The 44,379-nt window shown below is 43.3% G+C and carries 31 protein-coding genes (1 of these 31 running past the window's edge); 16 read left to right on the top strand and 15 right to left on the bottom strand.

All coding sequences use genetic code 11. The features are described from left to right. Nucleotides 1–4,658, top strand: a 4,658-nt coding sequence (locus tag R7F07_RS16120; RefSeq protein WP_318110536.1) for a Calx-beta domain-containing protein, incomplete at its 5' end; no start/stop codon positions are given. 53 nt (nucleotides 4,659–4,711) lie between these two features. Here R7F07_RS16120 and R7F07_RS16115 read toward each other — a convergent pair. Both R7F07_RS16115 and R7F07_RS16110 read right to left on the bottom strand, forming a co-directional pair. After that, nucleotides 4,712–5,905: a class I SAM-dependent methyltransferase gene (locus R7F07_RS16115; RefSeq protein ID WP_054574168.1), complete on the bottom strand. Its 1,194-nt coding sequence runs from the start codon at nucleotides 5,903–5,905 to the stop codon at nucleotides 4,712–4,714. Nucleotides 5,906–6,066: 161 nt separating this feature from the next. Continuing rightward, nucleotides 6,067–7,470: a methyl-accepting chemotaxis protein gene (locus tag R7F07_RS16110; protein WP_054730265.1), complete on the bottom strand. Its 1,404-nt coding sequence runs from the start codon at nucleotides 7,468–7,470 to the stop codon at nucleotides 6,067–6,069. 90 nt (nucleotides 7,471–7,560) lie between these two features. Here R7F07_RS16110 and yccX point away from each other — a divergent pair, with 90 nt between their 5' ends. Continuing rightward, nucleotides 7,561–7,833: an acylphosphatase gene (gene yccX, locus R7F07_RS16105; protein WP_017634611.1), complete on the top strand. Its 273-nt coding sequence runs from the start codon at nucleotides 7,561–7,563 to the stop codon at nucleotides 7,831–7,833. 2 nt (nucleotides 7,834–7,835) lie between these two features. Here yccX and R7F07_RS16100 read toward each other — a convergent pair whose 3' ends face one another. Continuing rightward, nucleotides 7,836–8,165, bottom strand: coding sequence for a TusE/DsrC/DsvC family sulfur relay protein (locus R7F07_RS16100; RefSeq protein WP_005377396.1), 330 nt, complete (start codon nucleotides 8,163–8,165; stop codon nucleotides 7,836–7,838). A gap of 408 nt (nucleotides 8,166–8,573) precedes the next feature. Here R7F07_RS16100 and R7F07_RS16095 point away from each other — a divergent pair, with 408 nt between their 5' ends. Beyond that, the gene (locus R7F07_RS16095) at nucleotides 8,574–8,948 is read left to right on the top strand and encodes a chromosome partitioning protein ParB (RefSeq protein ID WP_025766606.1); all 375 of its coding nucleotides are present in this window, start codon (nucleotides 8,574–8,576) and stop codon (nucleotides 8,946–8,948) included. A 76-nt stretch (nucleotides 8,949–9,024) separates the two neighbouring features. Here R7F07_RS16095 and R7F07_RS16090 read toward each other — a convergent pair whose 3' ends face one another. The 5 genes from R7F07_RS16090 to R7F07_RS16070 all read right to left on the bottom strand — a co-directional run bounded on the left by R7F07_RS16090 (nucleotide 9,025) and on the right by R7F07_RS16070 (nucleotide 14,260). Continuing rightward, the gene (locus R7F07_RS16090) at nucleotides 9,025–9,687 is read right to left on the bottom strand and encodes a Bax inhibitor-1/YccA family protein (RefSeq protein ID WP_025766607.1); all 663 of its coding nucleotides are present in this window, start codon (nucleotides 9,685–9,687) and stop codon (nucleotides 9,025–9,027) included. Nucleotides 9,688–9,936: 249 nt separating this feature from the next. Then, entirely contained in the window at nucleotides 9,937–10,686 is a 750-nt protein-coding gene (locus R7F07_RS16085; protein WP_005377400.1) for an amino acid ABC transporter ATP-binding protein, read from the bottom strand. Between the two features lie 23 nt (nucleotides 10,687–10,709). After that, nucleotides 10,710–11,807 (bottom strand): amino acid ABC transporter permease, encoded by a 1,098-nt coding sequence (locus tag R7F07_RS16080; protein ID WP_005389988.1) that lies wholly within the window; start codon nucleotides 11,805–11,807, stop codon nucleotides 10,710–10,712. Nucleotide 11,808: 1 nt separating this feature from the next. Beyond that, nucleotides 11,809–13,014 carry an amino acid ABC transporter permease gene (locus tag R7F07_RS16075; RefSeq protein ID WP_005377402.1) on the bottom strand — a complete coding sequence of 402 codons (1,206 nt, stop codon included), beginning with the start codon at nucleotides 13,012–13,014 and terminating at the stop codon, nucleotides 11,809–11,811. Nucleotides 13,015–13,231: 217 nt separating this feature from the next. Next, the gene (locus R7F07_RS16070) at nucleotides 13,232–14,260 is read right to left on the bottom strand and encodes an amino acid ABC transporter substrate-binding protein (protein ID WP_005377403.1); all 1,029 of its coding nucleotides are present in this window, start codon (nucleotides 14,258–14,260) and stop codon (nucleotides 13,232–13,234) included. Between the two features lie 460 nt (nucleotides 14,261–14,720). Between R7F07_RS16070 and R7F07_RS16065 the strand changes: the two genes are divergently transcribed. Next, a complete protein-coding gene (locus R7F07_RS16065) occupies nucleotides 14,721–15,641 on the top strand; it encodes a bifunctional precorrin-2 dehydrogenase/sirohydrochlorin ferrochelatase (RefSeq protein ID WP_005377406.1) in 921 nt (306 codons plus the stop codon). A gap of 101 nt (nucleotides 15,642–15,742) precedes the next feature. Here the strand turns inward: R7F07_RS16065 and R7F07_RS16060 are convergent, their stop codons facing one another. Both R7F07_RS16060 and R7F07_RS16055 read right to left on the bottom strand, forming a co-directional pair. Continuing rightward, nucleotides 15,743–16,225 (bottom strand): YajQ family cyclic di-GMP-binding protein, encoded by a 483-nt coding sequence (locus tag R7F07_RS16060; RefSeq protein ID WP_005377415.1) that lies wholly within the window; start codon nucleotides 16,223–16,225, stop codon nucleotides 15,743–15,745. Between the two features lie 21 nt (nucleotides 16,226–16,246). Beyond that, complete coding sequence (locus R7F07_RS16055; protein ID WP_005390197.1) at nucleotides 16,247–17,305, bottom strand: 3-deoxy-7-phosphoheptulonate synthase; 1,059 nt, start codon at nucleotides 17,303–17,305, stop codon at nucleotides 16,247–16,249. Between the two features lie 372 nt (nucleotides 17,306–17,677). On the opposite strand from R7F07_RS16055, the gene R7F07_RS16050 reads away from it, so the two are divergent. Continuing rightward, nucleotides 17,678–18,175, top strand: coding sequence for a DUF4442 domain-containing protein (locus R7F07_RS16050; RefSeq protein ID WP_033905329.1), 498 nt, complete (start codon nucleotides 17,678–17,680; stop codon nucleotides 18,173–18,175). Between the two features lie 33 nt (nucleotides 18,176–18,208). Here the strand turns inward: R7F07_RS16050 and R7F07_RS16045 are convergent, their stop codons facing one another. After that, nucleotides 18,209–19,561 (bottom strand): hypothetical protein, encoded by a 1,353-nt coding sequence (locus R7F07_RS16045; protein ID WP_005377421.1) that lies wholly within the window; start codon nucleotides 19,559–19,561, stop codon nucleotides 18,209–18,211. A gap of 192 nt (nucleotides 19,562–19,753) precedes the next feature. Here R7F07_RS16045 and R7F07_RS16040 point away from each other — a divergent pair, with 192 nt between their 5' ends. After that, a complete protein-coding gene (locus R7F07_RS16040) occupies nucleotides 19,754–20,587 on the top strand; it encodes a S1 RNA-binding domain-containing protein (RefSeq protein ID WP_017633794.1) in 834 nt (277 codons plus the stop codon). A gap of 283 nt (nucleotides 20,588–20,870) precedes the next feature. On the opposite strand, the gene rsmF is transcribed toward R7F07_RS16040, so the two are convergent. From rsmF to R7F07_RS16020, 4 genes are all read right to left on the bottom strand, one after another. After that, the gene (gene rsmF / locus R7F07_RS16035; protein WP_017821869.1) at nucleotides 20,871–22,307 is read right to left on the bottom strand and encodes a 16S rRNA (cytosine(1407)-C(5))-methyltransferase RsmF; all 1,437 of its coding nucleotides are present in this window, start codon (nucleotides 22,305–22,307) and stop codon (nucleotides 20,871–20,873) included. Nucleotides 22,308–22,457: 150 nt separating this feature from the next. Then, a complete protein-coding gene (locus R7F07_RS16030) occupies nucleotides 22,458–25,106 on the bottom strand; it encodes an MlaD family protein (protein WP_017821870.1) in 2,649 nt (882 codons plus the stop codon). Then, nucleotides 25,099–26,349 carry a paraquat-inducible protein A gene (locus R7F07_RS16025; RefSeq protein WP_005377429.1) on the bottom strand — a complete coding sequence of 417 codons (1,251 nt, stop codon included), beginning with the start codon at nucleotides 26,347–26,349 and terminating at the stop codon, nucleotides 25,099–25,101. Before R7F07_RS16025 ends, R7F07_RS16030 begins: the two co-directional genes overlap by 8 nt. A 24-nt stretch (nucleotides 26,350–26,373) precedes the next feature. Beyond that, on the bottom strand, nucleotides 26,374–28,170 hold the full coding sequence (locus R7F07_RS16020; protein ID WP_005377431.1) for an ABC transporter ATP-binding protein: 1,797 nt from the start codon (nucleotides 28,168–28,170) through the stop codon (nucleotides 26,374–26,376). Between the two features lie 92 nt (nucleotides 28,171–28,262). On the opposite strand from R7F07_RS16020, the gene R7F07_RS16015 reads away from it, so the two are divergent. From R7F07_RS16015 to rlmKL, 10 genes are all read left to right on the top strand, one after another. After that, on the top strand, nucleotides 28,263–28,736 hold the full coding sequence (locus tag R7F07_RS16015) for a GAF domain-containing protein (RefSeq protein ID WP_005377433.1): 474 nt from the start codon (nucleotides 28,263–28,265) through the stop codon (nucleotides 28,734–28,736). A 97-nt stretch (nucleotides 28,737–28,833) separates the two neighbouring features. Beyond that, the gene (gene proQ, locus R7F07_RS16010; RefSeq protein WP_005377435.1) at nucleotides 28,834–29,460 is read left to right on the top strand and encodes an RNA chaperone ProQ; all 627 of its coding nucleotides are present in this window, start codon (nucleotides 28,834–28,836) and stop codon (nucleotides 29,458–29,460) included. Nucleotides 29,461–29,477: 17 nt separating this feature from the next. After that, nucleotides 29,478–31,484 (top strand): carboxy terminal-processing peptidase, encoded by a 2,007-nt coding sequence (gene prc, locus R7F07_RS16005; RefSeq protein ID WP_017634279.1) that lies wholly within the window; start codon nucleotides 29,478–29,480, stop codon nucleotides 31,482–31,484. A gap of 194 nt (nucleotides 31,485–31,678) precedes the next feature. Continuing rightward, nucleotides 31,679–32,344, top strand: coding sequence for a hypothetical protein (locus tag R7F07_RS16000; RefSeq protein ID WP_005377438.1), 666 nt, complete (start codon nucleotides 31,679–31,681; stop codon nucleotides 32,342–32,344). A gap of 226 nt (nucleotides 32,345–32,570) precedes the next feature. Continuing rightward, nucleotides 32,571–35,177: an aminopeptidase N gene (gene pepN / locus R7F07_RS15995; protein WP_054574165.1), complete on the top strand. Its 2,607-nt coding sequence runs from the start codon at nucleotides 32,571–32,573 to the stop codon at nucleotides 35,175–35,177. Nucleotides 35,178–35,242: 65 nt separating this feature from the next. Beyond that, nucleotides 35,243–35,461 (top strand): DUF2835 domain-containing protein, encoded by a 219-nt coding sequence (locus tag R7F07_RS15990; RefSeq protein WP_005377440.1) that lies wholly within the window; start codon nucleotides 35,243–35,245, stop codon nucleotides 35,459–35,461. 201 nt (nucleotides 35,462–35,662) lie between these two features. Further along, on the top strand, nucleotides 35,663–40,504 hold the full coding sequence (locus R7F07_RS15985; protein WP_025766614.1) for an NAD-glutamate dehydrogenase: 4,842 nt from the start codon (nucleotides 35,663–35,665) through the stop codon (nucleotides 40,502–40,504). Between the two features lie 311 nt (nucleotides 40,505–40,815). Beyond that, entirely contained in the window at nucleotides 40,816–41,826 is a 1,011-nt protein-coding gene (gene pyrD, locus R7F07_RS15980) for a quinone-dependent dihydroorotate dehydrogenase (RefSeq protein WP_017634281.1), read from the top strand. 168 nt (nucleotides 41,827–41,994) lie between these two features. Next, entirely contained in the window at nucleotides 41,995–42,537 is a 543-nt protein-coding gene (locus tag R7F07_RS15975) for a cell division protein ZapC (RefSeq protein WP_005377444.1), read from the top strand. A 486-nt stretch (nucleotides 42,538–43,023) separates the two neighbouring features. Next, nucleotides 43,024–44,379, top strand: partial view of a bifunctional 23S rRNA (guanine(2069)-N(7))-methyltransferase RlmK/23S rRNA (guanine(2445)-N(2))-methyltransferase RlmL gene (gene rlmKL, locus R7F07_RS15970; RefSeq protein ID WP_025766615.1) — the 5' portion only. 765 nt of this gene lie beyond the right edge of the window; only the first 1,356 of its 2,121 coding nucleotides appear in the window; the start codon lies at nucleotides 43,024–43,026; the stop codon falls past the right edge of the window.

Below are 44,379 nucleotides of genomic sequence, written 5' to 3'. Positions count from 1 at the left end.
CGAACGCGTCTGAAGCGGAAACGCAAGTAGAGTTGGGTCTTAATCTCGGCGATACCGAAGTCGGTGACTTAGGCACCCTAGAATACAACACGGGAAGTGGTTGGGTGACAGTGCCAAACGATGGGGTAGTAACGGTGCCAGCAGGGCAAACTGAGTTTGATGTGCGTATCGCTTCCATTGATGATGCGGTGTACGAAGGCCCTGAAGATTTCAGTGTGACGGTGACTGGCATTGGCGCAGTGCAAGGCAGCGATACGGGAACGGCAACGATAGTGGACGACGGCACGGGTCCAGGCTCTGATCCGGATGATGACCGTCCAAGCGTGACAATTTCAGATGCTGGCACCATTAATGAGGGTGACACAGCGAACTTCAAAGTGACGCTATCGAACGCGTCTGAAGCGGAAACGCAAGTGGAATTGGGTCTTAATCTTGGCGATACCGAAGTTGGAGATTTGGGCACCCTAGAATACAACACGGGAAGCGGTTGGGTTGCATTGCCAAACGATGGCGTAGTAACGGTGCCAGCGGGGCAAACTGAGTTTGATGTGCGCATTGCTTCTATTGATGATGCGGTGTACGAAGGCCCTGAAGATTTCAGTGTGACGGTGACTGGCATTGGCGCAGTGCAAGGCAGCGATACGGGAACGGCAACGATAGTGGACGACGGCACGGGTCCAGGCTCTGATCCGGATGATGACCGTCCAAGCGTGACAATTTCAGATGCTGGCACCATTAATGAGGGTGACACAGCGAACTTCAAAGTGACGCTATCGAACGCGTCTGAAGCGGAAACGCAGGTGGAACTGGGTCTTAATCTTGGCGATACCGAAGTTGGAGATTTGGGCACCTTAGAATACAACACAGGCTCCGGTTGGGTTGCAGTGCCAAACGATGGCGTGGTAACGGTGCCAGCTGGGCAAACCGAATTTGATGTGCGCATTGCTTCCATTGATGACGCCGTTTATGAAGGCCCTGAAGATTTCAGTGTGACAGTAACCGGCATTGGCGCAGTACAAGGCAGTGATACGGGTACGGCAACGATAGTGGACGATGGCACGGGTCCGGGCCCTGATCCGGATGATGACCGTCCAAGCGTGACTATTTCAGACGCTGGCACCATCAATGAGGGTGAGACAGCGAACTTCAAAGTGACGCTGTCGAATGCCTCCGAGTCCACTGTTCAAGTCGAGCTAGGCCTGAACTTAGGTGACACCGAAGTTGGAGACTTAGGCACCTTAGAATACAACACAGGCTCCGGTTGGGTTGCAGTACCAAATGATGGCGTGGTAACGGTGCCAGCTGGGCAAACCGAATTTGATGTGCGCATTGCTTCCATTGATGACGCCGTTTATGAAGGCCCTGAAGATTTCAGTGTGACAGTAACCGGCATTGCCGCAGTACAAGGCAGTGATACGGGTACGGCGACGATTATTGATAATGATGCTCCTCCTTCTATTTCAAATGTTGTGAATGCAGTTGTTTCGGAAGAAGGTTTAGCTAATGGTATCCCTGATAATACAGGATCACCTTCAGACACCACTAACTCCGCAAGTTTCTCAGGAACATTCACAGTTGCCGATCCAGACACGGCGAATGTTTCAGTGGTATTGGCAGGCCCTAACAACCTAACATCAGGAGGGGAGCCTATATCGTGGACGTGGGACAACAGTACTCAAACGCTGACTGCGAAAACTGCTCACCTGAGCGTTGTTGCTACTGTTGTGCTGAGCGAGCCTTCAGCTTCAGGTCAAGGCTCTTGGGGCTATACTATTACTCTGTTTGAGCCACTTGATCATCCTGTTAATGATGTGGAAGACATCATCAACTTTGATTTACAGATTTCTGTAAGTGATGGACAAACAACAACATCTCAAAGCTTAAATGTGGCCGTTGAAGATGATTGCCCATACGTGCCTGTGGTTGTTCAACCCGTCGATGTGTCGCTTACTGGTGCACCTAACGTTCTGACAGGGCGCATAGATTTTGCAGGAAGTGAGGCAGACGCAACCAGTCGAACATTTGGGGATGTTGTTGTGACTGCAAACGGTTTTGTGTCTGACGAATCTGTGATGCTGGGAACAGCTGAAATCAATCAATCATCAGAAGGGATTGGCGTTAAAAGTTCTGGTAACAACGGCTTCCAATTAGAAAACGAAGTCGATTATCGATTCGCGGGTAATGAGGGTGTATCAGAGCAGTTAATCATAGACTTAGGCAATAAAGTTGCTTACGGAGCAGAAATAGAATTTGAGAAAATGTTTGGTGGTGAACTTGAGAAAGGAATCGCATCTTTTTATAGAGATGGTGTATTAATTGCTCAGCAATCGTTCAGCTCTGACGCAAGCAGTGGTGATTACGCGGCAAATTTCAATGTTCAACAGGGAGGCTTTGATAAAATCATCCTCGAGGCGACCAGTAATGGCAATGGCCCGGATACTGAAGACAACAGTGACTTTACCGTTAAATCAATAACCTTTACAGGTGCGTACTCTGGCGTGCCAATTGCTAGTGCGGATGGGAACCTCGGTGCTGTATATGGAGCTGATGGCCCTGGTTCTATAGTCTTAAATGGAGGTGAGGCTGGTTTAGAGACTCTAGATGGTAAAGACGTGTTGATATACGTCGATCCACAAAACTCTAATAGACTGATTGCAGAGGCTGATGGAGAGCTTGCATTCGAAGTTCAACTTACACCTAGCACTGGAAAGTGGGAGTTCTTCCAATACTTGCCTTTGACCTCACCTTATGGCGATGGGGATATCGATTTTAACTACACGATTACTGATAATGATGGTGACAGTAAAACGGGGTACTTTTCTGTCAACCCTTACGCCCCACCAATCGTAGAAGGTGTAACTCTAAACGTTTCTGAGGAAGGCTTAAGCAACGCCATTGCTGATGACTCTGCTCTAAACGGCTTTGATGACACAACTGACTCGAGTACTGATGTAGAACAATTGACGCTGGGTCAAACCGTTGATTCTGTTACGCTCAGTGAACCATCTACAGCTCTTACTAGTAACGGTATCTCTGTAACGTGGACGTTATCAAATAACGACCAAATGCTTATCGGTTCAGCGAACGGTGAAGAGGTTATCAAAATATCAGTCAATGATACTGGAGTGGTATCTACGGAGCTTCTTGGTCCGATTGATCACTCCAACCCATCTGGAGAAGACACCTTAAATATTGAGGTGCCTGTGCTTGTCTCGAATGCTCGTGGTCTTACTAACTCCACAACGGTCAACGTTATTGTGGAAGATGACTCACCAGATTCTGCATCTATTATTCACGATGTAGTTGCAGAAACTAAAGAAAGTGCCAACGTTCAGCTCATAATGGATGTCTCGGGTTCTATGCGAACGGATAATCGCTTGCAGATAATGAAAGATTCGGCAACTCAGTTATTGAATCAATATGAGTCTATCGGTCAAACGCGAGTTCAAATTATTACTTATAGCAGTACAGCATCCACTTACGCTATAGGTGCTGCGACGTGGCTGACGGTCGAGGATGCCAAAGCGTATATTGAGACGCTAACTGCGGGTGGCGCGACTAACTATAACAACGCGCTAAATGAAGCAAAACAGTCATGGGATGATGTAGGTAAGTTAACCAGTGCGTCGAATGTTAGTTACTTCTTGTCAGATGGTCAGCCAAACCCTGCGTCATCATTTATAAACGACGCTCGCGAGCAGAGTTGGATTGATCACCTAACCGATCCTGATAATCAGATAACAGCCCTAGCGTATGGTATGGGCGTTAATCTTATGCCGGAGCAATTAGATCGCGTAGCATATGATGGCTTTTTGAATCAAGACCTTGATGGTGTTGTGGTTCCTGACGTAACTCAATTACCTCCGGTTATGTTGCAGTCAGTGATTCAACCTGTTGGGGGGAACTTGATGTATACCACTTCTCCAGATACAGGTATTGGTGCAGATGGTGGTTATATTAGCGAAATAGAACATGACGGTGTCACTTATTCGTTTGATGGTTCAGACCTAATAGTAACTGACAATAACGATGGTATTTCGCATGCATTTGACGACACAACGATGCAGCTTACTATCTATATCGACAGCAAACATACTCTGGAAATCGACCTAAACGATGGTGCGTATGCATTTTATGGTGCGGTGGGTGATACAGTTGAAACGTTAGACTTCGATTATGTATTGACGGATAACGATGGCGATCAAAGTGAGAATACCCTGCAATTCATTATTGATGAAAACGGAGGAGTAAATGCTTCAAGTAATGGCTCTGCAAATATTATTGAAGCTGAAGTAGATGTAAGTCATGACATCTTGATCGGTAATGATAACGAGGCAGATGTCTTTAAATGGGTCAACGACTCCTTGGATACAGGAACAGATCTAATTAGAGGTTTTGAGAGAGATTTGGACACCTTAGATCTGAGTGAAGTAGTTGAAGATGCAGGGCACAATACGATAGAAGAACTTCTTAATAGTATTGACTTGAACATTGATGGCGATGACTTATCTCTAGAAATAACCCATAACGATGGAAACTCAATTCAAACTATCGTAATAGAAAACGGGGCGACAGAGTTTAGTGATTTAATCGTGGGAAATGCGGACTTTGAGAGAGATGTGTTATCCGCACTAACTAAGGTTAACTTAGAGCCATAATGAAAAAGGGCCAGTAGGCCCTTTTCTTCTGCTTTGTCTTACTTATTCGTAGCCTAAAGCACTTTACATGCAAAACCTTTTAAGTAGAAGCCTTCTGGATATGCTGTATCGGTTGGGTGGTCAGCGGCTTGCTCAAAACGCTCCACAAACTTTACTTGGCGGTTAGCGTCTACGGCTGCATCAGCGATGATTTTCTGGAACAGAACTTGATCCATCAAGCCAGAGCACGAGTAGGTCAGTAGCGTGCCGCCCGGTTTTAGAATTTGCATTGCTAGCATGTTGATGTCTTTGTAACCACGACATGCGCCGTTTAGTTGTGCTTTGCTCTCTGCGAACTTCGGTGGGTCCATGATCACAACATCGAACTGAGTTCCTTGATCACGATACTCACGAAGCAGCTTAAACACGTCTGCATTTAGGAAGACGGCACGCTTCTTCGAAATATCAAACTCGTTTAGTTCTGCGTTGAATTTTGCGGTATCTAAAGCAGGTTGTGACACGTCAGCGTTAATCACACGCTTTGCATCACCTTTTAGAGCGTAAAGTCCGAAGCCACCAGTGTAAGAGAAGCAGTTAAGAACTTCTTTGCCTTTCATATATTTCATCGCTTGCTGGCGACTATCACGTTGATCTAGGTAGAAACCTGTTTTGTGTCCGCCAACGATATCTACACTAATCTTTACGCCATTTTCTTCGATGACGACCGATTTAGGTGGCTCTTCGCCGTGCAAGACGCCCGTGATCTCTTTTAAACCTTCTTTTTTACGAACGGCCACGTCAGAGCGCTCGTACACATTACAATCAGGGAAGCACTCAACCAGAGCGTCAACAATAGCCTGCTTATTGTGTTCTGCGCCAGCACTGAGAAGTTGGCACACAAAGAAATTTTGGTAACGGTCGATCGTAACGCCTGGTAAGCCGTCAGACTCTGCTGCGATAAGGCGATAACCCGTAAGGCCATCACGTTCGATAATGTCTTCACGAAGAAGTTGTGCGTCTTTAAGTCGTTTAACGAAAAACGCGGTGTCGATTTCTTCTTTATCAAAACTCCAAATACGAGCACGAATTTGTGAAGCTGGCGAATATGCCGCCTTAGCTAGCCATTTACCGTCGTGAGTGAATACATCAACCGTTTCGCCAAGAGCAGGTTCGCCCTCAACTTTGTTGATGCCTCGAGAGAAGATCCAAGGGTGCTTGCGCTTGACCGATTTCTCACGACCTTTAACCAAATAGATAGCAGCTGTCATTTCATTAGCTCTTGTTGAATTTTGAAAGGGGCGTATTGTCCGGGATGTGAATGGTAAAAGCAATATCCCTCGGCAATCCAGTACATTGTAGTGACTTTTAAATACAAAAAAGGTCACTAAAGTGACCCTTTTATTTGAATTTGCTGTAACAGATTCCGTTGCTATGCTTTAAGTCCAGTAAGTAGTGTTTCCATGGTGTCGCTTTGCTTACGCAGTTGATCAACGTTTTGTGAAGTCGTGCTTATCATATTGCACACGTTATCTGCTTGAACTCGAATCTCTTCAACGCTTGAGGCGATATTGTCCGCGACTACACCTTGCTCTTCAGCTGCTGTTGCAATTTGAATGCTACTGTCGGAGATAGTTTGATTTTTATCTGCCAAAGAGCCGATTTCGTGATTCACTTCCGTCATGAGGTTTTGTCCCTCATTTGCATTATTAACTGTCACTTCCATCAGCTTAGTAAGCGACTGGCTGTTACGCTGTAATGATTCAATCATCGTTTGGATTTCAACTGTCGCTTGCTGAGTGCGTCCCGCAAGAGCGCGAACCTCATCCGCAACGACCGCAAATCCACGACCTTGTTCTCCAGCACGTGCAGCTTCAATAGCCGCGTTCAGAGCAAGTAGGTTGGTTTGCTCGGAGATCCCATTGATGGTTGTCACGACTTCATCAATTTGTGCTGCATTGGCATCTAACTCGGCAACGGCTTGAGACGCAGATTGAATCTCATTAGAAAGGTTCGAAATCGAGTGAAGCGTATTCTCAACTTTCACTTGTCCAGACTGAGCCACGTTTCGCGCATCATCGGTTTGCGTGCTTGAATCGTGAGCTAGTGTCGCGACTTCTCGAATCGTTGATGCCATCTGTTCAGTTGCACTCGCAAGAGAGTTGAGGTGTTCCTGCTGAGTCGCTGAAATATCTGAACTGTGATGAATCGATTGATTCAGGTCTGAGCTAATTTGTTGCATTAACGCCACAGACTCTTGAATCGACAGCACCATTTGTTGCTCTCGTTCTGCAACTTTGTCTATCGTAATAGCAATTTCACTAAACTCGTCGCGAACAGGGAAGAAGTTCATTCTCGCAGTTAAGTCGCCACCCGCAAGAGTGTTTAATGCTTTGTTCATCGTGAACATCGCGCCGCCAATAAACGTCATGATGTAGTAAACGCCAAGAGCGAGAATAAACAAGCTCACACAGATAATGCTTACTTGAGTCGTTGATAGGGCAGCCCATAAAGAAAGTTCATGGTTCGCAACCAAACTGTACGTACCATTTAAAACAGACACGGATTGCGAACCAGAGCCAATAGAAACGGTTTCTGAACCAGCGATGAGGCTTGCTACTTGAGATTGAGAAAGGTTGCCTGCCTCTATCAGACCTTTCATAAGCATGAGCTCTTCTTGGTACATACTTGAGATCAGTGTATTAGCCGCGCTATTAAGGACGAGAGTGAGAATGACTAAAGCAAGAAGAGGGAGAACGAAGAGCAAATAGAACTTTTCTTGAATCTTTAAGTGAATGAGATACTTATCAATCCAGCGGAATGGAATTTCTTTCATAATTATAATAACCGTGCAAAAACCCACTATCCTTAGTGGGGTGAATAGACGAAAAGAATATATCACTCAGTAAAAAGAAGCGGTACAAAGATGAACGTAAAGTGTGAGAGATTTATAGTAAAAGGTCACGTTCAAGGCGTCGGCTTTCGTTACCATACTTCCCATCAAGGATTGAAGCTAGGGTTAACAGGTTATGCGAAGAACCTAAACAATGGCGATGTTGAAGTGATGGCGTGTGGAACAGACGCGCAAATAGTTGCGTTTTCGGAATGGTTACAAGAAGGACCGCGAACGGCAACAGTAGAGCATGTGATGCAGGAACCTGCGTCGTATAAGCCGTTACGCGGTTTTAAAATTTTATGAATCTACAAGCATTTAGCTGGCTTTGGTAGGCCGGCTAATTTGGTTGCTTGTTTGGCTGGCCCCTTTTTAAACAGCTTGAATAGATACTTACTGTTACCTTTTTCTGGGCCGTGCGCTTTTTCCATCGCTTTCACAAGCATACGCACTGCAGGGGAGGTATTAAACTCTTCATAAAAGTCTCGCACAAAATGCACAACTTCCAAATGAGCATCCGTAAGCTCGATGTCTTCTTCTTTTGCTAAAAGCTCAATCATACCTTCTTCCCATTGAGTATGATCCAATAAGTAGCCTTGAGCATCCGTTTCAATTTCTTTGCCGTTGTAAACGAACATAACGTTTTATCCGTTAAGTAAACATGGATGTTTATAGATTAGCGACAGCCGAGAATGTTCTCAACAAAAGAATCTCGAAGTCGTATCGAGCGAAGCAAAAGCGTACAAAATGGTGAGTGTTTTTGACTGAGCTAGGCACTTTGATATAAATGCTCTTTTATTCAAATAAATAAGAAACTATTCAGTTTGTTAGAAATTTTACGGTGTGAGTACCAACGAAATTGCATGGATATCCAGGCTTATTCATTTTTGTTTTGGTTTTTTCTTGGCTACTTGTCTGATTATGGGATTTTATGGGTGAATGAATAGCTGACAACGTTGTGTTTGTTTTCATAGACCGATATTCTCTTTGATTGATGAAAAGCCTGTATTCAGGTTAGAAACAACAATGATGACAAGGAGTTAGTCATGTCGAAACAACGTTACATTGAGATTAATGACAATGTAAAATCCACTTGGTCCATCGAGCGAATTTGGCAACTTGCAGAATCCTTACCTGTAGAAGAAATTGCGATTGATGATATAAAAGGCCCAAATGAAGTGACTTGGTTTAGTCATGAAGGGCCACAGCCAACCTGCCGTGAAATTGCAAAACATTGCCGACGAATCAACAATGCTGATTTGTCGTATCCGGTAATCTTAACCAGTGACTATCGTGTTTTTGACGGTATGCACCGAATCGCCAAGCAAATCATGTTAGGAGAGGAAACGATCAAAGTGAGACGCTTTAGAGAAAATCCAGAAGCTGACGAAGTTATCGAGTTGTCAGTAGAGCAGGCGTAATACACTGAATTGCACACAAAGAAAAAGCCCGAAGGAATTACCTTCGGGCTTTTTTATTCTACTTAACGAGAAACGATTAATCGTCGTTCATAATACCTAGAATGCTTAGTAGGCTGATGAAGATGTTGTAGATTGATACATACAAAGTTACTGTCGCAGAGATGTAGTTTGTTTCACCGCCACGAATAATGCTTTGTGTTGTCATCAGGATCGCCATAGTAGAGAAAATGATAAACAAGCTGCTCAACGCCAAGTGTAAGAGGGTTGATTGAATAAAGAAGCTTGCAATCATGCCCACAACCAGCACAACAAATAGTGATAGCATTAAGCCACCCATCATCGATAGGTCACGTTTCGTTGTTAGTGCGTATGCCGATGCTGCCATGAAAGATAGTGCCGTACCACCGAGTGCGGTTAATACGATATCGCCCATGCCTGCACCTATGTACATGTTTAGAATAGGGCCAACGGTGTAACCTAAGAAGCCAGTAAATAGGAACGTAAACACAAGGCCAAGACTGTTGTTACGGTTTTTCTCTGTTAAGAATAATAGGCCGTAGAAACCAACCAGCATTAGGATGATACCTGGATGTGGAAGGTTAAATGCCATTGCAACGCCAGCAACGACTGCCGACCATAAAAGTGTCATTGAAAGTAGAGCGTAAGTATTACGCAATACTTTGTTCGTTTGTAGAGCACTTTCTTGAGTTGAAGTGCGGGTAAACATTGGACTGTTCATAATCTTCCTCGATAAGAGACTTTCTTTTAAGTACATTTATGGGATTGAAAGTTCAAAAAATCAAGCCCTAACCATACGTAACTTAGATAAAATAATAATAGAAATAAGATGTTATGTATTTGGCAACTTGTAACACAATATTACTGCCTAGCATAGCTATGTTGATTCTTACACAGATTTTTGAATTTAGTAACAAAAAGCACTGGCTTCATAGAAACCAGTGCTTTTTTATGTCGATTCGGCTAAATCTTAGTGGTGTAAGATTTGCGCTAGGAAGTTTTGGGTCCTATCCGATTGAGGATTCTCAAAGAAGTCGACCGGGTTGTTTTCTTCGATGATCTCTCCTGCGTCCATGAATATCACGCGATCGGCAACTTCTTTAGCAAAGCCCATTTCATGTGTCACACATAGCATAGTCATGCCTTCCTCGGCGAGTTCGACCATTACATCCAGTACTTCGCGAACCATTTCCGGGTCGAGTGCAGATGTTGGCTCATCAAAAAGCATGACTTTAGGGTTCATACACAAAGAGCGAGCAATCGCCACACGTTGTTGCTGGCCACCAGACAGCTGACCGGGATACTTCTCCGCTTGGTCTGGAATTTTTACACGTTCCAGATATTTCATCGCAACTGCTTCTGCCTCATCTTTTGGCATCTTCTTCACCCAGATAGGCGCGAGCGTACAGTTTTCCAGTACGGTTAAATGAGGGAAGAGATTAAAGTGTTGAAAGCACATGCCCACTTCTCGGCGTACTGCTTCAATGTTCTTTAAGTCTTCAGTTAATTCCGTACCAGAGACGTAAATGCTGCCTGCTTGGTGTTCTTCAAGGCGGTTAATACAGCGAATCATCGTTGATTTTCCCGACCCAGATGGGCCACAGATAACGATTTTCTCGCCGCGCTTAACGTCGAGGTTAATATTTTTTAGTACGTGAAACTCACCATACCATTTATTCATGTCCTTCAATTGGATCATGTAATCTTGTTGTTGCGTCATAATACGTCCTTGATCTTGATGAGTTATCGTTTGTGACCGGTATGAAGTTTGTTTTCAAGCCATATCGAATAGCGTGACATGCCAAAACAAAATACCCAAAACACTAACGCGACAAATACATAACTTTCAGTAGCAAAACCTAACCATTCAGGGTCGGTATTTGCTGCTTGTCCTATACCGAGTACGTCAAACATGCCAATGATGAGTACTAAACTGGTGTCTTTAAACAAACCGATAAAGGTGTTCACGATAGAAGGAATAGTAATCTTTAGCGCCTGTGGCAAGATAATAAGCCCAGTCTTTTTCCAGTAACTTAACCCAAGCGCATCAGCGGCTTCATATTGACCTTTCGGAATGGCTTGTAGACCACCGCGTACCACTTCTGCCATGTAAGCGGAGGCAAACATAACCACACCGATAAGGGCGCGAATCAGTTTATCTGTCTCTGAACCTTCAGACATAAACAATGGAAGCATAACCGAAGCCATGAACAAAACCGTAATAAGCGGAACGCCACGCCAAACTTCAATGTAGACGGTACAAATGCTGCGAATGATCGGCATCTCTGAACGTCTACCAAGCGCAAGCACCACACCAATTGGCAGTGAAACTACGATACCAACTAACGCAATAATGAGCGTAACGAGTAATCCACCCCATTTGTGTGTATCGACCACTTCTAGTCCAAAGACACCCCCGTATAACAGCCCAGCGATGATGAATGGATAGATGTTTACGAAGAAAAGCCAAATCCACATCCGTTTCGGTGTCTTCTCATACGCGAGTAAAACGGTAAATATGGCTAATGTGATATAGAAAAGGCGAGGGCGCCATAGTTCGGACTCTGGATAAAAACCATACATGAACTGCTCCCAGCGCACGCTGATAAATACCCAGCAAGCACCATCTCGGCTACAGTCGTCACGCGTTGAGCCAATCCAGTCTGCGTTAATAAACGCCCAATCCACGATATACCATATTGCAGTTACGACAATATACGCAAGAATGACAGTAACAATGGAATTGATAGGGCCATTAAATAGATTTTTCCGCATCCAACCAACGAAGCCTACAGTATTGGCGGGTGGTGGGAGATCCGGTTGAAATTGATGAGTACTCATATTATCTCTCCACCAGCGCGACTTTACGGTTATACAAGTTCATTAATGCAGACGTAATCAGACTTAATGTCAAGTACACGCCCATCGTCATCGCAATGATCTCAATCGCTTGTCCCGTTTGGTTCAGGGTAGTACCAGCAAACACAGAGACAAGATCTGGGTAACCAATCGCCATCGCTAACGATGAGTTTTTGGTGAGGTTGAGATATTGACTGGTTAAAGGTGGAATAATAATTCGTAACGCTTGAGGAATGACAACAAGCTTTAAAGTTTTCGAGCGTGGTAAGCCTAGCGACATCGCTGCTTCGGTTTGACCATGACTAACCGCATTAATACCAGAGCGAACAATCTCAGCAATGAAAGAAGCTGTATAAACACTCAATGCCAAAAGTAGCGCAGCCAATTCAGGAATAATGCTAATACCACCTCGGAAGTTAAACCCTTTTAGTTCAGGATAATTCAGTGAAATTGGCATACCAGCAAGGAAGTACACAACCAATGGAAGGCCAACAACTAAACCCAAAACTATTCTTCCCATTGGGGTTTGTTGCCCAGTGAGACGTTGCTTATTATTCGCCCATACATTAATTAATAAGCTTGCGATTACCCCGAAGATTAACGCGGCAATAACGTAGCTACTGCCGGGTTCCATAGTCGGTGCAGGGAAATATAAGCCACGAACGTTCAGGAAAATAGCTTCACCAAGACTTAAGCTTTGGCGTGGTGAGGGTAATGCTTGAAGAACAGCGAAATACCAGAAGAATATTTGCAGAAGAAGGGGGATATTTCGGAAAGTTTCGATATAAACTGCCGCTAAACGACTAACTAACCAGTTAGAAGAAAGGCGGGCAACCCCCATGGTAAAGCCAATCACAGTAGCCAGAATAATACCTAATACGGAGACTAACGCCGTATTAAGAAGGCCGATGATAAATGTTCTACCGTAAGAGTACGTTTCATCGTATTCAATTAGTGTTAACCCAATACCAAACCCGGCTTCTTGATTCAGAAAACCGAAGCCCGTTGCAATACCACGAGCATCTAAGTTATTGAGAGCGTTGTTTACAATCGTGTAAAAGAAAAATACCAGTGCAGCAATGGCAATGATCTGGAAAATAGCAGAACGAAAGGCAGGATTATAAATCAGGCTCTTGCTTCCGCTTGGTTTGGACATCGTACTTGGCGATGCATCTTGTGTCGGTTTCATACAGCGATAACCTCAAACCTTAGTTATAGATATCGGCCTGTATAAAGAAGTTTCGTCCTTGCTGGCTAAAGAATAACGCTCCATGTCTGGTGACGTACGAACCTTTAAAGCCGTTCCACCAAGCGAGCGCTTTTCGCCATCCAATGAGCGATCCTTACTCATACAGTGAGATATAATCAAGAAAAAGGGCGGCATGAACCGCCCTGATTAACTCTTTCTATCGGATTGGTGGCGCGTACATAAAGCCGCCTGCATTCCATAGCGCATTAACGCCACGAGAGATTTCTAACGGCGAACCAGTACCGACTGTACGTTCGAAGCTTTCACCATAGTTACCAACTTGTTTGATAACCTGGTAGCCCCAATCGTCGCGGATACCCAACCCTTTGCCTTTAGGGCCATCAACACCAAGGATACGTTTGATGTTTGGATCTGTTGACTTCAGCATTTCATCCGCATTCTTCGAACTAATACCGTATTCTTCAGCGTTAATCATCGCAGACAATGTCCACTTAGCGATGTTAAACCATTGATCATCGCCTTGACGAACGACTGGACCTAGTGGCTCTTTAGAGATGATTTCTGGAAGAACGGCCGCAGAGGACGGATCTTTCAAATTCAAACGTAGTGCATAAAGGCCAGATTGGTCAGTTGTTAGTACGTCACAGCGTCCCGCATCAAAACCTTTCGAAGTTTGCGCCGCTGTGTCGAATACCACTGGTTTGTACGCCATGCCTTGGTTGCGGAAATAATCTGCAAGGTTTAGCTCGGTTGTTGTACCTGATTGAACACATACCGACGCACCATCAAGCTCTTTAGCACTTGATATACCAAGTTCCTTCTTCACCATAAAGCCTTGACCGTCGTAGTAGTTCACACCTACGAAGTTTAGGCCCAGTGCAGTGTCACGGTGGAGAGTCCAGGTCGTGTTACGGGAAAGCACATCAATCTCACCAGATTGAAGCGCAGTGAAACGTTCTTTTGCGGTTAGGGGTACATATTTAACTTTCGTTTTATCCCCAAGAACGGCTGCAGCCAGTGCTTGGCAATATTCTACGTCGATACCTTCCCATTCGCCTTTTGAGTTAGGGTTAGAGAAACCAGGTAGACCGGTACTTACGCCACAAGTAAGAAAGCCTTGTTTTGTGACTTTGTCCAGAGTAGTGTCTGCTGCTTGAGCTGATGTTGCCATCATCGCAGTAGAAGCCGCTACGACGGAAGCAAGAACTGTGAGTTTATTTGCCATTTGTATCCTTCCTGTATGATCCATGTTTAATCAGGAGTGACCTGAAATAACGTGTCCAATTCGTTAGAGTTATCGTCCTACGTGATTGATTTTCGAAGAAACGGCATTCGATAGATCAACCAGTTATAAGCGTAGGAAAGGATCTGTTAATTCTCAAATATATAATTTAAATGAAGTTTTGAGAGAACTTACAAAGTGCCTTGAGATTTAGAATGACGAAATGTTAATTGTTTGTAAATAGTGCAATTCATGGACAATTTGGTGCATCAGAACAATCAATAGAAGAGTGAACAATACAAAAGAATAAAAAGTTGTTATTAAAACTGTCATTAGCTGAGCAAGGTGAAGTTCAGTAAAAATTCAAACAAAAATTATTTGTGATACCGAAACAGGGTGATGAGCTTGCCCCATTTTTGGTAGCATGGTCTACAACAGCTAATTAGAGTAATCATGGATTGAAATGCGATATTTTCCTCTGTTCTTAGATTTAATTAATAAACCCGTTCTCGTCGTGGGTGGCGGTGAGGTGGCAAGCCGAAAGGTGGAAGCGTTGCTAAAGGCTGGGGCGGATGTGACTATCGTTTCTCCGACGTTGGTTGATTTTCTGTCTAAGCTTGCTTCTGAGCATCAACTGCGCTGGGTACAACGTTTCTATTCGAGTGACATTGTCACTAAAAACTTTGTTCAAGTGTGGGCGACGACAGACAATCCTGAGCTAAATCACCAAGTGTACAAAGATGCCAAAGAGCTAGGCATCTTGGTTAACGTTGTGGATGATAAGCCTTATTGTGATTTCATCACGCCGTCTATGATTAATCGTGGCCGCATCCAAATCGCAATCTCTAGTGGTGGAGCTTCGCCAGTTTTAATTCGAAACATCCGTGAAAAACTTGAATCGATACTGCCACAAAACATGGGGTTGATGGCGGACTTTGCTAACTCAAAGCGAAACTCAATTAAAGAGGCGCTGCCTAGTGTCGATTTACGCCGCAAGTTTTGGGAGCAATTCTTCTCGAACCCCGAGGTGGAAAACGCGCGAGATAATCGTGAGTTAGAAGCAATTTACCAAGCGACCATGGCAACACCTTTAGATGAAAAGGGAAGTTGTACTTGGGTTCATGTTGGGAAAGATGTTGAGATGTTGCCAATAAAAGCCGTACGCTATATGCAACAAGCGGAGCTGGCTCTGTACTCAACTCGATGTGAAGCGAATGTGTTAGAACTAATACGAAGAGATGCAGAAAGAGAAGCTTTCTCGAGCGCTGCTGAGCTTTCGGATATGCTGGCCAAGGCTAAAGCTGAAAAGCTTCGAATTTGCGTGTTCATACCACAAGGAACGAGCGAATTCGTATTGCTGCAAGGACAGGACTTAGTTATCTAGCAATGCCAAATGCTAAAGTGGATACGTAGTTCGTTACACTAAAGCCAATAAAAAACGCCAGCGGATTATGCGCTGGCGTTTTTATTTACTTCTCAGATTGATTAATCACGGAAGTTGTTAAACTGGAATGGGATACCCATCTCTGCTTCACGAATCGCTGCCATTGTCGCTTGCAGGTCGTCGCGTTTCTTACCGGTAACACGTACTTTGTCGCCTTGAATAGAAGCTTGTACTTTTAACTTTGCGTCTTTGATAAGTTTCACTACTTTTTTCGCCGTTGGAGTATCAATACCTTGGCGGAAAAGCAGAGTTTGGTGCCAGTTTTTACCAGTAACGTCTGGGTCTTGTGCATCCATTGCGTTCGCGTCAATGTTACGCTTCGCTAAGTGGCCGCGTAAAATGTCGCGCATTTGCTTAAGTTGGAAGTCACCTTCCGCAGACATTTTTACGTTTTCTTCTACTAGCTCAAAGCTCGCATTTACGTTGCGGAAATCGAAACGAGTAGACAATTCACGGTTAGCATTATCAACGGCGTTACGTAGTTCAACCGTATCGATTTCAGAAACAATATCAAACGATGGCATGAAGATTCCTTGATTATTTTGTTATAGGGACTTTCGGGACTTAACAGCGCTTGCCAGCATATCTAGCATTGTAGCAGTGTCTTCCCAACCTAGGCATGGATCTGTAATAGACTGACCATACGTTAGGTTATTGATGTCAGTCATTGGCTGATTGCCTTCAAGAATAAAGCTTTCTGCCATGATACCCGCAATACGAGTGCTGCCTGACTTAATTTGGTTACAAATGTCTTGAGCTACGTCGATTTGTTTTCTGTGTTGCTTCTGACAGTTTGCATGGCTGAAATCCACAACCAAACGTTGTGGCAATCCAAACTCAGCTAAAGCATCACATGCTTGTTTGACTGATGCTTCATCAAAGTTAGGGCCTTTTTCTCCACCGCGCAGAATAATATGACCGTAAGGGTTGCCACTTGTGCGGTAAACCGTCATTCGACCGTTCTTATCTGGCGAGTAGAAGTAATGCGATGCTTTCGATGCGCGAATTGCATCAATTGCAATTTTTACGTTGCCATTTGTGCCATTTTTGAAACCAACTGGGCAAGATAGTGCCGACGCCATTTCACGGTGAATTTGTGATTCCGTTGTGCGAGCACCAATCGCGCCCCAAGTGATCAAATCCGCGATGTATTGGCCAGTGATCATATCAAGAAACTCAGTAGCAGTCGCAAGACCAAGCTTGTTGATATCCAGTAGTAGTTTACGAGCTTTATGAAGACCAGCTTCAAGTGCGTAAGAACCATCTAGGTTAGGGTCCGTAATCAAACCTTTCCAACCAACTACTGTACGAGGCTTTTCAAAGTAAGTACGCATCACGATAAACAGTTCGTCTTTGTACTTGTCTTGGATTTCACTCAGGCGAGTGGCGTAATCAATGGCAGCTTCAGTGTCGTGAACAGAACACGGACCTACAATCGCAAGAAGGCGATCGTCTTCACCCGATAAAATGTTTTCAATCTGACGACGAGATTGAGCGATACGGTCTGCAACGTCATCCGTAATAGGATGTACACTACCTAGCTCTGCTGGGGTAGGCATTGGACCCAAAGGTTGGGTTCTCAATTCATCTGTTTTTATAGGCATGTTATAGCTTTATTCTCTATTGCGAAGGGGTAAAGATAACGGAATTACAGGCAGGAATAAACCGTTTCACGGGAATCTTCGCCAGGAAATACCGAATTGTATACAAAGGTGTAGGTATTCATTTAAATGACTTATGTATAAATGACAAAACTTGATCATTAAATCAATATATATACATTTGAATTTATAACCATTTTATCTATCTCGCTGTAAGGTAATCTAAGTAACTGCGATAAACTTCATACCTCACGGGTGACGCTGTCACTTCCTGAGGGTTAAATAACTCGTGAGATCGAGCTTTTGTTAACATTTCTTTGACATCTATTTCTTTCGTTGATTAACTGGTCTGACTAGATTGGTAAGGAGACCAAAATGTTATCAGCTCTACGTCGTGCGAATTTGTATCTAAATCTGTTTGGCTTTTCAAAAGTGCCGCTGATTTGGCTTTGCCACCCTAAAATCATTGCGATAGATAGCAAGCATGTTGAGGTTCGTATCCCATTGCGCAGAAGGACGAAGAACCACCTGAATAGCATGTATTTCGGTGCTTTAGCCGTTGGCGCTGATGTTGCTGGTGGTTTTCTTGCTATGAGTAAAGCGCAAGAAAAGGGAGAAGCGATCTCGCTGGCATTTAAAGGTGTGAAAGCCGAGTTTTTAAAGCGCCCGGAAGCCGATGTGCACTTTGTTTGTAACGATGGTCATGTCATTGATGAGATGCTCGAGCACACCTTGGCAACGGGTGAACGAGTAAATCGTGACGTAAAAATTGTCGCGCTGTGTCCTAACTTACATGGTGACGAGCCAATGGCTGAATTCTCGCTTACTCTTTCGATAAAAAAAGCAGCCAAACAAAGAAAAGAGGCTGCCTAGTGGTTTGTGGCTCGTTTGTTTAAAGGTGGTGGCTTAATTGAGTTCAATCTTCTCGATAGAGACGATTTTGGAGCGATTTAAGACCACTTTCCAGCGGTAATAAACAGGCTCATCGGTGTGGTTGTCCTCTTTGACAATCACATTGAGCAAATGACGTTTCTCTACTGACTCTTTGGTTACTTGACCTTCATTTAAACGGTAAACTCGGTTTGAGCTTTTATCCATCAAGCGGATGATAGGGCGCAAACTGATGTTCAATGTTTCTCTCGTTTGTTCGTAACCACTCAAGAAAAGAGAGGTCGCCATTTCGGTTTTCTCGTGATAATGAAGAATCTGCTCTTCACGTTGCACGACGCGCTTTTTCCGTATTCTTTGAATCTTATCCGGCAAGCTACTTAAGGTGCGATAATCGAGCCACTCCAATTTTTTGCCAACCACTTTTTTCGTCGTTGGATCAACATACTTCTTACGCCATTTTGGCTTGCCTTTACGGATCCATCGCCACATGGCATCGCGTAAATCATCTTTAAAGATTTCTCGTAAAGCGTAAATAAAAGACATCGCGATAATGAATGAGGCAGAAATTTCCCCCAGATAATCGCGAGCGAGAATCACGGTCGAGGTCACGACAACCATCACCAAACCGGTTGCAATACCTTTGATAGCGCGCTTAATGTTGTTACCCATCGATATGGTTTCTTCACGAAGCACGATAGGGTGTTCAATCAATCGCCTTAGCAAGCGCATTTTGTTAGATAGGCGAGTAACGTCTTCAACGACTCTTGATGAGTTGTATTTGTTGAGTTTACGATGGGCTTGTTCTTTCTCACATAGCGTGATCAGGCGCTTCTTGATCGTGCCATAGTCGCCTTCACGTGGGAGATGAGCCACCAGTGACAGGAACTTTTGCTCGGTATACCAAGACAGATAGTTATCGATGTTAACGTAGTAGCGTTTTAAGTTCTCTTCATAAGGAATAGAACGCCGCAAGCGCTTTAAGATCTCAAGCGTGAGCTCGATAACTTCGTCCACTTCATCTTCCGTTACGGAGTTGTTCTCATGCTTGTTTAAACTTGCTACCGCTTTGTCTAGCGCGATAACGTATTGGTAAGCGAACAAACTCAAACTTACTCGGTATTGCTGATTCGACAGGCGTCCACGTTTGGCAAGTCGACTGTGTACTAGCGGAAGAAGGATTTCAGTACTGTAATAAGATCGTTGCTGTGTGATTGAGGTGTAATAAAATTCGGATTCACTGATGATATCGGCGTTTAAACCAAGCTCACCAGGTATAAAAAAGTAAATATCTAGGTCGACACTTTTGCTCTTTGCGAGTGCATGACTGATTTTTAATGTTATTGAGTCTTGTTTATCGACGGTGACCAAAGAAAGCTCCTGACTTTGCTAAAGCATTCTTAACTTATGCGTTCCGTTGAGCAGGTAAGTATAAGAGTGCTAAAAGAGTGACTGGGGCATATAGCTGAACGACAACAGCATAACAGAGCACTATGCTTTTCTCTCTGATTTTCTTGTTAGTTTAGGTATAATTCCACGTAAATTTAAAAAGAGACAAAATCAATGATTAAAATTGGTCAAATTAACAGCTTAGAAGTCATTAAAAAGGCTGATTTTGGCGTATTTCTGGATGGCGATGATTACGGTTCTGTTCTACTACCTAGTAAGTATGTACCAGAGGGTACTGAAATTGGTGAGCATGTAGACGTATTTCTGTACTTCGATTCAGAAAGCCAACTTGCTGCGACCATTGAAAGACCAATTGCCCAAGTGGGTGAATGGGGTTTAATGAAGATTGAGGGTGTGAATGCGACAGGTGCTTTTGTAAATTGGGGCATCAAAGAAAAGGACTTACTGATTCCTTTTAGTGAGCAACGCACTCGCTTCTCTGCCGGACAAACCATTTTAGTGTATGTTTATACCGACAAAGCGTCAGGTCGCATTGTTGGTACGACTAAGTTCAATAAATGGTTAGATAAAACTCCAGCGAATTATGAAGTTAACGAGCAAGTTGATTTGATCATCGCAGAGCGTAGTCAACTTGGTTATAAAGCTATCGTTAATGGTAAGCATTGGGGCATGATTTTCCCATCGGATGTTTTTGGTAAGCTTTACATCGGTAAAAAGCTGAAAGGCTTTATTAAGCACATTCGTGAAGATGGCAAAATCGACCTTGCTCTACAAAAAGTCGGTGTGGCGAAAATGGACGATCTTTCTAGTAAGATCCTTGACTTGCTAGAGAAGAAAGGCGGATTTTTGCCTTTGAATGACAAGTCTTCTCCTGAAGCGATTTTTGATGCTTTCCGCACAAGTAAAGGGACTTATAAAAAGACCATCGGTGGCTTATACAAGCAGGGTAAAATTGTCATTGAGAAAGACGGTATTCGTCTAGCGTAGTCCAAACTCACGTATAGTGGAACTACAGCCAAAAAAACGGCCCAAACTTTTCCTTTTTTTGGGCCTAGGGGAAACGGCTCCGCAGAGCCTGCGCTAAACTTGTCCAACAATAATTTTGTTGGTGAACATAGAGAGAAATGCCACATCAAAGCATTACTTTGATACAACTAGTTTAGTACAGCGTGTCCGGATCGCTAGCGAGCCCACTTGCTTTCATACTTACGAATTAAAAAGCCATCGCAAATACGATGGCTTTTCATTTATTTATGGTTCGTTACGTCTTTTAAAATAAGTTCTTATCTCGTACTAATTCGCGAGGGAGACCATTCTTTATTCGGTTGCTTACCCACTTGCCAAGGCCAATAACTGCGCCTTGATAGGTGACAAGCACTTCGCCTTTACCTGTTTTCATTCCCTCAGGAATGGTTTGTGGGCGAACATCACGCCCCATGTACCATTCGCGCGCTTCTTCAATACTGAGTTCAATGGCGTTGCTTTCAGAACCTGTCGCCAGGGCAGTCGCGACTTGGTGTTGCCAACGGTAGCCATTTTTATGGGCTTCCGCGATCTTTATACCCATACGGGAGAAGCGTAATTCGCCGATCATCGCTTCTAAAGCATTAGGGAATAACCAGACATCTTTATCGCGAAGCCATACAGAACTGTCATTTGGAAGTTTAATACCTAACGCGCTTTGGAGTTGTTGAGCAATTTCTGTCGATTCTTTTTTTGAAGTTTTAGCAAAGGGGAATTTCCCCATGCGCTTTTTGACTTCTGGCGCCTCAACAGCAGCCAGTTTGCGAATTCTTGCAACAAAGAACCCTTCACAGTCGTAGACCTGTGGGAAAATATGCAAAAAGCCTTCTTCAGTTAGAGCTGCCTCTGCGTTTTCAAACAAGTTCTCAAGGCTTTCAAACTCTACAGCATCCCCAAAGGTTTCTTTCAAGTGTTGACAAACTTGTTGGTTTTCTTCTGTACTGAGCGTACATGTTGAGTAAACCATCACACCACCGGGCTTTAATGCATGGAAGGCGCTTTCAATAAGATCTTTCTGTGTGTCAGCGATGTCGAGTACGGAAGCTTGCGTCCAGTTTTTCATCGCATCTTCGTCTTTGCGAACGGTGCCTTCTCCAGAGCAAGGCGCGTCGAGCAAAACCGCATCAAATTGTTCTGGTAGCCAACCGCCAAAAACGCGTCCATCGAAGTTACTTAGTGCGGCGTTACGTACCCCACAACGTTCCACATTAGCGTGCAGTACTTTTACACGACTTGCGGCGTATTCATTGGCCACAAGTACACCTTCGTTGTTCATTAAAGCTGCAATTTGAGTGGTTTTTGAGCCTGGAGCGGCTGCGGTATCTAACACGGCATCGTAAGATTCATCATTCATAAACAGAGCAGATACCGGCATCATCGAACTGGCTTCTTGAATGTAGAATAAGCCAGACATGTGTTCTGCTGTGTTGCCTAATGGTACAACTGACTCATCCGCTTCAATCCAAAACCCCGTGTCACACCAAGGCACAGGAGAAAGCTTCCAGCCTTTTGCTTCTGCTCGTTCTAGAAACGCTTCAACACTGATCTTCAACGTATTAACTCGAATACTTTTGCGCAGTGGCTTTTGGCACGACGCGATAAAGTCTTCCATGTTGAGGTGAGCAGGAAGGATAGTTTGGATTTTTTCCAGAAACGCGTCTGGGATGTAAACATTAGGATGCAATGTGGGATCTCGTTTGCAGAATTTGTGGCAAATAATATACGAAAGCGAAGCAGAAACGAATAGTGACAAGGGCCGAGCGATAAAAAAGAGCAGCGATTGCTGCTCTTTTAAAGTGATCAAACTTCAATTTTACGTGAATTGAGCTTTATTCTACGGCTTCGGAATTGCTGTACGCCATTGAGTCCAACCTTCTTCAGCTTGTGGATACAAAAAGAAAGATTGCCCACTCTTTGCCGCTGGTGGAATAGTCGATTGCTCTGGCGTTGAAAACGCAATTCCTCCGCGAACTAAACTATCAAAGGTTCCCGCTTTGATGTTAGCGCCGGTAAGCCCGATGGAAACATCTACTCCTGAAACATTCCAGAACACACTGTTTTGACGAACGAGGTAAGCATATTCAGGCTGTATTTTGATAGTCGTGAGGATGCGATCAGCAAATTCTCCTAGGCTTACGTCGGTCACTTGGCCAACTTCCATCTGGCGGTAAAGAATAGGGGTACCGACTTGTACTGAGCCTCTCTGTTCACTTTGTAACGTAAACATGATTCCATGCACGCGTTCTGAACTATTTTCTAATTGAAAATCAAATTTAGCTTTACCTTTACCTGGCTCAACACTGATGGATTTCGAAACCAACGCCCCGAGGTTTTTAACGCCACCTAAACCAATTTCTGGTTCAGTTAGCCAAAAATGTGAGCCTTCAACTGCAATGTTTTCTACGTATTCAGGTAGGATCCTTGCAGTGACTTCAACCATGTTACGACGAAAATTCGGTACAACCAGAGTGATTTCACCAACTTTAACACCTTGATATTCAATCGGCATTCCTTTAGCAATCTCTTGCGAACCGTCGGTTTCTAAAGCAATGACGCGCCCAAACTTGCGAGCGGTTTTTTGATCAGAATACAGCTTCCAGTTTTCTCCGATTTTGTTTTCAACGCCTGGTACGGAGTCAAAAGCGATGCCACCTTCGATTAACGATTTTAAAGGGTGCGCTTTCACACTGACTCCGGCTAATGATGCATCTATCTCAATCCCTGAACGATTCCAAAAAACGGTTTGTGGCGTTACAAGATAAGCGAAGCGGTTTTCGATAGTAGCCTTAATTAGTACTCCGCCATCAACTAGCTGGAAATCGGAGACGTTACCAACTGGAAGATTACGATAGAGTAGAGGGCTGCCTTTGGAAATCGGCGGCAATTCAGAAGCAAATAGTGTTAGAGCCCTAGAGCCACTTTGATTGTACTGCGCCAATTCAGCCAATGATTCATTTTGGAACAGTTGATACTCTTTTTGAATATCCTGCTTGCCTTCGCTCACAAAACTAATTGACCCGGTTAACAACTGCTTTGCTGGAGGAACGGTAACGCTGAGCCCGGATTCAGTTAACTCTGCTGATGCACTGCCGGTTACATAAAAACGATTGTTTGATTTGATCAGATGTTTGTATTCATGGTCAATCAATACATCCATAAATACTTCGTGTTGTGATTTTTTATCTTCCTTAACTAGGCCCACTTTGATGATTGAACCAACAACGATGCCTTTATAAAGTACATTGGCACCGCTATCTAGGCCAAACGAATTGTCGGACACCAACCGAATCGCGATGGACTTTTCTTGCTGTTGGTTAAACACGTTTTTACGAATGGCAGTAAAGCGGCGAGAGCGTTCACCCGCGCCCGGCACGATCGTTAAGAAGTTCCCTCGCACTAAATTAGCAATGTTTTCTACACCAGAGAGGGACACTTTTGCTTCTTCTAAGACAAATCGAGTACCTGTCGTCAGCATGTCACTAAAAGCGGGTTGAATTGCCGCTGACGCCAATATCACTTCTCGGCCTTCGGAAAGGCTCAAGTCCGTAACTTGGCCAATTTCGATTCCGCGATACATAATTGGAGCGCCTTCTCCGCTGATCTTGCTGTCATCAGGTAGGACGATTTTAACCGCGATGCCTCGACCAGCAGTTTTCAAATCTTTATACAAACGGAACTCGGTGTTCTCTTCTACAGGCTCACCATCATCCGGAGAGTCGACGGCGATGGCGCCACCTAGTAAGGCACTCATGCTTTCTAGTCTTACATCGACACCTTCAAAACCGATGCTGGCACCAATTCCACTGACGTTCCAGAATCGACTGCGGTTGTTAATGATATGTCGGTATTGATCCTGAATGTTGGCTTGAATAGTGATAGATTTTGCATCTTCATCTAGCTGGTAACTGTACACTTCACCGATTGGGATTTTCTTATAAACAATTTGAGAGCCAACCGATACACCACCTAAATCACGGCTTTTGAGCTTAATATTCAAACCTTGAGAAACGCGTAAATCTGTTGGGGCAGAGTCTAACGCATGGAATGTTGTCTCAAACTCTTGACCATCTCCGGGTTGAATCGAGATGTAGTTACCTGAGACGAGCGCATCCAGTCCGGAAACTCCCGTTAGGCTAGCTGTTGGTTTTACTAACCAAAAGCGTGTTTTATCGTTCAGTAACTTTGCAGCTTCAGGATAGATATCAGCATCGACATAAATACTGCCGAGATCTTCGGTGAGGTTAATGTCTCTTACCATGCCGACTTCTAATCCTTGGTAACGGATAGTGGTTCGGCCGGCGACAAGACCAGCGGCATCAGAAAAATAGATTTGCACTCGTTGTCCTGCATCGTGTATCGACTTCACAACAAGCCAGCCAGCTAAGACCATGGTCAAAATTGGCAACAGCCAAAGAGGAGATATGCCTTTACTCCGCTTTACATCTGGTACGTATGACGTTTGAGAACTGTTCTGATCACTCATTCATTGACTCTTTTTCTGATTGTTTTGGGCTTGTTTGGTCCCAGATTAGCCTTGGATCAATACTTTCTGCTGCAAGCATGGTCAATACAACGACAACACCAAATGCTACCGCGCCATATCCTGGTGTGAAATCCAGTATCTGACCACGATCGACTAACGTCATCATGATAGAAATAACAAACAAATCCATCACAGACCATTTACCGATCCATTTAACAACAAAGTAAACCATCATTCGTTGTCTCTTAAACACCGAACGTTTGAATTGGATGCAAAGCATGATGTAGGCGAGCCCAAGTATTTTAATCACCGGGACAACGATACTGGCAACAAAAATGATCGCAGCGATTCCATACATGCCGCTTTTTACCAAACCAGCCACGCCTGAAAAAATAGTGTCCTCCAAACGCTTACCATTGGTAAGCAAGATGGAAATAGGGATCAGGTTAGCAGGGAAGATGGCGACCGTTGCTGCGATGAGGTAAGCCCATGTTTTCTGAATGGAGTTTGGCTTGCGATGATATAACTCGTGATGACAACGCTGGCAATGGTCACCTTCAGGTTGGGACAAGTGGCATTCATGGCAATGCACATCTTTATGCTCAAAAGCATATAAACTTTCTGGTTTCCAAGCTTCCCAATAACGACGCACGCTGATTCTTGAAACTAACAAAACGGTAAATATCTGCAAAAGAACCAGACCAATTAACCCTGGACCGACGAAAATGTCGGAATAATCTTGGAGTTTAAAACAGGAAATGGCGATGCTAACTAAGAACACATCTAACATAACCCAATGCTTCAAATGTTGAATTAGCCACAGTGAGATACGAAGCCCACGGAACCATCGTTGATGTAAAGAAATATGCGCCGTTACCACTGAAACACAAACCGTCAGTGGCGCAAGAGAGCTACAAAATAGAATGAGCAATGAAAGAAGAACAAATCCTTCTTCCATCAATGTGATCATCCCTGAAGGTAGGGTTGCCGGAATCATCACACCAAAGAGTCGGATGCTAATAAAGTTAAAAAAGTGCGATGGAATAAATAGTAGGATGCAGGTTATCGCGACGGCTAGATTACCAGAGAGGCTAGGGCTACCTCCGCGATATAATTGTGTACCACAACGAGGGCAGTGTGCATTTTTGCCATGGGGTAAGTCGACGATGTCGACAGGCAATTCACAACCTTGGCACAGACGTACGTTATTGGGTTGCATGGCGTGCTTAGACAGAGAGGTCATAACGACCTCTCTAGCTTGAACGATTTAAGCGTGGGACTGTATGCCCCCATATAAGGTTTGATATAAGCCTTCTTGCTCAACTAACTCACCATGAGTACCTGTTTGCGTCACTTTCCCATCTTCAAGCACGTAGATCAAATCGGCTTGTTTAACAGCGGATAGTCGGTGCGCAACGATTAATGTTGTTCTACCACGTAAGAACTCGGTCAGTGCTTTGTGTAAAGCCGCTTCAGTAGCGGTATCTAGCGCAGACGTGGCTTCGTCTAAAATAACAAATTGAGGATTACTCAGCACCATTCTAGCAATGGCAAGCCGTTGTCGTTGACCTCCTGACAAACGAATGCCATTACGACCAACTTGAGTATCCAAGCCGTGGTTAAGTTGAGAAATTACATCATGCAGCTGAGCCACTTCAAGCGCACGCCAAAGTGACATTTCGTCAAAATTACCACCAAGCGTTAGATTATGCCTCAAGGTGTCGTTAAATAGTATAGGTTGCTGTAATACCACGGCAATTTTGTCGCGAATTACTTCAAAGCCAATATCTTCTGTTAATTCATCATTAAAGCGAATGCTACCGGAGTTTTGACGGTAAACCCCAATAAGTAATTGTATCAAGGTCGACTTACCACCGCCGCTTGCACCAACCAACGCCACTTTCTTTCCTGCCGGCATATGTAAAGAAAGATTATCTAGGACTTTGTTTTCATTATTGTAAGAGAAATTAATGTTTTCTACTTTAACATCAACTTCTCTACCTTCTTTGAAAGGATTTACCTTAGGAACCGGTCTCTGCTCTTCTTCTAACTCTAATAAGTCGTTGATGCGTTTTAATGCGGCTTTAGCGCTGTACCAAGAAAACTGAATCCCAAGCAACTCTTGAACAGGAGACAGCATGAACCATAGGTAACCAAAAACGGCAAATATTTGACCAATAGTAAGGTCACTGAACATGACCATTAACATTGCGACAGCTCTGAATAATTCAAAGCCGATCAAAAAGAGAAGGAAAGAAACGCGACCAGCCGCTTCAGATTGCCAAGCATACTTGTCTGCATCAACGCGAACTTGGTTCGCACTGTCTTTGAGTTGCTGGAGAAATTCTCGCTCTTTATTGGCCGCGCGTAGTTGGTAGATTCCATCTAATGTTTCAACTAAACGGTTTTGGAAAATTTCAAAAGAATGATTTTCCTTCCGTTTCAGATGTTTAACCATACTGCCTAGTTTACGTGAGAAGTAAATGACAATAGGGTTAACTAACAGGATAAACAGACCAAGTCGCCAATCGAGCCAAAGTAGAACGATAGCAGTACCAATAACAGTCAGAAAACTGATAACGAATTTTGCTAACGTAGAACCAATAAATTTATCAATGGTCTCAATGTCAGTGATAAGGTGTGCGTTGATTCCTCCGCTACCTTTGGTCTCGTATTGTCGGATGCTGATACGGCCGAGTTTGTCGATCATTTTACTGCGCATCTCAAACGTGATGGTTTTTGAAACAAGCGTAAATTGTCGGCTTTGAAGGATATTTAATCCTTGGCTCGCAGCTCGCATAAGAACAACCAAGAACAGGGTAAAGAAAATATAGCCTGTCGGAGTGTGCCACGCTTCAGGGAGAATGGCATTCATGGCATCTAAGCCTTTTGCAGGTTGGTCCAATAAGACCTCATCAACCATCAAAGGCATGAGGAGGGGAATTGGAACACTAATCAAGGTTGCAAGCACCGCTATCAAGTTCGCTATGATCAGCTTGGACTTGTGCTTTTTTACTTGTGTTATCAACCAAGAACGGCTAATAGTGTCATTTTTCAGAAGCATTGTAATTGAGAATAAGTCCTATTATAAAGTAGGGCTGCATTTTAGCGCCATACATTGAGAATGGAAGCTTTTATAGTAAGTAGGAAGTTAATATGAACTTAGAACAATACCAAAGACTAACCAAACAAGCTGTTGCTCTAATTGAGTCTGAACCAGACTTTATTGCGAACCTAGCAAACTTGAGCTCATTGCTTTTCATGGAACTTGACGATCTTAACTGGGCAGGCTTTTACCTAACAAAAGGTGAAGAGCTTGTTCTTGGTCCGTTCCAAGGAAAACCAGCTTGTGTTCGTATCCCAATGGGTCGAGGCGTCTGCGGTACTGCTGCACAAACTAATACTATACAAAGAGTATACGACGTTCACGAATTTGAGGGGCATATTGCGTGCGATGCAGCGAGCAATTCAGAAATTGTGATTCCATTTTCTATTAATGGAAAGGTGGTTGGTGTACTTGATATTGATAGTCCAAGTATTGGCCGATTTAATGAAACAGACGAAGAAGGTCTCACTCATTTCATGGTTGAAGTAGAAAAGCTGCTTAATTCACACGCGAACGACGCATAAATTAGCCTTCGAGTGTGGTTTTTCCTTGGCATGTCACTATAATACGAGAATATTTTTTCTTAATGCTCGCGGAAATCCGCTCAAATCAGGACCCCTCATGACTGAAAAGTTAAAAAACAGCAAAGAAGTTATTGCATATATTGCTGAATGTTTCCCTAAGTGCTTTACTTTAGAAGGTGAAGCAAAACCTCTGAAAATTGGTATTTTTCAAGATCTTGCGGAACGTCTAAATGAAGACGAAAAAGTAAGCAAAACACAGCTTCGTGCAGCGTTAAGACAGTACACTTCATCATGGCGTTACCTACACGGTGTAAAACCAGGTGCAGTACGTGTAGACCTAGATGGCAACCCTTGTGGTGAGCTAGAAGAAGAGCACGTTGAACACGCGAAAGCGACACTTGCAGAAAGCAAGGCGAAAGTTCAGGCTCGTCGTAAAGAACAAGCACAAAAAGCTCGTGAAGAGGGTAAGGCGAAAGCGAAACCTGCGGCTAAAAAGCCTCAACAGCCTCGTCGTACTAATAAACCAAAAGTACAAAAACCAACTAAGCCTGTAGAAACGCGCGCTCTAAATGCTGATGAAATCACAGTAGGTAACGCAGTTAACGTGAACATGGGCAAAGGAAACATGGCAGCGACCATTGTTGAAATCAATAAGGATGATGTACGTGTTCAACTTGCTAACGGCCTACAAATGGTTGTGAAAGCGGAGCACTTGCGCGCATAAAGGAGATACTCCTACGCATGAATTGCCGTTCAAAAGTGACCCTGATTGCTGCTAGCTTATGGCTAGCAGCATCAGCTCAGGCTCTTGAAGCCAAACTACATAAAGATGACCTGCCGGTTCTTTCTCCTGAAGTTCAGCATGAAACAGCTAGCAAACGAGTCACCTCGCGATTTACCCGCTCTCATTATAAGCACTTCAGCCTCAATGATGATTTCTCTAAAGCGATATTTGAACGCTATGTAGAGTTGCTTGATTACAATAGAAATATTTTCACTCAAGCAGACATCGATTCATTTAAAAATTGGTCAGTCGAGCTTGATGATCAGCTTAAATCGGGCAACAACCAAATTGCTTTTGATGTTTACAACCTCTCAATGCAGAAGCGTTTCGATCGTTTTGCTTATGCGTTAACTCTACTCGATGAAGAGATCAAGTTTGATACCGATGACGAGATAGAGTTAGACCGCTCTGAGGCCGCATGGCCAAAAGACGAAGCAGAGCTCAACGAGTTGTGGCGCAAGCGTGTGAAATATGACGCGTTAAATCTGAAACTGACTGGCAAAGAGTGGCCAGAGATTAAAGAAGTTTTAGAGAAGCGTTATAACAACGCGATGAAGCGCATCACACAGACCAATAATGAAGACGCATTTCAGTTGTATATGAATGCCTTCGCGCGACAGGTTGACCCTCATACAAGCTACCTTTCTCCACGTAATGCCGAGCAATTCCAATCGGAAATGAACCTTTCTCTAGAAGGCATCGGCGCTGTTTTGCAAATGACAGACGATTACACAGTAATTCGTTCACTTGTTGTTGGCGGTCCGGCATCAAAGAGTAAGCAACTTGGTGAAGGGGACCGAATCACTGGTGTTGGACAAGACGGTGAAGAAATTGTCGACGTGATCGGTTGGCGTCTGGATGATGTTGTTCAGTTAATCAAAGGCCCTAAAGGCACAAAGGTTAATCTACAGATCTTGCCAGAAGGTAACGATGCGAAGAGTTACATTGTCACAATTGTTCGTGACAAAGTTCGCTTAGAAGATCGTGCGGTTAAGTCAGAAATCATCGAAAAAGACGGTAAGAAGATTGGTATTTTAGAAGTACCAAGTTTCTACGTCGGCTTATCGAAAGACACCGATAAATTACTAGCTGAGTTGAAAACCAAAAACGTTGACGGCGTAATCGTTGATCTACGCAACAATGGCGGTGGTGCGCTAACAGAAGCAACGGCATTGACAGGTTTATTCATTAAAGAAGGCCCTGTAGTTCAAGTCCGTGACAGCTATGGCCGCATCAAAGTGAATGCCGATACCGATGGAAAAGTGAGTTATGATGGCCCATTGACGGTATTGATTAACCGCTACAGTGCTTCAGCATCTGAAATTTTTGCAGCGGCAATGCAAGATTATAATCGTGCAATCATCTTAGGTGAAAACTCTTTCGGTAAAGGTACAGTTCAGCAACATCGTTCACTGAATCATATTTATGATCTTTTCGATAAAGAGCTAGGTTATGTTCAGTACACGATTCAGAAATTTTATCGTATTGACGGTGGAAGTACGCAAAATCGTGGTGTTGCACCAGATATTTCGTACCCAACGCCAATTGAGGCTTCTGAAACTGGTGAAAGTGTTGAAGACAATGCTTTACCTTGGGATCAGATTGATAAAGCACAATATCAAACGTTTCCAAGTAACGACGCCTTAGTTGAAAAACTTACTGCTCTTCATAACAAGCGTATTTCTGATGAGATGGAGTTCCGCTTTATCAATGAAGACATCGAGAAATATCGTAAAGAAAAAGACGATAATACTTTGTCTTTGAACGAAAAAGTTCGTAAAGCTGAATCGGATAAAGCGGAAGCCCTTCGATTACAACGCATAAATGAACGTCAAGTTGCTTTGGGTAAAAAAGCATTCAAAACATTGGATGACATACCAAAAGACTACGAGGCTCCTGATGTTTATTTAGATGAGTCTGTCGCGATTATGGTCGATCTACTTAAGCAGGAAAATCAGTCATAATAACTGGCAATTTAGAATAAAAAGTGTGAGTCTTTCAGATTCACTCTTTTTTTATGCCTTTTTGTCTTCCGCTATCTCGATATCGAGCAAGATATTCGCTTATTTTCCCCCAATAATTTACGTGATCTACATCTAAAATTTCGCGAAAGTGAGGACTACTGGCTAAGCTAAAAGAAAACGATAAGGATGCCGATATGAAGTGGTTCTTTATTTTACTTAGCTTTTGCTGCTTTAGTGTGTTTGGTGGAGAAAACACCAGAGAAGATGAATTAAGTCACTTTGACACGCCGTTTCTCATCGGAGACTGGTATTTGATGAACCCAAACCCCGAAGAGTCGGCTGAAAACTTTCGTGCGATCAAACTCTCATTAGGTTCTGACTACAGCTTTTCTATTGATATTCAAAAGAAAGACTATTCCGTTGACCATTGGGAGGGGCTGTATAACGCAAATGAAGACACCATCGTTCTTGGTTTAAACACCGACGAGCCTCAAATTTATGCCTATCGCAACAACCATAATACGCTTGATCTTAATGGTGTAACATTCACTAAGGGATTATCCAATTCACTTGCAGGTATTTGGTCTAGCTCTCACGTATCTGGCGACGGTCTTGTGGCCAACAACATTAATCAGATGGATTTGATACTTCAACCTGATTTCGTGTTCATGTTTAGGGTTTCGAACGAAGAAGGGGATGAGTCCATCAAACAAGGTGTGTTTTACACAGAAGATGAGTTTTTGGTTCTGTTGTATGAAAATGGCGAGCATGGAACCACGTATAAGCTCAACAAGAATGAGCTAACGATCGAAGATTCCAATGGTGATATGTACGCCGTACTCAATAGAGTTACGCCATGATGCCTTTAACATGCGCCAAATTACGCGTGCGTACGGTAAGTCATTAATGTTGTTTAAATGTTAATCAAAAAACGGAGCTAGAGCACTAAAAGCTCCGTTTTTTGATAGAAAGACTTGTATTCTGATACCACAACCCCTACAAATAGCTTATATAGTGATACCAGAACTGCATTTTTGATCATGCAGTCTGGTATTTTTGTTGTTCGACATACAAGGATTTATGCTCATGTCTCAAGCTCCCCAGGCCAAATATCGTAAAGATTATAAAGAGCCATCTCATGCGATTACTGATATCGATCTTACTTTTGATCTATATGACAATGACACAATCGTTACGGCGGTATCAAAAGTTGCTCAAAAAGGCGATACAACAACGCTAGAACTCGATGGCGAAGGGCTTGAGCTACGCGCTGTAAAAGTAAATGGTGAGGATTGGGCTCATCACGAGGTGAAGGAGTCATCGCTGGTACTGACCGATCTTCCATCCGAGTTTGAACTTGAAATCGTCACCAAAATTGATCCTGAAGCGAATACAGCACTCGAAGGTTTGTACAAATCAGGCGGTGCATTTTGTACTCAGTGTGAGGCTGAGGGCTTTCGCCGTATCACGTACTATCTAGACCGTCCGGATGTTCTAGCAAAATACACAACAAAAGTGATCGCAGATAAAGCTGCTTACCCATATTTGCTGAGCAATGGTAACCGAATTGCAGAAGGCGATGCAGAGAACGGTCGTCACTGGGTTCAATGGCAGGATCCGCATCCAAAACCAGCTTACTTGTTCGCCCTTGTTGCAGGCGACTTTGATGTATTGCGTGACAAATATACAACGATGTCAGGTCGCAGTGTTGATTTAGAAATCTTTGTTGATAAAGGTAACTTAGATCGTGCAGGCCATGCGATGACATCGCTGATCAACTCGATGAAGTGGGATGAGGAACGCTTTGGCCTAGAATACGATCTGGATATTTACATGATCGTTGCTGTTGATTTCTTCAACATGGGTGCAATGGAAAACAAAGGCTTGAACATTTTTAACTCAAAATATGTGCTGGCGAACGATCAAACTGCGACAGATCGTGATTATTTAGGCATCGAAGCTGTGATCGGTCATGAGTACTTCCACAACTGGACTGGCAACCGTGTCACTTGTCGTGACTGGTTCCAACTAAGTCTAAAAGAAGGCTTAACCGTATTCCGAGACCAAGAATTCTCTTCTGACTTAGGCTCTCGTGCTGATAACCGTATTGATAACGTACGTATTATTCGTGGTCCTCAATTTGCGGAAGATGCAAGCCCAATGTCTCACCCGATTCGTCCTGACAAAGTCATTGAGATGAATAACTTCTACACGCTAACGGTGTATGAAAAGGGCAGCGAAGTTATTCGTATGTACCATACACTCCTTGGCGAAGAGGGCTTCCAAAAAGGAATGAAACTTTATTTTGAACGTCACGATGGTACCGCCGCGACGTGTGAAGACTTTGTTTCTGCAATGGAAGATGCCACCGGTGTTGATTTAAAACAGTTCCGTCTGTGGTACAGCCAATCGGGTACACCAACGCTGCGCGTAAATAGCGAATACAACGCTGATGCAAAAACTTACGCACTAACGGTAGAGCAATTTACGGAGCCGACGCAAGACCAAGCAGAAAAACAAGCGCTGCATATTCCGTTCGATATCGAGTTGTATGATTCGAAAGGTCGAGTTATCCCACTGGTGATTAACGGTGAATCAGTTAATAACGTGCTGGATATTAAACAAGATAAGCAAACGTTCGTATTTGAAAATGTCGAAGAACAGCCAGTGCCATCTTTGTTGCGTGAATTCTCGGCACCAGTCAAATTAGAATACGATTACAGCGATGACGAGTTAGTCTTCTTGATGAAGCACGCAACGAACGATTTTGCTCGATGGGACGCTAGCCAAATGCTATTGGCTAAATACATTCGTCAGAATGTGAAAAACGTTCAAGCGGGACAAGAAGTATCGCTTTCTGAAGGTGTGATAGATGCTTTCCGCGGTGTGCTGTTGGATGAAACGCTTGAGCCTGCTTTCATTGCTCAAGTTTTCTCTATGCCTTCAATCAATGAGATTACTGGTTGGTACCAGCAAATTGATATCGATGCCGTAGACAAAGTGCTAAACAGCATTACAGTGTCACTTTCTAAGGAATTAGAAGATGAGCTAAGTGCGACTTATCACACGCTTAAGCAAACAGAGTATACGATCGACCATGCTGCTATTGGCAAGCGTGCTTTACGTAACCGTTGCCTTCAGTACCTAGCATATACGGAAAAAGGTAATGATTTAGTCAACGCGCAGTACGCATCTGCAAATAACATGACAGATACGATTGCTGCGATGAGTGCCGCAAATAACGCTCAGCTCGAGTGTCGTGAAGCACTTATGGCTGATTATAGCGATAAATGGAAGCACGATGGTTTGGTTATGGATAAGTGGTTTGCACTGCAAGGTAGCAATCCTGCAGAGGATGCTCTTGAAAAAGTAAAAGCAACCATGAACCACGAAGCATTTAGTTTGAAAAATCCGAACCGTACGCGCAGCTTAATTGGCTCGTTCTTAAGTGCGAACCCTGTACGTTTCCATGATAAATCCGGTGTAGGTTACCAATTTGCCGGTGAAATTCTTCGCCAACTAAATGATTCGAACCCACAAGTAGCTTCTCGAATGATTGATCCTTTGCTTAAGTTCCGTAAATACGATGAAGCTCGCCAAGCAATGATTCGTGCAGAACTTGAAAAGCTCAAAGCAATGGATAATCTTGCTAAAGATCTATTCGAAAAAGTGACTAAAGCACTAGACGAATAGTAAACAACACAATAGGGTGGTCATTAAGACCACCTTATTTGTTTATGTCACTTAGTTTTCACTTCATGAACTATTACTACTTCAATCTCAACATTTCATATCAAACGTTTTTATCTCATTATTCTGGTGCGGCAAGTGTTGTTCAAGTTGTCACACACAACGGTTTGCGTTTGCAGTTACCCGCCGCGAGATTTAGACCATTTCTTAGTCAATTGGGCGTTAGAGGCCAGTTTAGACTAACAACTGACCAAAATAATAAGTTTCTTAAGTTAGAAACTCTGTGATGTATTGTATTTGCAGAGAGTTAAATAGGAATCTTAGTCACAGAATCGGACATTTCACCTCTTACCACTACGATTAGTTGTTAAACATTTGTAATTATGCTTTTACAATGGGCACATGCATTACCTATGCTTAGTTTCTAAGGTAACAACCTAGCTACTAAGTCCCCCTACAAAACAACAATTCTAATGTGGAGTGTGAATATGACCGCGCGTGAAAATGTAGTGCCGGTTCTGCTTGAAAAGGTTTACCAACTGATTCAAGACAAACTCGAGCTTTCTCACCAAACGCTTGTAACTAAACTTGCTCAACACTTATTCAGTAACATTGCTGATGATGATCTAATTCAGCGAAACGAATCCGACCTTTATGGTGCTGTCGTTAGCCTTTGGCACCATATCAATGAAAAAAAACCAGAAGAGATTTCGGTTCGAGTGTTTAACCCGACCGTAAGTCGTCAAGGCTGGCAATCCACACACACAATCGTAGAAATTGTTGTTCCAGATAGTCCATTCTTAGTGGACTCAGTCAAAATGGCTTTAGCACGTTTGGATCTTGTTTGTCACCTAATGTTGAATAACCCAACACAGATTCAGCGTGATAAAAAAGGGCAAGTTACAGACGTAAACGGTGAGGGTGGTGTTCTTCAATCACTTTTCCACATAGAGGTAGACCGCCTTACTAGTAAAGACGAGATGCAAGCGCTTAAAGAAGAGCTGTTAAGAATTCTATCTGATACTCGCTTAGTCGTTGATGACTGGAAGCAGATGGTTGATAAGCTTAAGTTTGTTACTGATGAACTTGAGAAAAATAAAGATCGTGTTTCTATCCAAACTGATCGTATGGATGAAACGATCGCATTTCTTCGTTGGCTAGAAGATCATAACTTTACCTTTATGGGTTATAAAGATTATGACTTAAAAGAGGTCAATGGTGATACCGAACTTGTTCCTGCTAAAGAAAAAGGACTAGGTCTGTTTGCTGATGACAAGCGCGTGCGTAGCGTCAAGCTCTCTGAATTATCAGATTCAGCGCGATTAGAAGCGAAAAAACCATACGCTCTGATCATCACCAAAGGTAACAAAGCATCTCGTATCCACCGTCCGGCTTATACTGATTACATCGGTATTAAAAAGTTTGATGAAAACGGTAAAGTAATAGGTGAGCATCGCTTTACTGGTTTATATACCTCCGCCGTTTACAACCAAGCGGTACAAAGTATTCCTCTGATCCGTGAAAAAGTTGACCGTATCCTTGAAGCAAGTGGATACCGCCACGGATCATACTCATACAAAGCATTGCACAATATCTTAGAAAACTACCCACGCGACGAGTTGCTTCAAGCTAATGAAGAAGAGCTGCTTGAGGTGGGAATGGGTGTTGTACAAATGCAAGATCGTGACTTGCTGCGTTTGTTTGTTCGTAAAGACCCATTTGGTCGTTTCTTCAGTTGCATGGTTTATGTCACTAAAGATCGTTACAACACAGAATTGCGTCGTCAAACTCAACGCATTCTTAAGCAGTACTTTGGTTGCGAGCAAGAGGTTGAATTTACAACGTACTTCTCAGAAAGCCCACTAGCGAGAACACATTACATTGTTCGTGTAGACAATAACAACATTGACGTAGACGTGAAAAAGATCGAGCAAAATCTAATGGAAGTTTCTACCTCTTGGGATGACAGACTAAAAGAATCCATCATTGCTAACTTTGGTGAAAGTAAAGGCCTTCCTCTTTCAAAAGAATATATGAGTGCGTTCCCTCGCTCATACAAAGAGGACATGATGCCAGGTTCTGCGGTTGCAGATATCGAGCGCTTAGAAGCGTTAAGTGATGATAATAAACTTGGTATGTTGTTCTACCGACCTCAAGAAGAGGGAGCAGATTCCAAAGCTGTCCGCTTAAAGTTATATCATCGCGATGAACCAATTCACCTTTCTGACGTAATGCCGATGTTGGAAAACCTTGGTTTGCGTGTGATTGGCGAATCGCCATATGAGATCGAGAAAAACAACGGTCAGACCTTCTGGATCCTTGACTTCTCTATGCTGCATAAGAGCGAGAAAACCGTTGACCTTCGTGAAGCTCGTGATCGTTTCCAACAAGCATTTGCTGCCATTTGGGCGGGTAATCTTGAAAGTGATGGTTTCAACCGATTGTTATTAGGTGCGTCTTTATCTGGCCGTGAGATTTCCATTCTTCGCGCTTACGCACGATACATGCGCCAAGTCGGCTTCCCATTCAGTCAGCAGTACATCGAAGACACGCTAAGCCACTACCCAGACTTAGCGACAGGTCTAGTCAAGCTGTTCACCAAGCGATTTGATCCGAAACACAAAGGCAGCGACAAAGGCCAAAACGATCTAATTAAAAAGCTAACAGAGCAGTTGGATCGTGTAGAGAGCTTGGATGATGATCGTATTATTCGTCGTTATATCGAAATGATCATGGCGACGCTTCGTACCAACTACTACCAAGTAGACGAGAATAAGCAGCCTAAGCCTTGGTTATCTTTGAAAATGAAGCCAAGCGATATTCCTGAGATTCCGCAGCCTGTACCTGCATTCGAGATCTTTGTTTACGCACCAGATATTGAAGGTGTTCACCTTCGTGGTGGAAAAGTGGCTCGTGGTGGTTTGCGTTGGTCAGATCGTCAAGAAGACTTCCGTACGGAGATTCTTGGCTTAGTGAAAGCGCAACAGGTTAAGAACACTGTAATTGTACCAGTGGGTGCAAAAGGCGGCTTCGTTTGTAAACGCCAGCCATCTCTCACCAGTCGTGATGAAATTTTTGCGGAAGGTCAGCGTTGTTACAAACGCTTTATCCGTGCACTGCTTGATGTGTCAGATAACATCATTGAAGGAGAGGTGGTACCACCACAAAACGTTGTTCGTCACGATGAAGATGACCCATATCTAGTAGTGGCTGCCGATAAAGGCACAGCAACCTTCTCAGATTTGGCAAACTCTGTTTCTGCAGAATACAACTTCTGGCTAGGTGACGCATTCGCTTCAGGTGGTTCAAACGGTTACGATCACAAAGCAATGGGAATCACCGCAAAAGGTGGTTGGGAATCTGTTAAACGTCACTTCCGTGAAATGGGCATCAACTGTCAGACCACTGATTTTACTGCAATCGGTGTAGGTGATATGGCAGGTGACGTGTTCGGTAACGGTATGCTGTTATCGAAGCATATTCGATTGCAAGCTGCGTTTAACCACATGCACATCTTTATTGATCCAAATCCAGATTCAGCCAGCAGCTGGGAAGAGCGTAACCGCTTGTTTAATTTGCCAAGATCAAGCTGGGAAGATTACAACAAAGACTTGATCTCTCAAGGTGGTGGCATCTTCTCTCGTCGATCAAAATCGATCCAGTTGACGCCAGAAATTCAGAAAATGTTAGGTACGAAGAAAGCATCTTTAGCGCCTAACGATCTGATAAAGATGATCTTGAAAATGAAAGTCGATCTTCTTTGGAACGGTGGTATCGGCACTTACGTTAAATCATCGACAGAAACTCATACAGATGTTGGTGACCGTGCTAACGACATGCTGCGCATTGACGGCCGTGACTTAAGAGCCAAAGTGGTTGGCGAAGGTGGTAACTTGGGTATGACTCAGCTTGGTCGTATCGAATACGCACTAACTGGCGGTCGAGTGAACACGGACTTCGTTGATAACGTAGGTGGCGTTGACTGTTCGGATAATGAAGTCAACATCAAGATCTTCCTCAATGGACTGGTTTCAAATGGCGATCTTACGGTTAAGCAACGTAACCAAATTCTAGAGTCTATGGAAGACGAAGTGGGTGAAATTGTCTTGGATGATGCTTACCGTCAGTCGGAGTCGATCTCTGTTACTGAACAGCAAGGTGTTGGCATTGTTAAGGAGCAAATTCGATTCATCCACACTATGGAGAAAGCAGGGTACTTGGACCGTGCTCTCGAATACATTCCTGATGATGAAACGCTAATCGAGCGTGAAAAACAGGGACTAGGTCTGACTCGCCCTGAGCTATCAGTGTTAGTTGCCTACGGTAAAATGGTACTTAAACAGCAACTTGTTACGGATGAAATCGCAAATGATGAATTCCATGCAAAACAACTTGTTGAATATTTCCCAAGTGCGTTACGACGTAACTATAAAGATCAAATGGTTAATCACCCACTGCGAGCTGAAATTATCGCTACAGCATTGGCTAACCAGATGGTTAATGAAATGGGCTGTAACTTCGTTACTCGTTTGCAAGAAGAAACTGGTGCAAGTGTTGTCGATATTGCCAACGCTTACAGTGCGGCTAGAGAAATCTTTGATTTAGAAGAAATCCTCAAGCAAACTCGCAAACTTGATAACGTTGCGACAGCGCAAGCTCAATACGAAATTATGTTTTACGTGCGCCGAGCACTGCGTCGAATTGCACGCTGGTTGCTTCGTAACCGTAGCGGCAAATGCACGGTCGGTGAGTTGATTGCTATCTACAAGCAAGATGTCAATGTTATCACTGAAACCCTAGACACTATGTTAGTTGAGTCTGAAGTTGAAGAACACAATGAGTTGGCTCAAGGTTGGATAGAGAAAGGGGTTGAAGAGAAACTCGCTCACCAAGTTGCCCGCTTATCAAGCTTACAATCTGCACTGGATATTTCATCAGTAGCAAGTGAAACAGGTAAAACGGTTGAGCAAGCATCGAAACTCTACTTTAACTTGGGTGACCGTTTATCGTTGCATTGGTTCTTGAAGCAAATTAATAGCCAAGCCGTTGATAACAACTGGCAAGCACTTGCAAGAGCGGCATTCCGTGAAGATCTGGACTGGCAACAACGTCAACTTACCGCTCAGGTACTGACTTGTGGCTGCTCAACCGAAGAGCTTGACGTGATGGCTGCGTTAGAAGATTGGATTGAAACTAACGAGCAATCGTTGCACCGCTGGGAGAGTATCTTAAACGAGTTCAAAGTTGGCTCAGTACACGAATTTGCTAAGTTCTCTGTAGCACTTCGAGAGCTAGTACTTTTAAACCTCAACTGCTCATCGAAAGAGTAGTGGAATAATCAAGTCATAAGTAAAAGCCTCGTTATTTAACGGGGCTTTTTATTATCTATTATTCACATTTGGAACGAAAATAGTTACATTGTCACATTGAGTTGAAATTAAAACAGAGTGAAATCGATTGCTTTTAAGCGGTTAGTTACGATTTTTATCGCAGAAACTTGATTGTAATTGTTTGTTTTATATTTGAAAATCTTATAAAGATATAGGTTTTTACTTATTACGTTCATTTTCATTGAATTACGATGAAAAACGGTAAATAATATTGTCCCGTTTATACGGGGCTTTTTTCTTTCGGAGGCACAATGCTTTACCGTCTAGCCAGAACTGGCTTTTTCCAACTCGATGCCGAGAAGGCACATGATCTTGCAATCAAGAACTTCCAACGCTTTAACGGCACACCACTTGATCTCTTTTACCGCCAACAGTTACCAACTCGTCCAGTTGAGTGTATGGGTCTAACATTCCGTAACCCTGTTGGTCTTGCGGCTGGTTTAGATAAAAACGGCGAATGTATTGAAGCATTTGATGCCATGGGCTTTGGCTTTGTCGAAGTCGGCACTGTAACGCCACGACCACAACCAGGTAATGATAAACCACGCCTATTCCGTTTAGTGGAAGCAGAAGGGATCATCAACCGCATGGGCTTTAATAACCTAGGCGTTGATAATTTGATCGAGAATGTTAAACGAGCAAAATTCAATTGTGTTCTCGGAATTAATATCGGTAAAAATAAAGATACGCCAATTGAGAAAGGGGCAGAGGACTACCTGATTTGTATGGAAAAAGTGTATGAGTATGCTGGCTATATTGCAGTAAACATCTCATCGCCAAACACTCCAGGCCTTCGTTCACTTCAATATGGTGAAGCCCTTGATGAACTGCTTTCCGAATTAAAGGCGAAACAAGCGGAGTTATCAGAGAAGTACAACAAGTACGTCCCGTTAGCATTAAAGATTGCGCCAGATTTAAGTGACGATGAAATCTGCCAAATTTGCGATTCTTTATTGAAAAACAATATAGATGGTGTGATCGCGACTAACACAACTTTGGATCGCACGATCGTAGAAGGGATGAAACACGCCAATGAGGCAGGTGGCTTGAGTGGTCGCCCTGTGCAATCACGCTCTACGGAGGTCGTACGTAAGCTTCATGAAGAGCTTGGAGACAAACTTCCAATTATCGGTGTTGGTGGTGTAGATTCCTATGTTGCAGCCAAAGAAAAGATCATGGCAGGCGCTAAGCTTGTTCAAGTCTACACTGGCTTTATTTACCACGGCCCAGGTCTCGTACGTGATATTGTTAAGAATCTTTAACATATACATCAAAAACTACTGAAAAATCAGTACCTGTTACATAAAAAAGAGGACTTTGTTTCCTCTTTTTTTTTATCCGTTCGTTTGTAGAATTTAAAAATCACGAGTAGGTAATTAAGCGTCTTACCTCTTTACCACTGATTTAACTAGTCAAGAGAGAACGGAATAATGCTTAAACCCAGCGACAAATGGAATTGGTATTTTGACGAGCAAAAAGCTTGCTTAATGCTGGATCTGGGGGAGGAAATGATTTTCCAAACCAATCTATCCCGAAAATTGTTGGTTAACTGTGCCTTCTCAAACAGTGAATTTACCGTTGATGACGCCAGCGCATTTCAAACGTTTAATGAGCGCATTCGCTGTCTCGATATCAGTGAATATCGCCAAGCTGAATTAACACTGTATTGTGTTGCTGCAAAGCGTTTTCATAAACCTGTACAGCCTAAGAGCTGGTTCTTCGATGCACAGTCCTCTGATTATGAACCTCAAGAAGGGGACATGGTCTTTCTCACAAATCAATATTCTGATGGTATGTTCATCGTTCTAGAACCAGGCGAAACATCGAGCTTATGTGCTTATGTTAACCAAGAAGCCTTTGTTCTTGATGGCAATAAGGCGCTTCAATTTGGGCAGCCGATTAAAGTAATGCATGATCGCATGGCTTGTGCAAATCACCTCTTTGCAATGACCCCTATGGCAATGGTGGGTTAAAGCTGTTTAATTTTTCTTTATTTCGTTCCTTTGTTTGCCTTAATCGACCTTATTGGGTCGATTTTTTTTGTCCTTTCCTCTGACACTCCAATCCGAAAGACCATGAAACTGTTTGTTTTCTATGCATGCAAACATGAAGCTGGTCACTTTTATTTTACTTATTTCAATTTGATTACTCCTTTAATTAGGCAACCTAGCGCCTAAAACAACCCTATTTATTCCCCTATAAAGGGCATTTGTAAGTAATTTACATCAACCAATCACGACTGGTATATACCAAAATGCATGTAAATAAGTATTCACTTCTTCTAAAGGAAACAAAATACGTTCATGAATGAAAAACATTCAAACTAAAGATGTTGAAAGTTTTAGATCATTTGAGTGGTGATGATTTGAACTAACGGGTGGGAAAATACCTTTAAAAACGAGGCATTGATCGTAAAGTCAGGTATAATTGAAGCCATTTTTTATCAGCGAAAGAACACTATGAATCAATATCTCGCGGTAACTTCAAATGGCATGGAAAATTTGCTTGTTGAAGAACTGACTAAACTAGGCATTGAAAATGCGAAACCAGTACAGGCAGGCGTAAAATTTAAAGCGACAAACGAACAGGTTTATCGCTGTTGTTTGTGGAGCCGTTTAGCGTCTCGATTTGTACGTGTTTTATCTGAGTTCACGTGTAACAACGACATGGACTTGTATCTATCCACTTCCACTATTAACTGGGTTAACCAATTTCATAGCTCTAAACGCTTTGTTGTGGACTTTAACGGCACAAACCGTGAGATTAGAAATAGCCAATACGGAGCTATGAAGGTCAAAGATGGCATCGTAGATTGCTTTGAGAATAAAGGCTTGCCACGTCCTAATATCAGCAAAGAACGCCCAGATATTCGTATTCACGTTCGTTTGCATAAAGATAAAGCGTTGCTTGGGATAGACATGGTAGGTAGTGGTCTTCATCAGCGTGGTTATCGACCAGAATCGGGTCGTGCGCCATTACGTGAAACGCTTGCTTCTGCGATTATCATGCGTTGTGGCTGGGATGGGCATCAACCATTACTCGATCCAATGTGTGGTTCTGGTACTTTGCTTATTGAAGCGGCAATGATGGCAGCCAACATGGCACCTGGCGTTAAGCGCAAACAATGGGGCTTCGAAGTTTTGGAAGACTTTGAACCGGAGACCTGGGCTGAGATTAAATCAGAGGCTAATGTTCAAGCTAGACGGGGTGTCAAGAAAGTTGACGCTAAGTTTTTTGGATTCGATAACGACCCCAAAGTATTAAAAGTCGCTCAAGAAAACGCCCGCAGAGCAGGTGTTGAAGAGTTGATTGAGTTTGCGCAAGGTGATGCTGCAACTATTACTCGTCCCGCAGGATTTGAACACGGTGTTATCGTTTCAAACCCACCTTACGGTGAGCGTCTAGGAACTGAGCCGGGGCTGATTGCGCTCTATACCGCATTCGGTGGACAGCTAAAATCTGAGTTTGGCGGATGTAAAGCATCTATCTTCTCTAGCTCAGACGAGCTCTTGAGTTGCCTTCGTATGCGCGCTGATAAACAGTTTAAATTGAACAACGGTGCGTTACCGTGTCACCAAAAGAACTACAGCATTGCCGAGCGCAGCGCTGATGAAGTTAAAGGTGCAGATACTAACGTTCAAATCGCACCAGACTTCTCAAACCGTTTGAAGAAAAACATTGGCAAGATTGGCAAGTGGGCTCGTAAAGAGAAACTAGACTGCTATCGTATCTACGATGCAGACCTTCCAGAATACAACGTAGCGATCGACGTGTACGGCGATCAAATTGTGATTCAAGAGTACGCAGCACCTAAG

Source organism: Vibrio sp. YT-16, from assembly GCF_033337405.1.
Taxonomy (GTDB): Bacteria; Pseudomonadota; Gammaproteobacteria; order Enterobacterales; family Vibrionaceae; genus Vibrio; species Vibrio alginolyticus.
Note: the sequence above shows the minus strand (reverse complement) of the source record. Positions and strands in the feature narration are given on the sequence as shown.

Coding starts and splice junctions, on each gene's coding strand:
- R7F07_RS16115 (WP_054574168.1), bottom strand. CDS start 5,905: ATGACAGCTGCTATCTATTTGGTTAAAGGTCGTGAGAAATCGGTCAAG.
- R7F07_RS16110 (WP_054730265.1), bottom strand. CDS start 7,470: ATGAAAGAAATTCCATTCCGCTGGATTGATAAGTATCTCATTCACTTA.
- yccX (WP_017634611.1), top strand. CDS start 7,561: ATGAACGTAAAGTGTGAGAGATTTATAGTAAAAGGTCACGTTCAAGGC.
- R7F07_RS16100 (WP_005377396.1), bottom strand. CDS start 8,165: ATGTTCGTTTACAACGGCAAAGAAATTGAAACGGATGCTCAAGGCTAC.
- R7F07_RS16095 (WP_025766606.1), top strand. CDS start 8,574: ATGTCGAAACAACGTTACATTGAGATTAATGACAATGTAAAATCCACT.
- R7F07_RS16090 (WP_025766607.1), bottom strand. CDS start 9,687: ATGAACAGTCCAATGTTTACCCGCACTTCAACTCAAGAAAGTGCTCTA.
- R7F07_RS16085 (WP_005377400.1), bottom strand. CDS start 10,686: ATGACGCAACAACAAGATTACATGATCCAATTGAAGGACATGAATAAA.
- R7F07_RS16080 (WP_005389988.1), bottom strand. CDS start 11,807: ATGAGTACTCATCAATTTCAACCGGATCTCCCACCACCCGCCAATACT.
- R7F07_RS16075 (WP_005377402.1), bottom strand. CDS start 13,014: ATGAAACCGACACAAGATGCATCGCCAAGTACGATGTCCAAACCAAGC.
- R7F07_RS16070 (WP_005377403.1), bottom strand. CDS start 14,260: ATGGCAAATAAACTCACAGTTCTTGCTTCCGTCGTAGCGGCTTCTACT.
- R7F07_RS16065 (WP_005377406.1), top strand. CDS start 14,721: ATGCGATATTTTCCTCTGTTCTTAGATTTAATTAATAAACCCGTTCTC.
- R7F07_RS16060 (WP_005377415.1), bottom strand. CDS start 16,225: ATGCCATCGTTTGATATTGTTTCTGAAATCGATACGGTTGAACTACGT.
- R7F07_RS16055 (WP_005390197.1), bottom strand. CDS start 17,305: ATGCCTATAAAAACAGATGAATTGAGAACCCAACCTTTGGGTCCAATG.
- R7F07_RS16050 (WP_033905329.1), top strand. CDS start 17,678: ATGTTATCAGCTCTACGTCGTGCGAATTTGTATCTAAATCTGTTTGGC.
- R7F07_RS16040 (WP_017633794.1), top strand. CDS start 19,754: ATGATTAAAATTGGTCAAATTAACAGCTTAGAAGTCATTAAAAAGGCT.
- R7F07_RS16030 (WP_017821870.1), bottom strand. CDS start 25,106: ATGAGTGATCAGAACAGTTCTCAAACGTCATACGTACCAGATGTAAAG.
- R7F07_RS16025 (WP_005377429.1), bottom strand. CDS start 26,349: ATGACCTCTCTGTCTAAGCACGCCATGCAACCCAATAACGTACGTCTG.
- R7F07_RS16020 (WP_005377431.1), bottom strand. CDS start 28,170: ATGCTTCTGAAAAATGACACTATTAGCCGTTCTTGGTTGATAACACAA.
- R7F07_RS16015 (WP_005377433.1), top strand. CDS start 28,263: ATGAACTTAGAACAATACCAAAGACTAACCAAACAAGCTGTTGCTCTA.
- proQ (WP_005377435.1), top strand. CDS start 28,834: ATGACTGAAAAGTTAAAAAACAGCAAAGAAGTTATTGCATATATTGCT.
- prc (WP_017634279.1), top strand. CDS start 29,478: ATGAATTGCCGTTCAAAAGTGACCCTGATTGCTGCTAGCTTATGGCTA.
- R7F07_RS16000 (WP_005377438.1), top strand. CDS start 31,679: ATGAAGTGGTTCTTTATTTTACTTAGCTTTTGCTGCTTTAGTGTGTTT.
- pepN (WP_054574165.1), top strand. CDS start 32,571: ATGTCTCAAGCTCCCCAGGCCAAATATCGTAAAGATTATAAAGAGCCA.
- R7F07_RS15990 (WP_005377440.1), top strand. CDS start 35,243: ATGAACTATTACTACTTCAATCTCAACATTTCATATCAAACGTTTTTA.
- R7F07_RS15985 (WP_025766614.1), top strand. CDS start 35,663: ATGACCGCGCGTGAAAATGTAGTGCCGGTTCTGCTTGAAAAGGTTTAC.
- pyrD (WP_017634281.1), top strand. CDS start 40,816: ATGCTTTACCGTCTAGCCAGAACTGGCTTTTTCCAACTCGATGCCGAG.
- R7F07_RS15975 (WP_005377444.1), top strand. CDS start 41,995: ATGCTTAAACCCAGCGACAAATGGAATTGGTATTTTGACGAGCAAAAA.